The 55,862-nt window shown below is 64.1% G+C and carries 55 protein-coding genes and 1 pseudogene (1 of these 56 running past the window's edge); 25 read left to right on the top strand and 31 right to left on the bottom strand.

Annotation, left to right across the window (positions count from 1 at the left end; translation table 11 throughout):
* The 3 genes from dnaE to lipA form a co-directional block, all read left to right on the top strand.
* On the top strand, positions 1–870 hold the 3' end of the coding sequence (dnaE, locus tag BN69_RS01145) for a DNA polymerase III subunit alpha (protein ID WP_014889699.1). It extends 2,592 nt beyond the left edge of the window; 870 of the gene's 3,462 nt are visible here — the last part of the coding sequence; the start codon falls outside the window, past its left edge; its stop codon occupies positions 868–870.
* A 215-nt stretch (positions 871–1,085) separates the two neighbouring features.
* Complete coding sequence (locus BN69_RS01150; protein ID WP_041926744.1) at positions 1,086–1,418, top strand: hypothetical protein; 333 nt, start codon at positions 1,086–1,088, stop codon at positions 1,416–1,418.
* 36 nt (positions 1,419–1,454) lie between these two features.
* Positions 1,455–2,435 (top strand): lipoyl synthase, encoded by a 981-nt coding sequence (lipA, locus tag BN69_RS01155; protein WP_041926745.1) that lies wholly within the window; start codon positions 1,455–1,457, stop codon positions 2,433–2,435.
* 225 nt (positions 2,436–2,660) lie between these two features.
* Here lipA and BN69_RS01160 read toward each other — a convergent pair whose 3' ends face one another.
* Positions 2,661–3,155, bottom strand: a complete 495-nt coding sequence (locus BN69_RS01160) for a hypothetical protein (RefSeq protein ID WP_014889702.1) — start codon at positions 3,153–3,155, stop codon at positions 2,661–2,663.
* 130 nt (positions 3,156–3,285) lie between these two features.
* Here BN69_RS01160 and BN69_RS01165 point away from each other — a divergent pair, with 130 nt between their 5' ends.
* Positions 3,286–3,756 carry a type II toxin-antitoxin system RatA family toxin gene (locus tag BN69_RS01165; protein WP_041927079.1) on the top strand — a complete coding sequence of 157 codons (471 nt, stop codon included), beginning with the start codon at positions 3,286–3,288 and terminating at the stop codon, positions 3,754–3,756.
* Here the strand turns inward: BN69_RS01165 and BN69_RS01170 are convergent.
* From BN69_RS01170 to BN69_RS01180, 3 genes are all read right to left on the bottom strand, one after another.
* Positions 3,741–4,250, bottom strand: a complete 510-nt coding sequence (locus BN69_RS01170; RefSeq protein ID WP_041926746.1) for a CinA family protein — start codon at positions 4,248–4,250, stop codon at positions 3,741–3,743. The genes BN69_RS01165 and BN69_RS01170 overlap by 16 nt on opposite strands.
* A 183-nt stretch (positions 4,251–4,433) precedes the next feature.
* Positions 4,434–4,859, bottom strand: coding sequence for an alternative ribosome rescue aminoacyl-tRNA hydrolase ArfB (gene arfB / locus BN69_RS01175; protein WP_014889704.1), 426 nt, complete (start codon positions 4,857–4,859; stop codon positions 4,434–4,436).
* A 261-nt stretch (positions 4,860–5,120) separates the two neighbouring features.
* Positions 5,121–6,329, bottom strand: coding sequence for a bifunctional 2-C-methyl-D-erythritol 4-phosphate cytidylyltransferase/2-C-methyl-D-erythritol 2,4-cyclodiphosphate synthase (locus BN69_RS01180; protein WP_014889705.1), 1,209 nt, complete (start codon positions 6,327–6,329; stop codon positions 5,121–5,123).
* A 100-nt stretch (positions 6,330–6,429) separates the two neighbouring features.
* Here BN69_RS01180 and dusB point away from each other — a divergent pair, with 100 nt between their 5' ends.
* From dusB to hflX, 7 genes are all read left to right on the top strand, one after another.
* Entirely contained in the window at positions 6,430–7,491 is a 1,062-nt protein-coding gene (gene dusB, locus BN69_RS01185) for a tRNA dihydrouridine synthase DusB (protein WP_014889706.1), read from the top strand.
* On the top strand, positions 7,488–8,660 hold the full coding sequence (locus tag BN69_RS01190) for a two-component system sensor histidine kinase NtrB (RefSeq protein ID WP_014889707.1): 1,173 nt from the start codon (positions 7,488–7,490) through the stop codon (positions 8,658–8,660). Before dusB ends, BN69_RS01190 begins: the two co-directional genes overlap by 4 nt.
* 28 nt (positions 8,661–8,688) lie before the next feature.
* Positions 8,689–10,164, top strand: a complete 1,476-nt coding sequence (ntrC, locus tag BN69_RS01195; protein ID WP_041926747.1) for a nitrogen regulation protein NR(I) — start codon at positions 8,689–8,691, stop codon at positions 10,162–10,164.
* A 55-nt stretch (positions 10,165–10,219) separates the two neighbouring features.
* Positions 10,220–12,508 (top strand): sensor histidine kinase NtrY-like, encoded by a 2,289-nt coding sequence (locus tag BN69_RS01200; protein ID WP_014889709.1) that lies wholly within the window; start codon positions 10,220–10,222, stop codon positions 12,506–12,508.
* Entirely contained in the window at positions 12,508–13,875 is a 1,368-nt protein-coding gene (ntrX, locus tag BN69_RS01205; RefSeq protein ID WP_014889710.1) for a nitrogen assimilation response regulator NtrX, read from the top strand. The genes BN69_RS01200 and ntrX overlap by 1 nt, the downstream gene beginning before the upstream one ends.
* Positions 13,876–14,104: 229 nt before the next feature.
* Positions 14,105–14,368, top strand: coding sequence for an RNA chaperone Hfq (gene hfq, locus BN69_RS01210; protein WP_014889711.1), 264 nt, complete (start codon positions 14,105–14,107; stop codon positions 14,366–14,368).
* Between the two features lie 34 nt (positions 14,369–14,402).
* A complete protein-coding gene (hflX, locus tag BN69_RS01215) occupies positions 14,403–15,734 on the top strand; it encodes a GTPase HflX (protein ID WP_014889712.1) in 1,332 nt (443 codons plus the stop codon).
* A gap of 73 nt (positions 15,735–15,807) precedes the next feature.
* Here the strand turns inward: hflX and mazG are convergent, their stop codons facing one another.
* From mazG to BN69_RS01235, 4 genes are all read right to left on the bottom strand, one after another.
* Complete coding sequence (gene mazG / locus BN69_RS01220) at positions 15,808–16,629, bottom strand: nucleoside triphosphate pyrophosphohydrolase (RefSeq protein WP_014889713.1); 822 nt, start codon at positions 16,627–16,629, stop codon at positions 15,808–15,810.
* 71 nt (positions 16,630–16,700) lie between these two features.
* Positions 16,701–17,366, bottom strand: coding sequence for a cold-shock protein (locus BN69_RS01225; protein WP_014889714.1), 666 nt, complete (start codon positions 17,364–17,366; stop codon positions 16,701–16,703).
* 509 nt (positions 17,367–17,875) lie between these two features.
* Entirely contained in the window at positions 17,876–18,670 is a 795-nt protein-coding gene (locus BN69_RS01230; protein WP_014889715.1) for an MBL fold metallo-hydrolase, read from the bottom strand.
* Positions 18,667–19,458 (bottom strand): TatD family hydrolase, encoded by a 792-nt coding sequence (locus BN69_RS01235; protein ID WP_014889716.1) that lies wholly within the window; start codon positions 19,456–19,458, stop codon positions 18,667–18,669. Before BN69_RS01235 ends, BN69_RS01230 begins: the two co-directional genes overlap by 4 nt.
* 269 nt (positions 19,459–19,727) lie before the next feature.
* On the opposite strand from BN69_RS01235, the gene BN69_RS01240 reads away from it, so the two are divergent.
* From BN69_RS01240 to BN69_RS01255, 4 genes are all read left to right on the top strand, one after another.
* Entirely contained in the window at positions 19,728–19,994 is a 267-nt protein-coding gene (locus BN69_RS01240; protein ID WP_014889717.1) for a hypothetical protein, read from the top strand.
* 23 nt (positions 19,995–20,017) lie between these two features.
* Complete coding sequence (locus tag BN69_RS01245) at positions 20,018–21,133, top strand: CapA family protein (RefSeq protein WP_244435004.1); 1,116 nt, start codon at positions 20,018–20,020, stop codon at positions 21,131–21,133.
* An 86-nt stretch (positions 21,134–21,219) separates the two neighbouring features.
* The gene (locus tag BN69_RS01250) at positions 21,220–21,588 is read left to right on the top strand and encodes a VOC family protein (protein WP_014889719.1); all 369 of its coding nucleotides are present in this window, start codon (positions 21,220–21,222) and stop codon (positions 21,586–21,588) included.
* 86 nt (positions 21,589–21,674) lie between these two features.
* Positions 21,675–22,787 carry a trypsin-like serine peptidase gene (locus tag BN69_RS01255; RefSeq protein ID WP_148276994.1) on the top strand — a complete coding sequence of 371 codons (1,113 nt, stop codon included), beginning with the start codon at positions 21,675–21,677 and terminating at the stop codon, positions 22,785–22,787.
* Positions 22,788–22,857: 70 nt separating this feature from the next.
* Here BN69_RS01255 and BN69_RS01260 read toward each other — a convergent pair whose 3' ends face one another.
* Positions 22,858–23,664, bottom strand: a complete 807-nt coding sequence (locus BN69_RS01260) for a class I SAM-dependent methyltransferase (RefSeq protein ID WP_014889721.1) — start codon at positions 23,662–23,664, stop codon at positions 22,858–22,860.
* Between the two features lie 100 nt (positions 23,665–23,764).
* Positions 23,765–24,271, bottom strand: coding sequence for a hypothetical protein (locus BN69_RS01265; RefSeq protein ID WP_148276995.1), 507 nt, complete (start codon positions 24,269–24,271; stop codon positions 23,765–23,767).
* Positions 24,272–24,327: 56 nt separating this feature from the next.
* Between BN69_RS01265 and BN69_RS19000 the strand changes: the two genes are divergently transcribed.
* Positions 24,328–24,567 carry a hypothetical protein gene (locus BN69_RS19000; protein ID WP_148276996.1) on the top strand — a complete coding sequence of 80 codons (240 nt, stop codon included), beginning with the start codon at positions 24,328–24,330 and terminating at the stop codon, positions 24,565–24,567.
* Here the strand turns inward: BN69_RS19000 and metG are convergent.
* The gene (gene metG / locus BN69_RS01270; protein ID WP_244435005.1) at positions 24,564–26,123 is read right to left on the bottom strand and encodes a methionine--tRNA ligase; all 1,560 of its coding nucleotides are present in this window, start codon (positions 26,121–26,123) and stop codon (positions 24,564–24,566) included. The genes BN69_RS19000 and metG overlap by 4 nt on opposite strands.
* 46 nt (positions 26,124–26,169) lie before the next feature.
* Positions 26,170–26,685 (bottom strand): DNA-deoxyinosine glycosylase, encoded by a 516-nt coding sequence (locus tag BN69_RS01275; protein ID WP_014889724.1) that lies wholly within the window; start codon positions 26,683–26,685, stop codon positions 26,170–26,172.
* Positions 26,686–26,747: 62 nt separating this feature from the next.
* On the opposite strand from BN69_RS01275, the gene BN69_RS01280 reads away from it, so the two are divergent.
* On the top strand, positions 26,748–26,990 hold the full coding sequence (locus BN69_RS01280) for a hypothetical protein (protein WP_014889725.1): 243 nt from the start codon (positions 26,748–26,750) through the stop codon (positions 26,988–26,990).
* Between the two features lie 121 nt (positions 26,991–27,111).
* Here BN69_RS01280 and BN69_RS01285 read toward each other — a convergent pair whose 3' ends face one another.
* From BN69_RS01285 to BN69_RS01340, 12 genes and pseudogenes are all read right to left on the bottom strand, one after another.
* Entirely contained in the window at positions 27,112–27,885 is a 774-nt protein-coding gene (locus BN69_RS01285) for an SDR family oxidoreductase (protein ID WP_014889726.1), read from the bottom strand.
* Positions 27,886–27,913: 28 nt separating this feature from the next.
* Positions 27,914–30,643 carry a DNA gyrase subunit A gene (gene gyrA / locus BN69_RS01290; protein ID WP_014889727.1) on the bottom strand — a complete coding sequence of 910 codons (2,730 nt, stop codon included), beginning with the start codon at positions 30,641–30,643 and terminating at the stop codon, positions 27,914–27,916.
* A 114-nt stretch (positions 30,644–30,757) separates the two neighbouring features.
* Positions 30,758–31,135 (bottom strand): TfoX/Sxy family protein, encoded by a 378-nt coding sequence (locus BN69_RS01295; protein WP_014889728.1) that lies wholly within the window; start codon positions 31,133–31,135, stop codon positions 30,758–30,760.
* Between the two features lie 16 nt (positions 31,136–31,151).
* Positions 31,152–31,544, bottom strand: coding sequence for a HesB/IscA family protein (locus tag BN69_RS01300; RefSeq protein WP_014889729.1), 393 nt, complete (start codon positions 31,542–31,544; stop codon positions 31,152–31,154).
* A gap of 30 nt (positions 31,545–31,574) precedes the next feature.
* Positions 31,575–31,952, bottom strand: a complete 378-nt coding sequence (locus BN69_RS01305; protein WP_041926749.1) for an SUF system Fe-S cluster assembly protein — start codon at positions 31,950–31,952, stop codon at positions 31,575–31,577.
* A 16-nt stretch (positions 31,953–31,968) separates the two neighbouring features.
* Positions 31,969–33,213, bottom strand: a complete 1,245-nt coding sequence (locus BN69_RS01310) for a cysteine desulfurase (protein ID WP_014889731.1) — start codon at positions 33,211–33,213, stop codon at positions 31,969–31,971.
* Positions 33,210–34,502, bottom strand: a complete 1,293-nt coding sequence (locus BN69_RS01315; RefSeq protein ID WP_014889732.1) for a SufB/SufD family protein — start codon at positions 34,500–34,502, stop codon at positions 33,210–33,212. Before BN69_RS01315 ends, BN69_RS01310 begins: the two co-directional genes overlap by 4 nt.
* Before the next feature lie 3 nt (positions 34,503–34,505).
* Complete coding sequence (sufC, locus tag BN69_RS01320; protein WP_014889733.1) at positions 34,506–35,258, bottom strand: Fe-S cluster assembly ATPase SufC; 753 nt, start codon at positions 35,256–35,258, stop codon at positions 34,506–34,508.
* Positions 35,258–35,461: pseudogene (locus BN69_RS19690) on the bottom strand (type II toxin-antitoxin system RelE/ParE family toxin); the annotation flags it as partial. The gene sufC and the pseudogene BN69_RS19690, both read right to left, overlap by 1 nt.
* 87 nt (positions 35,462–35,548) lie before the next feature.
* Positions 35,549–35,806 carry a ribbon-helix-helix domain-containing protein gene (locus BN69_RS01330; protein WP_014889735.1) on the bottom strand — a complete coding sequence of 86 codons (258 nt, stop codon included), beginning with the start codon at positions 35,804–35,806 and terminating at the stop codon, positions 35,549–35,551.
* On the bottom strand, positions 35,806–37,275 hold the full coding sequence (gene sufB, locus BN69_RS01335) for a Fe-S cluster assembly protein SufB (protein WP_014889736.1): 1,470 nt from the start codon (positions 37,273–37,275) through the stop codon (positions 35,806–35,808). The genes BN69_RS01330 and sufB overlap by 1 nt, the downstream gene beginning before the upstream one ends.
* A 79-nt stretch (positions 37,276–37,354) precedes the next feature.
* On the bottom strand, positions 37,355–38,512 hold the full coding sequence (locus BN69_RS01340; protein WP_014889737.1) for a cysteine desulfurase family protein: 1,158 nt from the start codon (positions 38,510–38,512) through the stop codon (positions 37,355–37,357).
* An 82-nt stretch (positions 38,513–38,594) separates the two neighbouring features.
* On the opposite strand from BN69_RS01340, the gene BN69_RS01345 reads away from it, so the two are divergent.
* The gene (locus tag BN69_RS01345; RefSeq protein ID WP_148276997.1) at positions 38,595–38,852 is read left to right on the top strand and encodes a hypothetical protein; all 258 of its coding nucleotides are present in this window, start codon (positions 38,595–38,597) and stop codon (positions 38,850–38,852) included.
* 124 nt (positions 38,853–38,976) lie between these two features.
* On the opposite strand, the gene BN69_RS01350 is transcribed toward BN69_RS01345, so the two are convergent.
* Both BN69_RS01350 and BN69_RS01355 read right to left on the bottom strand, forming a co-directional pair.
* The gene (locus tag BN69_RS01350) at positions 38,977–39,729 is read right to left on the bottom strand and encodes an acetoacetate decarboxylase (RefSeq protein ID WP_014889739.1); all 753 of its coding nucleotides are present in this window, start codon (positions 39,727–39,729) and stop codon (positions 38,977–38,979) included.
* A 50-nt stretch (positions 39,730–39,779) separates the two neighbouring features.
* The gene (locus BN69_RS01355) at positions 39,780–40,562 is read right to left on the bottom strand and encodes a 3-hydroxybutyrate dehydrogenase (RefSeq protein ID WP_014889740.1); all 783 of its coding nucleotides are present in this window, start codon (positions 40,560–40,562) and stop codon (positions 39,780–39,782) included.
* Positions 40,563–40,820: 258 nt separating this feature from the next.
* On the opposite strand from BN69_RS01355, the gene BN69_RS01360 reads away from it, so the two are divergent.
* From BN69_RS01360 to BN69_RS01370, 3 genes are all read left to right on the top strand, one after another.
* On the top strand, positions 40,821–41,993 hold the full coding sequence (locus tag BN69_RS01360; protein WP_014889741.1) for a patatin-like phospholipase family protein: 1,173 nt from the start codon (positions 40,821–40,823) through the stop codon (positions 41,991–41,993).
* Between the two features lie 273 nt (positions 41,994–42,266).
* Complete coding sequence (locus BN69_RS01365) at positions 42,267–42,941, top strand: alpha/beta hydrolase (protein WP_014889742.1); 675 nt, start codon at positions 42,267–42,269, stop codon at positions 42,939–42,941.
* 191 nt (positions 42,942–43,132) lie between these two features.
* Positions 43,133–44,176 (top strand): IS110 family RNA-guided transposase, encoded by a 1,044-nt coding sequence (locus BN69_RS01370; RefSeq protein WP_014889743.1) that lies wholly within the window; start codon positions 43,133–43,135, stop codon positions 44,174–44,176.
* A gap of 277 nt (positions 44,177–44,453) precedes the next feature.
* Here the strand turns inward: BN69_RS01370 and BN69_RS01375 are convergent, their stop codons facing one another.
* Positions 44,454–45,563 carry an anhydro-N-acetylmuramic acid kinase gene (locus BN69_RS01375; protein WP_083858672.1) on the bottom strand — a complete coding sequence of 370 codons (1,110 nt, stop codon included), beginning with the start codon at positions 45,561–45,563 and terminating at the stop codon, positions 44,454–44,456.
* 123 nt (positions 45,564–45,686) lie between these two features.
* On the opposite strand from BN69_RS01375, the gene BN69_RS01380 reads away from it, so the two are divergent.
* The 4 genes from BN69_RS01380 to BN69_RS01395 all read left to right on the top strand — a co-directional run bounded on the left by BN69_RS01380 (position 45,687) and on the right by BN69_RS01395 (position 49,009).
* Entirely contained in the window at positions 45,687–46,286 is a 600-nt protein-coding gene (locus BN69_RS01380) for a DUF2975 domain-containing protein (protein ID WP_014889745.1), read from the top strand.
* Entirely contained in the window at positions 46,286–46,522 is a 237-nt protein-coding gene (locus BN69_RS01385) for a helix-turn-helix domain-containing protein (RefSeq protein WP_014889746.1), read from the top strand. Before BN69_RS01380 ends, BN69_RS01385 begins: the two co-directional genes overlap by 1 nt.
* A 31-nt stretch (positions 46,523–46,553) precedes the next feature.
* Positions 46,554–47,783, top strand: coding sequence for a peptide-binding protein (locus BN69_RS01390; RefSeq protein WP_014889747.1), 1,230 nt, complete (start codon positions 46,554–46,556; stop codon positions 47,781–47,783).
* A 539-nt stretch (positions 47,784–48,322) separates the two neighbouring features.
* Positions 48,323–49,009 carry an FkbM family methyltransferase gene (locus tag BN69_RS01395; RefSeq protein ID WP_014889748.1) on the top strand — a complete coding sequence of 229 codons (687 nt, stop codon included), beginning with the start codon at positions 48,323–48,325 and terminating at the stop codon, positions 49,007–49,009.
* A 21-nt stretch (positions 49,010–49,030) separates the two neighbouring features.
* On the opposite strand, the gene BN69_RS01400 is transcribed toward BN69_RS01395, so the two are convergent.
* Genes BN69_RS01400 through BN69_RS01415 form a run of 4 tightly spaced genes read right to left on the bottom strand, consistent with a single transcriptional unit; the run spans position 49,031 to position 55,860 of the window.
* Entirely contained in the window at positions 49,031–51,112 is a 2,082-nt protein-coding gene (locus BN69_RS01400) for a membrane protein (RefSeq protein WP_014889749.1), read from the bottom strand.
* Positions 51,109–53,877: a DUF4159 domain-containing protein gene (locus BN69_RS01405; RefSeq protein ID WP_014889750.1), complete on the bottom strand. Its 2,769-nt coding sequence runs from the start codon at positions 53,875–53,877 to the stop codon at positions 51,109–51,111. Before BN69_RS01405 ends, BN69_RS01400 begins: the two co-directional genes overlap by 4 nt.
* Positions 53,877–54,812 carry a DUF58 domain-containing protein gene (locus BN69_RS01410; protein WP_041927082.1) on the bottom strand — a complete coding sequence of 312 codons (936 nt, stop codon included), beginning with the start codon at positions 54,810–54,812 and terminating at the stop codon, positions 53,877–53,879. The genes BN69_RS01405 and BN69_RS01410 overlap by 1 nt, the downstream gene beginning before the upstream one ends.
* A gap of 43 nt (positions 54,813–54,855) precedes the next feature.
* The gene (locus BN69_RS01415; RefSeq protein WP_014889752.1) at positions 54,856–55,860 is read right to left on the bottom strand and encodes an AAA family ATPase; all 1,005 of its coding nucleotides are present in this window, start codon (positions 55,858–55,860) and stop codon (positions 54,856–54,858) included.
* Between the last annotated feature and the right edge of the window lie 2 nt (positions 55,861–55,862).

Raw genomic sequence — 55,862 nt, forward strand, 5'->3', positions numbered from 1 at the left:
TTTACGAGCCTCGCCGACGTCGCGAGACGGCTGAACCCCCGCGAAGTGAACAAGAAGACGCTGGAGAGCCTTGCGGCCTGCGGCGCCTTCGACGAAATCGAGCCCAATCGCGCCAGGGCTTTCGCCGCGATCGAGGCGATGCTCGCCGCGGCGAATAGGCACGCCGAGGACCGCAAGGCCGGACAAAACGCGCTCTTTGGCGACGCCGAGGCTGCGGACCTCGCGGTTCCAAAGACGCCGCCCTGGCCAGCGTCCGAGACGCTGCGACGTGAATATGAAGCCGCCGGTTTTTTTCTCTCGGGCCATCCGCTCGACGCTTACGCCGGCCTTTTACCCAAGATCCGCGTGTCGCGCTGGAGCGAATTCGCCGCCTCCGTCAAGCGCGGCGCCACCGCCGGCCGGCTCGCCGCCGTCGTTCTGGACAGAACCGAAAGGCGCACCAAGTCCGGGTCCAAGATGGGGATCTTGCAGCTCTCGGACGTCAGCGGACACTATGAGGCGATTCTCTTCCAGGAGGGCCTGATCCAATATCGCGATCTTTTGGAGAAGGGCGCGGCGGTGCTCGTGACTCTATCCGCGGCGGTCGAGGGCGAGGACGTCCGGGCGCGCATCGTTGCTGTCGAACCTTTGGCAGCGGCGGCGGCGCGCGCGCAAAAGGGACTGCGCGTCGTCGTCGGCGACGAGGAGCCGCTCGACGGGATCAGGACTCAGCTCGCCGGCCGTGGCGACGGCGAGGTGTCGATTCTTCTGAAGCGCGACGCGGGACGGGAGGAAATCGAAATCCGCCTACCCGGAAGCTACCCGGTCACTGCGGAAGTCGCCGGCGCGCTGCGCGCCATTCCGGGCGTTCTGGAGGTCGAATATCTATAGGGCGCATCTTAAACTTAAACTATAGGTTTAAGAATTAAATTATTGATTTAATGGTATTAACGCATATTTATCATGAAACCGATGCGCGATTGGGAAGCTGGGCGTCCGCCGCCGGCGCACCTTTCCAGCCCATGCCGGGAACAAAAACGCGTCAAACTCGTTATTGGGCCGTTAGCTCAAATTGCAACCTTTCCTCACCCCGCCGGGAGGCCCTCATGGACGCGTTGCTCTCCGCCGCAGCCGCGATCGTTGGCGCGCCTAACGCGCAGTTCCTCGCCCTTCTGCTCATCGGCGGCCTTGTCGGCTGGAGCGCGACAAAGCTCTGGCATGTTCTGCATGTCGACGTGCGAGCAGGGGCCTTTCTGCTCTCGGCGGTCACGGGGGCATGGCTGGCGGCCGAGTTCGCGGTTCTTGCCGGAGTGGGCCAGCGCTGCGCGGACGCGGTGTTGATCGCCGGCGCGATCGGCGCGGCGCTGTTCTGCGTCGGATGCCGGGCGGCGTTGCCTCACGCCAATAGATCTCCCGAGGACATTGCCGTTCGCCATTGACGTGCCTAGCTTGGTGAGAGAGGAGACTCTCCGCTCTTGACCGTGCTTGACTTCTTGAACGACGACCCCCGAAAGAAACGGGGGGAGCCGCCGCCGCGTCATCCTGAAAAAGCGGGCCGACCCGACGCGCCGATTCTGCGCAAGCCGCCGTGGATCCGCGTCAAGGCGCCGGGTTCGAAGGCCTGGGCGGAAACCAGCGGCCTCTTAAAGGACGCCGGGCTCGCGACCGTATGCCAGGAAGCGTCCTGTCCCAATATCGGCGAATGCTGGGAGAAAAAACACGCCACCTTCATGATCATGGGCGAGATCTGCACGCGCGCCTGCGCCTTCTGCAATGTCGCCACGGGCCTGCCGACGCGGCTTGACCCGACCGAGCCGGGCAGGGTGGCGAAAGCCACAAGCGCTCTCGGCCTGTCGCATGTCGTCGTGACCTCCGTCGATCGCGACGATCTCGATGACGGCGGCGCCGCTCATTTCGCCGAGACCATCGCCGCGATCCGGTCGGCCTGTCCCGAAACGACGATCGAGGTGCTGACGCCCGACTTCCTCAGAAAGCCTGGCGCGCTGGAGCGGGTGGTGGCGGCGGGCCCAGACGTCTTCAACCACAATCTCGAGACCGTGCCGTCGCTCTATGTCACGGTGCGGCCGGGCGCGCGCTATTTCCATTCGCTGCGATTGCTTCAGCGCGCCAAGGAGCTGAACCCGTCGCTTTTCACCAAATCCGGGATCATGGTCGGGCTCGGCGAGAGCCGCCTCGAAGTGATGCAGGCCATGGACGACATGCGCTCGGCCGACATCGACTTCATCACCATCGGCCAATATCTGCAGCCGACGCGCAAGCATCATCCGATCGAGCGCTTCGTGACGCCGGAGGAATTCGAGTCCTATAAGACGCTCGCCTATGCGAAGGGCTTTCTCTACGTCGCCGCCTCGCCGCTCACCCGCTCGTCGCATCATGCGGGGGAGGATTTCGCGAAATTGCGGGCGGCGCGCCAGCGACGGCTCGCGGAACGGTAAACGAGCCGGGCGGACGACGGACATGCGGAATTAAAATGTGGGCGCGGCTTAGGCCCCCACCCCAGCCCTCCCCCGCTTCGCGGGAGAGGGAGTTAGACTCGGGTCCTGCCAACAAACCGTGCACTTGCGTCGCTAGGGTCCCCTCTCCCGCGAAGCGGGGGAGAGACAAGGGGGGGGCTCGTCCTCCGCCGAATTTTGCAATTTTCCCCGCAAAGCGGAGGTAGATTACGCCCCGAGCGCGGTGGAGATTTCCGCCAGCGTCGCGCGTTCGGCGTCGGTGACCTTCACCCCGCCAAAGCCCAGAAAGCCGCCCTCGACGCCCGCTTCCGCCACCAGATTGGCGATATGGTTGAGCCAATCCTTGAACGCCTTCGATTCATTGGGCGCCTTCGAATCGAGGATCGATGCGGTGCGGCGCAACTCGACGAGCGCCCGATCTTTAAACTCGTCCACCTTCGCCCCGTCGACCACGCCCTTCACCCCGTCGCGGGCCGCGGCGCGTCCGTCGGGCGTGAGAAGATCGTCGACGACCGCCTTGATCAGCACGTCGGCGTTCGGATCGGATTTGGCGGTGGCCAAGGCCTTGGCGCTCGCGAAACCCTCCTGCAAGGTGCCGATAAAGCCGCTCGGATCGCCGGCGCTGACGGCGAAGCCGGCCAGCAGCGGCGATTCAAGCAGTTTTTTCCATTCTTCAGCTGTGAAATCGGATTTGTTGGCCATTGTTCCCTCCGTAGAATATCTCAGGAGCCAGCGAGAGCTCGTCGATAGAACTGCGACGTGACGCAATTGTTCCAGCCGCGTGACGGCGCCGACTTTTGCCGCTCTCGTCAATGAACTAGAAGCTTGGCTCATGAAGAGTTTCCGCAACCGTCGCTACGTGCCGCACAGCGCAGGAGAAATGTTTGCGCTGGTGCGCGACGTTGAATCCTATCCGCAATTCGTTCCCCTCTGCGAGGCCGTTCGCATCCGGCGACGGTCGGAGATATCGCCTGGGGTAGAGGTGTCGCTGATCGAGATGCAGGTCGGCTTCAAAGCGATCTGCGAGCGCTATGTGAGCCGCGTCTGCTGCGACTCAAACAAGCTAGACATCAGGGTCGAGTGCGCCGAGGGACCGTTTCGAAAACTCGACAATCGCTGGACGTTCCGCGACGAGCCGGCGGCGAGCGGCGGCGCGCCGCGGTCGATGGTCGATTTCTTCATCGCCTATGAATTCAAGAGCCCGGCGCTTGGCTTTGTGATGGGCGCGATGTTTGATCGCGCGTTCCACAAATATGCGGACGCCTTCGCCGCACGCGCCGACGAGGTTTACGGCCGCCGCTGAGCCGCGTCGACGGCGTCGATCATCATCTCCAGGGCTTGCGTGACCGAGGCGGCGCGGATTTCGGCGCGCGACAGCGGTCCATAGCGCCGCTCGACATGATCGACGCCGCCGCCGCGCCGGGCGCAGGCGAAATGAACGAGCCCCACAGGCTTTTCGAGAGAGCCGCCGCCGGGTCCGGCGACGCCCGTCACCGCGACGGCGACATCTGCCAGCGAGCGGTCGATGGCGCCCAGCGCCATGGCGCGCGCGACCTCGGCGCTGACCGCGCCATGCGCTTTGAGCAATGCGTCCGCGACGCCCAGCATGTCGGATTTCGCGGCGTTGGAGTAGGTGACGAACCCGCGGTCGAATACATCGGACGAGCCTGGGATTTCGGTGAGCGCCGCGGCGACGAGCCCGCCGGTGCAGGATTCGGCGCTCGCAAGACGCAGGGCTTTGGCGCGGGCTCTGTCGAGCAGCAAGTTAGCTTTTACGTATGTCGTATTTTTAGTCATTACGTATCTCGTAATTTCATATGACGTATCTCATAAGAAACTCGGTTGTCATTCCCGACGCGCGCATCGCGCGATCGGGAATCCAGAGCAAACCAGCGTTCCTGGATTGGCTCTGGATTCCCGGTCAGGCCGTCGGCCTGCCGGGAATGACAGGCCCAGCGAACGGTTCAGCCGGAATGCGTATCATAACTCATGCGTCGGCTTGCCGCGCAGCGCCTTCACGTCGCCGCGCTGCTTCTTCCCGTCGAGCCGCCTGATTTTCGAGCCGAGCGTCGGCCGGGTCTTCTTTCGGGGCGGGGGCGGCGGGGCCGCCGCGATGCGGATGAGGTCGATGAGACGAAGGAGCGCATCCGCCCGGTTGCGCTCCTGCGTGCGATGGCGGCGCGCTTCGATGAGGATGACGCCATCCTTCGTCAGACGCCTGCCGGCGAGTCGCGCGAGCCGCGCCTTCACATCATCGGCGAGGCTGGGCGAATTGCGGATGTCGAAGCGCAGCCGCACGGCGGTTTCAACCTTCTGCACATTCTGCCCGCCGGGCCCCGACGCGCGCGCGAATTCCTCCACAATTTCCCATTCGTGGATCGCGATTCTATCAGTCACGCGGATCATGAGAGCCCCGGCTTTGCGAACCGGCCTTATAGCAGGTCATGCGCACAATGGACGCTGCACAGCGATTCGCTCTCCGCGCGATCGGGTAAAGGGTTTCCTCATCCTGAGGAGGCCTCGAAGAGGCCCTCTCGAAGGATGAGGGTGAGGAAAACGATTCGTCGCCCCATTCGCCCTTGGGCTGCCCTCGGTCGTCATTACGACCGCCCGCGGCGCTGCGGGAAGCCATAACGACTGGAAGCAGATGCAGGTTCGATCAGATTTTCACGGCAGCCGCACCGTCGCGATCGCCAGCGCCGCCATGCCTTCCTGCCTTCCAGTAAATCCCAGCCGCTCGGTGGTCGTCGCCTTGATCGCGACGCGGCCGATCTCGACGCCCATCGTCGCCGCGAGGCTTTCGCGAATCCGCTCCCGGTGCGGGCCGATCTTTGGCGCTTCGCAAATGATCGTGGCGTCGACATTGGCGATCGCGCCGCCGCGCGCCCGGACCAGTTCGCAGGCGCGCGCCAGAAAGATCGACGACGCCGCGCCCTTCCATTGCGGATCGGAGGGCGGGAAATGCGCGCCGATGTCGCCCTCGGCGATGGCGCCAAGAATGGCGTCGGTGATGGCGTGGGACAGCACGTCGGCGTCCGAATGGCCGGCGAGGCCATGCGTATGCGGGACCGCGACGCCGCCGAGCCAGACGGAATCGCCCGGCCCGAAGGCGTGGACGTCATAGCCCTGACCCATGCGGATGTCGGGCAGATCGGCGAATGCGGGTTGCTTCAACTGCTCCATGGCGCGGGCGAAGTCCTGTTGCGTCGTGAGTTTGAAATTGGCGGCGTCGCCGTCAAAAATATGCACCTTCAGGCCGGCGGCTTCGGCGATCATGGCGTCGTCGGTATAGTCGCGCCCGCCGACGGCTGCGGCGCGATGGGCTGTCATGATGAGATCGAAGCGAAACGACTGCGGCGTCTGCACGGCGCGGAGCCGCGCGCGATCGGGCGTCGCGACGACGACGCCGTCGCCATCGATCTGCTTTATCGTATCGGCCAGCGGCACGCCGGGGGCCGCTGCGCCATGGATCGCCGCCGCCTCGATCGCGCGCGCGATGAGCGCGGCGTCCGCGAAAGGACGCGCGGCGTCGTGAATCAGCACGATGTCCGGCGCGCCCTCGGCCGCGAGCGCCTCGAGGCCGTTCCTGACGCTTTCCTGCCGGCTCGCGCCGCCGAAGGCCGGCGGCAGAAGCCGCGTCCGATCCGGCGCGGCAAGCTCCGCTATGCTCGCGGCATAATGCGCGAGGTCGTCTTTATGGATGACGACCTTGAGCGCGGCTTGGGGCATGGCCATATGCAGCCCGTGCAGCGTTCGGGCGAGCAGCGTCACGCCGGCGACCGGTCGATATTGTTTTGGCGGGCCGTCGCCCGCCCGCGCGCCGCGGCCTCCGGCGACGACGAGGATGGCGATGGAAGGAGTGTGAGCGGCGCCCATGGCCGCTCTCTGTCGGTTTTCGCCAACGCCGTCAAATGCCGACGGGCCAGAGAAATGCTATATTGCAAGTGCGAAGGGAACTGCTTATGATGTGGGCAAGATGGCTACTGCCAAAAAACTAGGCGTTGGCTTTGCCCCTTCGCCTCTGGGCATTGGCGGGTTCACGCTGGCGGGTCGCGCGCTGCTCGCGCCGATGGCCGGCGTGACCGACCCGACCATGCGCCGCATCGCGTCGCGTCTGGGGGCGTCGGCGACGGTGAGCGAGATGGTGACGGCCGCGGGCGTCGCCCGCGGCGATCGCGAGACGGCGATGCGGCTGGAGCGCGCCGGCGTCGGGCCGCGGGTCATTCAGATCGCGGCGCGCGAGCCGGCGGAAATGGCGGCCGCCGCGCGAAGCGCGGAATCCTCTGGAGCTGACTGGATCGACATCAACATGGGCTGTCCTTGCAAGCGTGTCACCGGAGGCCTCGCGGGCGCCGCGCTGATGCGCGATCTCGACCAGGCGGCGCGGCTGATCTCTGCGGCACGCGAGGCAATATGCGTGCCGCTCAGCGTCAAGATGCGCTTGGGATGGGATGATTCGACCCGAAACGTCGCGGAGCTGGCGCGTCGCGCGGAGGCCGAAGGCGCCGCGATGATCACCGTGCATGGGCGCACGCGCCAGCAGTTTTACGCGGGCCGGGCGGATTGGCGCGCGATCGCGGCGGCGAAAGCGGCCGTGAAAATCCCGGTGGTCGCCAATGGCGATTGCGCCGGCGAAGACGACGCCGTCGAGATGCTCGAACATTCCGGCGCCGATGGAGTCATGGTCGGACGGGCGGCCGTGGGGCAGCCCTGGATCGTCGGCGATATCGCGCATTTTCTGCAGACCGGCGAGCGGCGGGCGCCGCCGACGCTGTCGGAGCGCGCTGACATCGCGCGCGAACACCTCGAAGGTCTGCTGGCGTCGATGGGCGCGTCGGCCGGGCTGAGGCACGCGCGCAAACATCTCGCCGCCTATGTCGATCGCCTCATCGGTCACTTGGCGGACGGCTTGGCGGGACATCCCGCAGCCGACGCGCGTCACGCGCTGCTCACGACCCAGTCTCCTGAAGAGGCGGCGCGGCTGATTGAGCTGATTTTTCTGAAGGCGCAGCCTGCAGAGCAGGGGATTGCGGCATGAGCGTTTCCGACCGCCCGCGACGCAACGGCGCACATTGCGTCGGCTATGAGCCGCTCAAGATCATCAATGACGCCGGCCGATCATGCATGCTTGAGGCTCTGCCCAATGCGATCCTGACCATCGCCCGCGATGGCGTCATCGAGGACGCGAACGCCGCCGCGGAGGCCTTCTTCGAACTCGGCAAGCCTCTGCTCATCGGGCAGTCGCTCGATCGGCTGCTGCCGTTCGGATCGCCGCTCACCGCGCTCATTGAGCAGGTTCGCGAACGTGGCGCGACAATCAATGAATACAAGGTCGATCTCGGCCGGCCCGGCCAGGAGGCCGACCGACGCGTCGACGTTCATCGCGCGCCGCTGCCGGAGGGCGACGGGCTCGTGCTTGTTATGCTGCAGGAGCGAACAATTGCCGATAAAATAGACAGGCAACTGACGCATCGCGGCGCTGTTCGCTCGGTTTCGGGACTGGCCTCGATGCTGGCGCATGAAATCAAGAATCCGCTGTCCGGCATTCGCGGCGCCGCACAACTGCTCGAATCCGCGCTCGGCGATCAGGACCGCGCGCTGACGCGGCTGATTTGCGACGAGACCGATCGGATTGTGCGTCTTGTCGACCGGATGGAGGTTTTTTCCGACGCGCGTCCCTTGCAGCGCGAGCAGGTGAACATCCATTCGGTGCTGGACCATGTGAAGCGCGTGGCGCAGAGCGGCTTCGCCCGCAATGTTCGCTTTGTCGAGAATTACGATCCGTCGCTGCCGCCGGTTTACGCCAATCGCGATCAGCTGGTGCAGGCCTTCCTCAATCTCGTGAAGAACGCGGCGGAAGCCGTCGGCGAAGCCGTCGATGGAGAAATCGAACTCTCGACCGCTTTCCGGCCCGGCGTCAGCCTGCGCGCGCTTGGCGAGAAAAGCCCGATCGGACTGCCGCTCGAATTTTGCGTGCGCGACAATGGCCCAGGCGTTCCGGAAGACATCGCCGCGCATCTTTTTGATCCCTTTGTCACCACCAAGTCGACGGGAACTGGCCTCGGACTTGCACTGGTTGCGAAGATCGTCAACGACCACGGCGGCATCGTGGAGTGCGAGTCGCTCCCGAGGCGCACGACCTTCCGGGTGCTGATGCCAATGTACAGGCCAAAACGGGCCGAGCAACGCGAGGAACGGCGTGCATGACATCTCGCAGAGGCGGGAGAACGAAGTAATGACGCGAGGAGAAATTCTGGTCGCTGACGACGATGCTTCTATACGCACGGTCGTCGCGCAAGCGCTGTCGCGTGCGGGCTATGAAGTGCGCACCACCGGCGCGGCCGCGACCTTGTGGCGATGGGTGCAGTCGGGCGAGGGCGATCTCGTCGTCACCGACGTCGTCATGCCCGACGAGAACGCTTTCGAGCTTCTGCCGCGCATCAAAAAGCTGCGTCCCGAACTCCCGATCATCGTCATGAGCGCGCAAAACACGTTCATGACCGCTATTCGGGCGTCGGAGCGGGGCGCATACGACTATCTGCCCAAGCCTTTCGATCTTAAGGAGCTCGTCGGCATCGTCGGCCGCGCCATGGCCGAGCCCCGCAAACGGCCCGAAGACGACCGCCACGACGAGATCGAGGGCATGCCGCTCGTCGGCCGTTCCCCGGCGATGCAGGAAATCTATCGTTCGCTTGCGCGATTGATGCAGACCGACCTGACGGTGATGATCAATGGCGAGTCGGGAACCGGCAAGGAGCTCGTCGCCCGCGCCCTGCATGATTATGGAAAGCGCAAGAAGGGCCCCTTCGTCGCCGTCAATATGGCGGCGATTCCGCGCGATCTGATCGAAAGCGAACTCTTCGGCCATGAGAAGGGCGCCTTCACCGGCGCCAATCAGCGATCGGCCGGCCGCTTCGAACAGGCCGAGGGCGGCACGCTGTTTCTCGACGAAATCGGCGACATGCCGATGGAGGCGCAGACCAGGCTGCTTCGCGTGCTGCAGCAGGGCGAATATACGACCGTGGGCGGGCGAACGCCGATCAAGACCAATGTCCGGATCATCGCCGCCACCAACAAGGATCTGCGGATCCTCATCCAGCAGGGCCTGTTCCGCGAGGATCTCTACTTCCGCCTCAACGTCGTGCCGCTTCGGCTGCCGCCGCTGCGCGAGCGCGCCGAGGACATACCCGACCTCGTGCATCACTTCTTCAAAGTGGCGGCGAGCGAAGGACTGCCGCAGAAATACATCGACCAGGCCGCGCTCGACCGGATGAAGAAATATCGCTGGCCGGGCAACATCCGCGAGCTCGAAAACCTCATCCGCAGGCTCGCCGCGCTGCACCCGCAGGAAGTCATTTCCGACCAGCTCGTCGAGACCGAGCTCGAACATGAGATTCGCCAGGCCGAACCGGGCGGCGACAAGGGCTCCGCCGCAGCCGCGCCGTCGCAAGAATTGTTTGACGGACAGACGCTTTCCAGCTCCGTCGAGCTTCATCTGGCCAAGCTCTTCCGCGACTACGGGGATCAGCTGCCGCCGCCCGGCCTCTATCACCGGATCATCCGCGAGATCGAAATTCCGCTTGTCTCCGCGGCGCTTGCGGCGACGCGCGGCAATCAGATCAAGGCGGCGGAATTGCTCGGACTGAACCGCAACACGCTGCGCAAGAAGGTGAATGATCTCGACATCCGCCTGATGCGTTCACCGCGATAGCGACTCTTCCGGCCGTTCAATTGCAACCGGCGCGGGCGGAGCCTATACAGGCGGCATGGCCCTGACCGGAGACTCGGCTTCTCCGCTAAAGGCGAAAGGCAGAACGCCGTTTCGCAGCTGGTTCGGCCCGATCATCGTGATCGGCGCCGTCGGCTGCGCTTTGGCTACGTTCCTGGTCGTGGCCGAATTCGGCGCGGTGTCGCCGACAGACGACCGCTTATTGCCATTGCTCATCATCAACGGCGTCTTCGTCGCCGTTCTGCTCGCGATGGTGATCGTCAAGGCCTGGGGCCTCTACCGCGTCTGGCGGCGCGGCGAAGCGGCGGCGCGCCTTCACGTGCGCACGGTCGGCTTTTTCTCGGTCATCGCTTTGATCCCGGCGATTCTGCTTGCCGTGGCGGGCTCGCTGACGCTGGAGCGCGTGCTCAATCCCGCCTTCATGTCGAGCGTCAAGGTCTTCGTCCACAACACGGCGGAAGCCGCGGCGGTGTTCCGCGAGAGTCAGTGCCGGGCGCTGCTGCAGGAGGCGCAGCTCACGGCCTCGGACCTCGACCGCGCGAGCATTCTCTACAACTCGGACCGGCCCTATTTTCACCAGATATTTCAGTCGCGGGCCTATTTCCTGGGCTTCTCGGTCGCGGCTCTGGTGAAATCCAACGGCGAAATTCTCGACCGCGTCGACGTGGCGCAGAACGCCGCCTCCATCATCATCGCCCCGCCGCAATCCGAGTTCGACGACGCGCGGCGCGGGGAGCCGCTGTGCCTTGTTATCGATGACGGCAAGAGCTTCGTCGCTTTGCGCGCGCTCAACGCCTTTCAGGATACTTTCCTTTACGTCACGCGGCCGATCGACCCGATCGCGGTGGAGTTTCCCAAACAGGCTCAAAGCCTGATCAGCAGCTACGACGCCTTCGATTCCTATCGCGCCGCCGTGCAGCGGGCCTTCGTGCTGATGTACGCCTTCCTGACGACGATCATGCTGCTGTCGTCCATCTGGTTCGGGCTGGATTTCGCCGACCGGCTGGTGACGCCGATCCGCGACCTGATCGCCGCAACCGACGAGGTGTCGGCGGGCAATCTCGACGTTCACGTCAACGTCGACAAGCAGCATGGCGATTTGGCGCGGCTCGGCGACGTCTTCAACAATATGACGACCGAGCTCAATCTTCAGCAAAACCGGCTGATCGAGGCCAATCGGATCAATGACGAACGTCGCGAATTCACCGAGGCCGTGCTCTCCGGCGTCCCGGTCGCGGTGATGGGCGTGGATTCGGAAGGCGTCGTCACCATTCTCAACCGCTCAGCCGAGGAACTGTCGCTCGCAGACGCGACGGGGCAGGCGACCGTCGGCGCCTCGGTGGCGTCGGTGTTGCCGGAGATCGTCCCCATCCTGAAGGACGCGGCGGAAGTTTTTCCGCGTGCCGTCCAAAGCCAGATCACCATCAAGCGCGGCGTCGCCGAGCGCACCTTGAATGTGCGAGTCACCTCGGCGCGCGCCGATGCGGGACAACACAACTATGTGGTGACGCTCGACGACATCACCGATCTGGTGATGGCGCAGCGCACCTCCGCCTGGGCGGACGTCGCGCGGCGCATCGCCCACGAAATCAAGAATCCGTTGACGCCGATCCAGCTTTCGGCCGAGCGGCTGCGCCGAAAATACGGCAAGGTCATCCAGGAGGATCGAGACGTTTTCGACCAATGCACGGATACGATCGTGCGCCAGGTCGACGACATCAAGCGCATGGTCGATGAGTTTTCGTCCTTTGCGCGCATGCCGAAGGCGCGCCCGGCGCGCGACGATCTCAATGAATGCATTCGGCAGGTCGCGTTCCTCATGCGCGTCGGCAACGCCGATCTCGACATTGTCGAAGACTTGCCGGAGACGCCCGTCATCGCGCAGTTCGATCGCCGCTTGCTGTCCCAGGCGCTCACCAATATCGTGAAGAACGCCGTCGAAGGCATCGCCGCACGCGAAGAGAAAGACGCTCTGGAAAAGGGACGAGTCGAAATCAAATTGGATGTGCGCGATCGCATGGCGGAAATAGACGTGATCGATAATGGTAAGGGCTTCCCGGCGATGAACCGGCAGCGCTTGCTCGAGCCGTACATGACGACGCGATCGGACGGCACCGGACTGGGCCTGCCGATCGTCGCCAAGATCGTCGAGGATCACGGAGGTCGGTTGGAGCTGCTGGACGCGCCGTCGGGTCGGGGGGCCTGCGTCAGGCTTGTCGTGCCCCTCGCCGCGGAGACGCCCTCGAAAGAGGAGCCACGCGCGGCGGGCGCACATGCGGAAACAGCGCCGGCGCATGCAGGTGAGCCGGGACAGAGCGGGGCATAATGGCCAGTGATATTTTGATTGTCGACGATGAAGCGGACATCAGGGAGCTTGTCGCCGGAATTCTGAGCGACGAAGGGCACGGAGTCCGCACCGCCAAAGACTCCGACGAAGCGCTTGCGGCGATCGCAGCCCGGCGTCCGCATCTGGTTTTTCTCGACATCTGGCTGCAAGGGTCGCGGCTCGACGGCCTCCAGGTGCTCGAACTCGCGCAGAAGCAGCACAAGGGCTTGCCCGTCGTCATGATCTCGGGCCACGGCAATATCGAAACCGCGGTCAGCGCGATCAAGATCGGCGCGTATGACTTCATTGAAAAGCCGTTTAAGGCGGATCGGCTGGTGCTCGTCGCCGAACGGGCGCTCGAGGCCTATCAGCTGCGGCGCGAACTTTCCGCGCTGCGCCAGCGGGCGGGAGCCTTCGACCGCATCGTCGGCGATTCCCCGGCGGCGCATCAGCTGCAGCAGCTCATTGGCCGCGTCGCCCCTGTCAATTCGCGCGTGCTGATCACCGGCGCCCCCGGGACGGGCAAGGAACTCGCCGCCCGCTGCATCCACGAGGCGTCGAGCCGCGCCGGCGGGCCGTTCGTCGTCATCAATTCGGCCACGATCACGCCGGAGAACATGGAAATCGAGCTGTTCGGCCGCGAAGGCGCCGATGGCGAACGCAAGATCGGCGCGCTTGAGGAGGCGCATGGCGGAACGCTGTTCCTTGACGAAATCGCCGACATGCCGAAGGATTCCCAGGCGAAAATTCTGCGCGTGCTGGTCGATCAGACGTTTCAGCGGGTCGGCGGATCGAACAAGGTCGAGGTCGACGTGCGCATCATCTCGTCCTCGGCGCGCGATCTCGCGTCGGCGATCGAAGAGGGCACGCTGCGCGAGGATCTGTTTCATCGCCTCGCGGTGGTGCCGATCCGGATTCCTTCGCTGGCGGAACGGCGCGAGGACATCCCGGCGCTCATCGACTATTTCATGGAGAATATGTCGCTCGCGTCCGGCATGCCGCGCCGACGGATATCGGAAGACGCTCTTGCGGTCCTGCAGTTGCACGACTGGCCCGGCAACATCCGGCAGTTGAGAAATAATGTCGAGCGCCTGATGATTCTCACGTCTGGCGATTCCAGCGCGACGATCACGGCCGAAATGCTTCCGGCCGATGTCGGCGAACTCGTTCCGGCGACTCCCGCCGGCGTGCGCGGCGAAAAACTGATGAGTCTACCGCTCAGAGAGGCGCGGGAAGTTTTCGAGCGCGAATACCTCGTCGCTCAGCTCAATCGCTTCTCCGGGAATATTTCCCGCACCGCGGAGTTCATCGGCATGGAGCGCTCGGCCTTACACCGAAAACTTAAGTCGCTGTCGGTAGAGTCATAGAAACATTAACTTAGGTGAGCTAGTTAAAGCGACGCATTATGCTAGAGGCAAGTGCTCGCGCCGAGTCAAAACCGGACGCCTCCCATAAACTGGCGGCGGAAAGCCTTCGACTTGCGCCTTGCGCTTCGCCATTTGAAAGGTTCTAATGAACACGGCGGCGAAAAAAGAAGAACGATCCCCTGGGGGCGGCGTCATTCCGCTCGGCTCAAAAAACAGAACAGGACAGCCGATGTCGTCAGAGCGTTCGCAAAATCTGCAAGATACATTTTTGAATTTCGTCAGGAAGAATAAAGTCCCGCTCACGATCTTCCTCGTCAATGGCGTCAAGCTCCAGGGAATCGTCACCTGGTTCGATAATTTCTGCCTCTTGCTGCGGCGAGACGGGCATTCTCAGCTCGTCTACAAGCACGCCATCTCGACGATCATGCCCGGACACCCCATACAAATGTTTGAGCCGGGCGAGGACGAGGGCCAGGCCGACAAGCAACGGTAGGCGATTGAAGGCTGACAGCGGAGCAAGCAGCGGGATGACGCCGAACGGCGCCGGGGCCCGCGCATTGGTCATTGGACCCTATCTGGCCCAAGGCGCGGCGCTTTCGCGCGATACGGCTGCGCGTCTCATGGAGGCGGTGGGCCTCGCCGAGGCGATCGACCTCGATGTCGTCGGTCAAGTTCCCGTATCGCTGAACGAGGTTCGACCGGCGACATATCTGGGAAAGGGCAAAGTCGAGGAGATCGGCGAACTCGTCAAGTCGAAGGACGCCGCGCTCGTGAGCATGGACTGCCAGCTCTCGCCGGTGCAGCAGCGCAATCTCGAACGGGCGTGGGACGCCAAGGTCATCGACCGGACCGGGCTCATTCTGGAAATCTTCGGCGAGCGCGCCCGGACCAAGGAAGGCGCGCTGCAGGTGGAGCTCGCGCATCTGGCCTATCAGAAGTCGCGGCTGGTCCGCTCCTGGACCCACCTTGAACGCCAGCGCGGAGGTTTCGGCTTTCTTGGCGGCCCAGGCGAAACGCAGATCGAGACGGACCGTCGCCTGATCGAGGAGCGGATGCGGCGCATCGAGCATGATCTCGACAAGGTGAAGCGCACGCGCGCGCTGCATCGTAAGACGCGGCGCGACATTCCCTATCCGGTGGTCGCGCTCGTCGGCTACACGAACGCCGGAAAGTCGACGCTTTTCAACCGTCTGACCAAGGCCGAGGTGCTCGCGCAGGACATGCTGTTCGCGACCCTCGATCCAACGCTGCGCCAGATCAAACTGCCGCATGGCGCGCGCATCCTGCTCTCCGACACGGTGGGATTCATCTCCGATCTGCCCACCATGCTTGTCTCGGCCTTCCGTGCGACGCTTGAAGAAGTGACGCTCGCCGACGTGGTTCTGCATGTGCGCGACGTCGCGCATGAAGATTGGGAGGCGCAGGCGAAGGACGTCGAGGCGATCCTGAGCGAACTCGGTTTGACAGGCGAAGCCGAGGGGCGCGTTCTGGAAGTTTGGAACAAGATCGACGCGCTCGATCCGGAACGGCTTTCGGCGCTTCAGCACGCCGTGAGCGGGATCGAGCCCCAACGCCGGCCGACGCTCGTATCCGCCTTGACCGGGCAGGGGCTCGACGAGTTGCTGGCAAGGATCGAGTCCGCGCTGGCGGCGGGACGCGTTCGTTTCGAAATGGACCTCGACGTCGCCGACGGCGAGGGGCTCGCCTGGCTTCACGCCCATACCGAAGTGCTCGAACGCGAAGCGCTGCCGGAGGGCGGCGTCCATCTCGTCGTGCGTATCGACCCTGAACGTTCCGAGGGCCTTGCGAGGCGCTTTCCGCAGGCCGAAATCATCCGCGAAGCCGGCGCGGGGCGCTAGATCAGGCTGCATTGGGCGGAATCGCCCAATCCCACTTTTCGGCCGGACCTTTTTCAGACGTTTGAGAGAGCTATCAACGCGGCTTGCGCTCCGCGCCTTTCGCCTCGATCCACAGCGCTTCCATCTCGTCGAGAGACGCTGCTTCGGGCGAACCGCCCATCTCCGCGAGGCGGCGCTCGATATGGTGGAACCGCCGCTCGAATTTCGTGTTGGCGCCGCGCAGCGCCTGCTCGGGATCGACCTTAGCGTGGCGCGCAAGATTGACGACCACGAACAAAAGATCGCCGATCTCCTCTTCGAGCGCCGGCGACGCGTCGACGCCGGGACGCGCGAGTTCCGCGGCCACTTCCTCGGTTTCCTCGCGAATCTTGCCAAGAACCTGCTGCGCGTCGTCCCAATCGAAGCCGACCCCGGAAGCCTTTTGTTGCAGCTTGAGGGCGCGCGTCAGCGCGGGCAGGGCGAGCGGCACGCCGTCGAGCAGGCTCTCCGGCGGCGCGCCCTGCTTGGCCGCCTTCTCGCGCGCTTTGATCGCGCTCCACTGCGTGGTCACGCCGTCGGCGTCGAGCGATCGGCCGTCGCCGAAAACATGCGGATGCCGGCGAATGAGCTTGGCGCAGATCGCGTCGACGACGTCCTTGAAGGCGAAAGCCTCCTGCTCCTGCGCCATCCGCGCATGAAAGACGACCTGCAAGAGGAGATCGCCCAACTCGTCTTGGAGATCGGTTAGATCGCCGCGCTCGACGGCGTCGGCGACTTCATAGGCTTCCTCGATCGTGTAGGGCGCGATCGAGCGGAAATCCTGCTCGAGATCCCAGGGACAGCCGCTGCCCGGCGTGCGCAGCGCCGCCATGATTTCGATCAGCCTGGCGACATCGCCGTGCGGTCGTCCGGACATGAGGTCTCCCCAAAAGAAAAGCGCCGCGGCCCTCAAGGAGGATCGCGGCGCGCGGATCTACGGAGCGAGGCTCAATCCAGGATGATCGACAGCGCTTCTCTGCCCTTCGCCGTGTCGACGACCTGCATCGTGACCGGCTGCCCCTCGGCGAGCCGGTTCACGCCGGACGGACCCAGAATCGAAATATGGACGAAGACGTCCTTGCCGCCGTCGTTCGATTGTACGAAGCCGAAGCCCTTCGTCTCGTCGAACCATTTGACCTTGCCGGAGACCGGAACGGCGGTCGACGGATCGGGCGCCTGGCGACGGGGCCGGGGGCTGTCGAAACCGCCGCCTGCGCGGGGCGGCGGCGGCGGCGCCCGCTCGGCGGCGCCCGCCAAATCGACATCGAGAATGCGCGCCACTTGCTGGCCTTTCACCGAGCTCGTGACCTGCACCTGCAACTTCGCGCCGGGCGGCAGCGTGTCGTAACCCGCCGCCTGAACGGCGCCGATATGGAGGAAGGCGTCGCCGGTGCCGTTGGCAAGCTCGACGAAGCCAAAGCCCTTGTCAGTTTTAAACCACTTCACAATGGCGTCGACTGCTGGCTCGTTCGACATTGGAGGCGGCGCATCGGGAAATCCGCCGCCAAAGGGTGATCGCGGCGCCCGGCTCGTTCGCGGCGAATCATAGCTATACGGGGCGTCGTCATCAAATCCGCGCTTGCGGGGGCCCCGAAAATCTCTACCTTTGCTCATGTCTACCTGCTCGTCTCCGCCAAAAACGGCAAGACCGCTATGCCAACCTTGTGCGCCCAACCGCTCCAGTCGGCGCGTCTCAAAAAACGCGCCCGCCCGGAAACGACGATGATGTGCCTCTTGAATGCCATATAGTCCCGCGCAGCGAGCCTTTTACCAGAGTTTCGCCCCGGAAGGCCAGAGAATTCCGAGGGGTGATCCAAAAATCCAAACAGTCGCCATAGTTTGACAGCTGACGTCCAATTCCCGCGCCGGCGGGAATGTTTGCGTTTGCAGGAGTTTAGACGCGCCGTACGGGCGGATTATGACGCGCCATGCGGTGCGCCCGCGCCGCATTATCAACATAAAGCGTGATCCGAGGAGCCGGGGCTGCGTTCAGTCCAATAAGACGGCGAAATCTCTGGTGAGCAAGAGGCAAGAGCGGACGGCGCCGGCCGGATCCCTGATCCACGATTCGCATAATCCATATTATGGAACCAAGATATATCGCTTTTGGCGACGCCGCGACGTCAGACCTCGATCGCCATTCCGTCGAATGCCGGCGTGACATTTTCCGGCAGCGTTGCGGCCAGCGCGTCGTAATCCAGATCGACGTGCAGATCCGTCAGCACGGCGCGCTTTGGCTTGAAATGCGCGATGAAGTCCAGGGCCTGACCGACCGACAGATGCGTGCCGTGCCGCTGATGGCGCAGCGCGTCGATGATCCAGAGATCCAGCCCTTCGAGATATTGCGCGCTCTCAGGCGGAATCGCGTGAAGATCCGGCGTGTAGGCCACATTGTCGAAGCGGAAGCCGAGCGCGTCCATGTCGCCATGGTCCAGGCGAAACGGCGTGGCGACGATCGCGCCGCCGGGTCCCTCGACCGTCTCGGCGCGCCCCAGATGCAGCCGATGTTCGGTCATCAGCGGCGGATAAAAGCTGCCGGGCGGCGTTTTGAAGATATAGTCGAATTTCGTGGCGAAGGACCGCGACGTCGGCTCGTCCATATAGGCCGGGATTCGCCGTCCGCTCAGAATGACCAAGCCGCGCACATCGTCGACGCCATGGGTGTGGTCGGCGTGGGGATGCGTATAGAAGACCGCGTCGAGCCGCTTGACGTCGGCGTCGATGAGCTGCTCGCGCAGATCGGGTCCCGTGTCGACAAGCACTTGCGTCGCCGCCTCGGCAGGCCCGCGCGCGACGAGAATCGAGCAGCGCCGGCGCCGATTTTTCGGATTGTCCGGATCGCACTTTCCCCAGCCCTGCCCGACGCGCGGCACGCCGCCGGACGAACCGCACCCAAGTATCCTGATTCTCAGGCTCACGCGGCGGCGTCCAGCGGCGGCATTTTGGAAAACAGCCGCAGCGCGTTGTCGGTTGTGGCGATCGCGAGTTCGGCGGCGCTGATTCCCTTGACGTCGGCGAGCACGCGCGCGGTGTCGACGACGAAGGCCGGCTCGTTGCGCTTGCCGCGATGCGGCGCCGGCGCAAGGAAGGGCGCGTCGGTTTCGACCAGCATCCGCTCCAACGGCACGTCGCGGGCGATCTCGCGCAGATAGTCGGCGTTCTTGAACGTCACGACGCCGGAAAAGGAAACATAGAGGCCGAGCTGCAGCGCCGTTTCGGCGAGCGCGCGGCCGCTGGTGAAGCAATGGAGCAGGGCGGGGAAAGCCCCCTTCCCCATTTCGTCCTTAAGAATCGCCGCGCAGTCGTCGTCGGCGTCGCGCGTATGGATGACGAGCGGCAGGCCGGTTTCGCGGGCGGCTTGGACGTGAATCCGGAAGACGCGCTGCGCCACCTCGCGCGGCGCATGATCGTAGTGATAATCGAGTCCGGCTTCGCCCAATCCGACGCATTTTGGATGCTGCGACAGACCGACCAGCGCCTCGACCGTCGGCTCGGCCTCTTCATGCGAATGGTGCGGATGCGTCCCCACCGTGCAAAAGACCTCCGGATAGGCTTCAGCTACGGCCTTCACGCGATCGAAGCGAGAGAGATGCGTCGAGATCGTAATCATCCTGGCGACGCCGCGCGCCTTCGCGCGGGCGATCGTCTCCGGTAGTTCCGGGGCGAAATCGGGAAAGTCGAGGTGACAATGGGTGTCGATGAGCATCAGACTCGGTCAGGAAAGAGCAACAGGGTAGGTCCGACGCGCGTCGTCCTCGGCCGCCGCCGGAAAGTTCGATGACGCGCTTGGGCCAATGCGGCAATATGGCTTGGGCGGCGGAAAACACAAATATTTCGCTTCGGGCTCCTTCGCGGGTAAGGCGCGCAGCGCTATGTTTTCTCGGCGATGCAACGCTCTTTTATCATCGCCGGCGTCATTCGACGCCGTCGCGGGTCAAGCTCGGGCAGGACGTTGCAAGCGCGAGGAGCAAGAACTTGACGCAGTCTTCCGCGCCGGACGGCGGCGGCCGCCCGCTGGCGACGATCAAGGACGTGACGGACGTCCTCGGCGACATCGACGACGCGACGCTGTCGGCGATCATGGATCTGCGGCCGACGATTGCCGACGTCGAGGAGGCGGCCATGTGGATGTCCGGCGATCAAGACGTCTTCGGCGCGGGCGCGCCGCTCAAGGACGTGGCGGGAGAAATCGTCTCACTTGTCGCCGGCGACGACGAGGAGAATTTTCCGCCGACCCTATGAGCGGCGCCGCGCCGCCGAGCGACATGGCGCCAGCCGTCCGGCTCTTCCTGTGCGGCGACGTGATGATCGGCCGGGGCGTCGATCAGATCCTTCCCTCGCCCTGCCCGCCCAAGCTCTATGAGGAATATGTTTCGTCGGCGGAGGAATATGTTCGTTTGGCCGAAGCGGCGTCGGGGCCAATTCCGCGGCGCATCGGTTCTTCCTATATCTGGGGCGACGCGCTTGCCGAGCTTCGCGCGCAAAACCCCGACGCCCGCATCGTCAATCTCGAAACGAGCGTGACGCGCAGCGAGGCGGCCGAACACAAGGCGATCAACTACCGCGTCAGTCCGCAGAACGCCGAATGTCTTCGCGTCGCCGGCGTCGACTGCTGCGCGCTGGCCAACAATCATGTGCTCGATTGGGGGCGGCCTGGCCTCTTGCAAACGCTCGACACGCTTGAGCGTCTGGGCGTCGCTTTCGCCGGCGCGGGACGCGCGATCGACGAAGCGCAGCGGCCGGCGGTCCTCGACATCCCTCGCAAGGGACGGGTCGTCGTCCTGTCCTTCGCCCTGCCCGACAGCGGAACGCCCCTCCATTGGGCGGCGACGCGCGCATCGGCTGGAGTCAATCTGCTGTCCGATCTTTCCTCGCAAAGCGCCGCCCTCGCCTGCGCCTTGGCGAAAAAGGTCGCGCGGCCCGGCGACGTTCTGGTGGTTTCGATCCACTGGGGCGCGAATTGGGGCTATGGCGTTTCGAACGCCCAGAGACAATTCGCGCATCGGCTGATCGAAGACGCCGGCGCTTCCGTCATCCACGGACATTCGTCACATCACGCGAAGGGAGTCGAGGTCCATCGCAACCGGTTGGTTCTTTACGGCTGCGGCGATTTTTTGAACGACTATGAGGGCATCAGCGGCTTCGAAAGCTTTCGCGGCGATTTATCCCTGATGTATTTCGCGGATATCGATGCGAGCGGCGATCTCCTGCAGCTTCGAATGGTTCCGCTGCATATGCGGCGCTTTCGCCTTGAACGGGCGTCGACCGCCGACGCCCAATGGCTTGCGCAAACGCTCGATCGCGAGAGCGCGCCATTCGGCGTTCGCGTCCGGCGCCAACCAGACGGCGCGCTGTCAGCTTCCTGGTCCGGCGGCGAATGAGCGCCGCGACGCTCGTGACGGGGAGGCCGACGCCTCCCATTTTCTCCCCATCTGACATTCGTGAGCACAAAGGCGGAGCTTGATCGATGGCCATCGTTCTCAATCACACCATCGTGCCGGCGCGCGACAAGGAGGCCGCGGCGCGCTGGTTCGCACGGATTTTCGGTCTGCGCTACGACGGCGCCAAGGGCCATTTCGCGCCGGTGAAGGTCAATAGCGAGCTCACCTTGCTGTTCGACAATGACGAGGGCTTCGAGGCCGGCCATTACGCCTTCCACGTCAGCGATAATGAGTTCGATGAGATTTTCCGGCGCGTGAAGGACGAAGGCGTCGTCTTTGGCAGCGCGCCGGGTCGATTCACCGACGGCCAGCTCAACGACTGGAACGGCGGCCGCGGCGTCTATTTCAAAAGCCCCGACGGCCATGTGCTCGAGCTGATGACGCAGCCGCAGTAGGCGTCGTCCTGGCCTGGCGGGGGGCTCGGCGAGTCAGCTACTAGGCAGTGCTCGGTCATTGTTGCGCTGCAAGAAGCGCGCTTCCATTGATCTGGCGACTTTTTTCTGTTCGGCTGAGCTTTGGACCGGATAAGTTCGAACTGGTTTTTGGCAGTGTTGAAATGGACGATTTAGAAAGCTTGAGACTAGCATTAGATCGCGAGCGGCTGAAGTTCGAACGACAGAAGCTTGCAACGGAAGTAAGACATAGGCGACAGGAGTCGAGAAGGCCCAGGCCCGCATTCTGGAAAGATCTCCTGTCGAACCCTCTGGCGTTGGCGATCGTCGGCGGCTTCATCACGCTTATGACGAGTATTGTGTCGTCGACTTACACTTCCTCGCAAAATCGGGAAGCGGAGAAGATGCGTGCAGCCTATGCTCGTGACAGCGCGCGCGACAGCCTAGCTGCGGACCTTATCAAGAAATTTGTCGAGGGCCCCTCCCGAGAAGCTGTGCGGGAAAACCTCAAATTTTTGGTCGACGCCGGACTGGTCCCGACCTACGCAAACGAAATCAGAGCGTATCTCCAAGCTAATCCAGATGCCGCGCCTCAAGTCGCCTTCCGAGGAGGCATTACTGGCGTAGACGACGCTGTTCCGGTTGAAAGACTTTCAAAGTCCGACCCGATGGCAACACTCGCGCAAAGCGTCGGTCGTCTCGCGAGCGCCAATGGGCAGGAACTGTGTACTGCTTTCCTCGTCGCACCCAGAGTGATCGCCGCAGCGGGCCACTGCATCTTAAACTCGCAAGAAAAGACGATGAAATTTCTGATCGGCGGGAGGGAGATCAACGCGATGGTGGTTTCGAGAGAATTCACCACCTTAGGAAAAAAGAATTATGCGGTTCTCAACCTAACCGACGCTCCATCGCTTCCGTTTCTCAAGTTGGCGAAACGGGCGCCATCCATGGGCGAGCATCTCTCAATCCTCATGTTCCGCGGCTCCGCGAAACAGCTTGCGGTCCGTTCAGATGACTGTCGTGTGTCTGCTATCGAATCAGAAACATTTGTCCATGGTTGTGATACCGGACCGGGATCGTCGGGAGCTCCGATCATTTCGGAAATGGGGGAGGTCATCGGTGTGCACAACGGACGCAAAAATCAAGGTGCAAGCGACGCGGGCGGATGGGCGACGAGAGCCGACGCTCTGCCCATCTATTGACTAGGCGCTTCAAGAACCCGCACTGCCATGTTTTAGGACGGATGACGCAGCCACAGTAGCGCGCGCCGCCCTAGGCCGCTCGGGCCTCGTAAAAAATCGCCTGCATCGGCAGGCGCATGGGGGTCTCGCCGAGTTCTTGCGCGAGCCGCTCGGTCAGCGCCTCGACAAGCGATTCGGGGCGCGCGCCGCCGCGCTCGCGGAGCTGTTCGAAGAGCGGACTGCCGAAGACGAATCCCCTCGCAAAAGTCGCCGGGTCTGTGACCTCTGCGACGCGCGCCTTTACGGAAATGACGATGTCCGTGAAGCCGGCGTCGATCAGCGATTCCTTGATGGGATCGATCTCGGCGCAGGAAAAAGCCAGAAACTGCGGCGGATCGCCGGGAAAAAATCGTTCGATCACCTCGAGCCCCAGGCGAGGGAAAGGATTGTGGCGCGGCGCATCCCAGACGCTAAAGAAATATTCGCCGCCCGGCCGCAGAGTCCGTCGCGCCTCACGATGCGCGCGGTCCTTATCGGGAAAGAACATCAGCCCGAACTGACAGACGATCGCGTCGAAGGCGCCGTCGTCAAAAGGCAGGGCCGTCGCGTCGGCCGAACGGAAAATCACTTGCTCCGCAGCGCCGAACTTCGTCTTCGCCACTTCGAGCATCGGCGCATGGAGGTCGGTTGCGGTCAGCTTCGCCTGTGGATCGAGAGAGTCGCGCAGCTTGCGCGTGACGATTCCCGTGCCTGCCGCCATTTCGAGCACGTCCATTGGCGCGCTCGCGGCCGTCCGAGCGGCGACATCGGCGGCGTAATCCGCAAAGAGCACCGGACCGAGGCCACGGTCGTAAAAAATGGGAATGTCGCCGATGAAGCGCGCTGTTTCGCGGTTCACGGCGACATTCCTTCAATCAGCAGAGACGGGCGCCTGCCGCGTGACCCGCCCCTGCTCGTGAGCTGAAACAGGGACTGGGTCACGGGCGACGACTGGCGCTTTACTGCGCAGGCTGTTCGGCCGGCTCCTCGACCGGAGCTGCGGGCTTCGGCTTGGGTTTAGCCTTGGGCTTCGGCTTCGGCTTCGGCTTAACCGGCTGCTCGACCACCGCCTCTGGGGCCGGAGCCGCCTCGGGCATCGCCATGGGCGCGGCTTGCGGCGGCGGCGGCGCTTCGGTCAACGGCGCCGGAGCGGGCGCCGGGGCCGGCGCGCTCTCCATTGGCGCTTCTACGGCCGCCGGCTGCTCAGCCGGAGGCGTTTCGGGCGCCGGCGCGGCCGAGGCGTCAGGCGCAGCCGCGGCGTCGGGTGCAGCCGTGGCGTCCGACTCGGCTGGAGGCGCCGGGGCTTCGCCCGGCGCAGCGTCCTCGGCGGGCGCAGGTTTGAACCGGCCCTCGATCGCGGCTTTCAGATTGGCGACGCCTTCGGTCGGCGCAGCGTAGATGCCGAGGCCAAAACCTATCGCGCCAAAGATAACCGCCGTCAGAATTGTTGAAATGCCACGCGCCATTCCATGGTTTCCTCTGTAAGATAAAGAGCCGCCGAGCGACGACACAACGAAGGCGGATGTTGTTGCGCGAACGCTCGATCGAGCGGCGCGAGTTCCTTTACAAGGAGCCCGGGCGTTCATACTTGCACGCCCGCGCTTTGGCCGACAAGCCCGCAAAGACGATGGTCAATTGCACGGCGCCGCCATTTGAAGCGGCTGATTATGGTCAGCGCATGGCGAGCACAGGCGGCGGCCCGCGTCAAGGCCGAGCGTCGAAGACGGCGATCGGCGCCCGGCGTCCGCTGCAGCGGGACTAACGCGCCTCCTCTTCCAGAAACCTCGGAAACACCGGCGTCGGCGGCGGGAGCGGCGCGCCCTCCTGCAGGGCGTTCGCCGCGTCGGCGTGCGCGAAGTCCCGCGCGTCCGGCCCGACGTCCAGGAGATCGAGAAGCTTGCCGGCGGATTCGGGCATAAACGGCTGCAGGGGAATCGCCAGCCGGCGCAGCGTTTCGGCGGTGACGTAGAGAATCGTCTCCATCCGCGCGGGGTCGCTCTTCTTCTTCGCCCAGGGTTCTTCACCGGCGAAGTAGCGATTCGCCTCGGCGACGACGCGGAAAATTTCCGCCAGCGCGTGGTGCGGCGCGTATTCCTCCATCGCGGCGCGGGCTTTCGCCATCACGTCGGCCGCTTGCGCGAGAATGTCGTTGTCGGCGTCCGTAAGGACATGTTTACGTGGTACGGCGCCCATACAATTCTTGGCGATCATCGACAGCGAGCGCTGCGCGAGATTGCCGAGGTCGTTGGCGAGATCGGCGTTGATGCGGTTGACGATCGCCTCGTGCGAATAATTGCCGTCCTGGCCGAAAGGAATCTCGCGCAGAAAGAAATAACGCAGCTGGTCGACGCCATAGCGCTCGGCCAAATCGATCGGATCGACGACATTGCCGACCGACTTCGACATCTTCTCGCCTTTGGAGAACAGGAAGCCGTGGACGACGACCTGCTTGGGCAAAGGCGCGCCTGCGGACATCAGGAACGCCGGCCAGTAGATGGCGTGAAAGCGGGTGATGTCCTTGCCGATGACATGCGCGTCGGCGGGCCAGAAGCACGCCTTGTTTCCGCCTTCCGTAAGATATCCCGTAGCCGTTACGTAATTCGTAAGCGCATCGACCCAGACATACATCACGTGCTTCGCGGCGGTGTGCGCGCTCGGCGGGATCTCGATGCCCCAATCGAATGTCGTACGCGACACCGAGAGGTCGGTCAGCCCGCGCTTCACGAAGGCGACGATCTCGTTTCTGTAGTGTTCGGGCGTGATGAAGCGCGGATGCGCCGCGTAATGCGCCAGCAATTTCTCCGCATAGGCCGACAATTTGAAGAACCAGCTCTCCTCCTCCACCCACTCGACCGGCGTGCCCGTCGGCGCGAATTTCTTGCCGTCGCGTTCGGTGAGCTCGTCCTCGTCGTAATAGGCCTCGTCGCGCACCGAATACCAGCCGGCGTATTTGGAGAGATAAAGGTCGCCGTTCGCCTCCATGCGCCGCCACATTTCGAGCACGGTCTCTTTGTGGCGCGCCTGCGTCGTGCGCACGATGTCGTCGGCGCGGGCGTTCAGCGCCTCGCCCATCCGCGCGAATTGCGCGGCGGTGCGGTCGGCGAGCGCCCACGGCGTCAGCCCTTCCTTCTCGGCCGTGCGCTGCATCTTCTGCCCGTGCTCGTCCATGCCGGTGACAAACAGCACGTCATAGCCGTCAAGCCTCTTCCATCGGGCGAAGGCGTCGGTGGCGATGCGCTCATAGGCGTGGCCGATATGCGGCGCGCCATTCGCATAGGGAATGGCCGTCGTGATCATGTAAGGGGGGCGTTCAGGCATGGCTCGGGTCTAGCGCGGTTTGCGGGCGCGGGGAAGCGCCCCAAGGCTATTCGAGAAATGGGGCGAGCGCGGATCGCCATTTTTCCCGCTTTTCGGCGAATGTCATCGATGCATGTGCGGGACTCGTCGAGGGCAGTCGGCGTGAAGCGATCGCCGCGGCGCGAACCGACAGCCTGGGCAGAACCAGCCGCTGATAGAGGCTGGCCGCCGTGGCGCCATTGAAGCCGATCAGCGCGATCTCCGGATGCATCTCGAAAAAGCGCTCGAAATCATTGGCTCGCACAGTCGAGAGCTCGATCCGCTGGTCGAGGCTGCCAGGCCGATGGGCGCTTGCGCAGACATCCCAGAGGGCGACGCCGCGCGCATTCAGGCTGCGCAGACGATCGACGTAGCAAGCGCCCGCATCGAAGCCGAACAGGCTGCCCATCAGCGTCCAAAACGCGTTGCGCGGCTGTGCGTAATACTGCTGGCGCTCAAGAGAACGCTGGCCGGGAAGTGAACCGAGAATCAAGAGCTTTGCGTCACTTGTCGCCGAGGGAGGGAAGCCGACGGAATAGGTCATTACGGAACTGCGACTCCCCTTCCCGCCTCCGATGCGCTAAATTGATCGCTCGGAGCATGAGTATGAGCGTAACCAAGAACGCGCCGAGGGATCTGGCGAGGCGCTTCGCCGAGAAGCGGAGCGGTCACACAAATGGCTGGCGGCGCGAGACCTTCTCGCTGGAGCGCCTCGAGGCGCGGGCGAAGGCGCGCGAGTGGTTCGAACGCTTCCCCAAGGCCGCCTATATGACCGAGATCGAGTTCTGGCGCGAACTGGAGGATGGGCGGATCGAGTTCACGATGCGCCGCCTGCCGAGCGCCGACTAGAGCAGGTTGCGAAAAAGTTGACAGACTTTTTCAATGAGAACCTGCTCCAACGTTTTGATTTGGAGCGCTTCCCGATCACATGATTCCATGTGATCGGGAAGCGCTCTAGCGCCAGCCCAGCCTATTCGGGACCGACGTCCGGCGTGCGCCAGCCCAGATGCTGGCCGCTGTCGACGGCGATCATCTGCCCCGTCACGTTTTTCGCCCGGCTGAGGTAAACCACGGCGTCGACCACGCCGGAGACGTCGGCGGCCCGCTGCAGCGGCACGCCGCGGGCTTCCATCTCGAACTCCCGTTCTCCAAGCGCGGCATTTGCAAAGACCGGCCCCGGTCCGACGGCGTTGACGCGAATGCGCGGCGCGAAGGCCTGCGCCATGGTGCGCGTCGCCGCCCACAGCGCCGATTTCGACAGCGTGTAGGAGAAATAGCGCGGCGTGAGACGCAAAACGCTTTGATCGAGAATATTGACGATGGCGCCATCGACGCTTGCCGGCAGCGCCGCCGCAAAGTCGCGCGACAGCAGCAGCGGCGCCCGCAGATTGACCTGCATCTGCCGCTCATACAGCTCGAGCGAAAAGTCCTGCGCCGCGTCGATTTCAAAAATCGAGGCGTTGTTGACGAGGAGCCGCAGCGGTCCGAAGGCTTCGCCGGCCTGCTCAATGAGGCGCTGCGTCGATTCCGCGTCGGCAAGATCGGCGATCGCCGTCGCCGCCCGCCCGCCGCGTCGCCGGATCGCGTGCGCGGCAAGCTCGGCCTCCTCGGCCGAACGCGGAGAGGCGTGCAGCACGAGGGGCCGCCCCTCGCGCGCGAAGCGCTCGGCGATGGCGAGGCCGATGCGACGCGGCGCGCCGGTGACCAGCACCGGGCCGTCCGCGTCGTCGCCGCCCTCGCTCATGCGTTCACCCTCTCGTCGAGCGTCCAGATTAGCCTTCGGGATCCTCGCCCTCGCCGACGTCGCCGATATGCTCGACGGAGACGACGCGCTCGTCTTCGGCCGTGTCGAAGACGATGACGCCCTGAGCGCCGCGCCCGGCGATGCGGATGCCGTCGACGGAGCAGCGGATCAGCTGGCCGCCATCCGTCACCAGCATGATTTCGTCGCCATGGCCGACGGGGAAGGAGGCGACGAGCTTGCCGTTTCTGGCGTTCACCGCCATCGCGACGATGCCTTTGCCGCCGCGGCCCGTCGTACGATATTCGTAAGAGCTCGTACGCTTTCCGTAACCGTTCTCGGACACGGTCAGAATGATCTGCTCGGCCGCCTGCATCTCGTAAAAGCGGGTATCCGACAGCTCCACGGCGATCGCCGCCTCTTCCGTCTCGGTCCCCGCCTCGGGCGAAACATCTTCGCCCATGCGCCGGCGCAGCGCGTTGGCGCGTTTCAGATAGGCGGCCCGTTCCTCGCCGGCGGCGTCGAAATGATTGAGAATCGACAGCGAGATCACCCGATCGTCCTGCCCCAGCGCCACGCCGCGCACGCCCATCGAGGTGCGGCCCTGGAAGACGCGGACCTCCGGCACGGCGAAGCGGATGCATTGGCCGTCGCGTGTGGTCAGCAGCACGTCGTCGCGCTCTGTCGCGGTCGCGACGTCGACAATGGCCTCGCCGTCGTCGAGCTTCATGGCGATGAGGCCGTTGCGGCGAACGTCGACGAAATCGGAGAGTTTGTTGCGCCTCACCGTGCCGCGCGTCGTCGCGAAAATGACGTCGAGCGTCGCCCAGCTGTCCTCGTCTTCAGGCAGCGGCATGATCGAGGTGATGCGCTCGTCTTGTTCGAGGGGCAGCAGATTGACGAGCGCCTTGCCGCGCGCCTGCGGCGCCGAGAGCGGCAATCGCCAGACTTTTTCCTTATAGGCCTTGCCAAGTGAGGAAAAGAACAGCACCGGCGTATGCGTATTGGCGACGAACAGACGGTGGACGAAATCCTCCTCCTTCGTCTGCATGCCGGAACGGCCTTTGCCGCCGCGCCTTTGCGCGCGATAGGTCGAGAGCGGCACGCGCTTGATATAGCCGGCGTGCGAGACGGTGACGACCATGTCTTCGCGGGCGATCAGGTCCTCGTCCTCGACCTCGCCGTCGGCCTCAAGGATCTGCGTGCGGCGCGGCGTGGCGTGGGCGTCTTTCACCGCCAGCAGTTCGTCCTTGACGATGCCGAACAGGCGTTCGCGCGAGCGCAGAATATCGAGGTAATCGGCGATCTCGGCGGCGAGCTTGTTCAGAGCTTCGGAGATCTCCTCGCGTCCGAGCGCCGTGAGCCGTTGCAGACGCAGATCGAGAATTGCGCGCGCCTGCGCCTCCGAAAGCCGGATGGCGCCATCATCGCTGAGTCGGTGCCGCGGGTCGGCGATCAGTTCGACGAGCGGCGCCATGTCCTTGGCCGGCCAGTCCCGCGCCATGAGCGCTTCGCGGGCCGCGGTCGCGTCGGGCGACGTGCGGATGAGATGGATGACCTCATCGATATTCGCCACCGCGATGGCGAGACCGACCTGCAGATGGGCGCTGTCGCGCGCCTTGTTGAGTCGGAATTTGGTGCGGCGGGTGACGACCGTCTCGCGGAAATCGACGAAGGCGCGCAGCACGTCATGGAGCGTCATCAGCTCCGGGCGGCCGCCGTTCAACGCGATCATATTGACGGGAAAGCTTGTCTGCAGCGTCGTATGACGCCAAAGCTGGTTGAGGACGACGTCGGCGACAGCGTCGCGCTTCAGTTCGACGACGATGCGCATGCCGTCGCGATCGGACTCATCGCGCAGATCGGCGACGCCCTCGATCTTCTTCTCCCGCACCAGATCGGCGATGCGCTCGATCAGCGTCGCCTTGTTCACCTGATAGGGTATTTCGGTGAAGATGATCGCCTCGCGATCCTTGCGCAGAGTCTCGATCTCCGACTTGGCGCGCATGATGATCGAACCGCGGCCGGTCGCGAAGGCGTTGCGAATGCCGCCGCGCCCGAGGATGCTCGCCGCGGTGGGAAAATCCGGTCCCGGCACGATGTCCATCAGCTCGGCGATGGTGATGTCGGGCCGATCGATCATGGCGATGCAGGCGTCGATGACCTCGCCGAGATTATGCGGCGGAATGTTCGTCGCCATGCCGACGGCGATGCCGCCGGCGCCGTTGACCAGCAGATTGGGGAAACGCGCCGGCAGAACCGTCGGCTCGTTCTCCTTGCCGTCGTAATTGGCCTGGAAGTCGACCGTGCCTTCGTCAAGATCTTCGAGCAGCGCGAGCGCGGGCTTTGCGAGCCGGGACTCGGTGTAGCGCATCGCCGCCGGCGGATCATTGTCGACCGATCCGAAATTGCCCTGCCCGTCAATGAGCGGCAGCCGCATCGAAAAAGGCTGCGCCATGCGCACAAGCGCGTCGTAGATCGCCGCGTCTCCGTGCGGATGATATTTACCCATCACGTCGCCGACGATGCGCGCCGACTTCACATAGGATTTATCGGGCGTATGGCCGTTCTCGTGCATGGAGAACAGAATGCGCCGATGCACGGGCTTCAGGCCGTCACGCACGTCCGGCAGCGCGCGCGACACGATCACGCTCATCGCGTAATCGAGATAGCTGCGCTTCATCTCGTCGGCGATGGAAACCGGCCTTATGTCAGAGCCGGGCTTGTCGGAATCGTTTTTCTTGGAGTCGTCGTCGGCCAAGTGAGCGCCAGTTCAAGGATAGCGTCGAGTTCACATGTCTATAGGCGATTCGAGCGGGCGACGCCAGCACGAGCGCCTTATGAAGTTTGATGTTTTTCAAATGCTTATTGGCGCCTAGCCGTCTTTCTCCGTGGACTTTGGCGTCTTGCGCCTCCCCGCGGATGGAATCTGCCGTTTCGGGCCCGACCGGCGCGCGGCTTCAAGCGCAAACTTCGCCCATCGAACCAGTTCGTCGGCGTCTTCGAGCGCCTGATCAGGGAGGCTCCAATAGGAGATCGTGACGGGTCGGTCCTTGCCTTGGTAGACGAACGGCCGGGAGCCCGCCTCTTGAAATCGCGCGGCGCTATGCCGATCGGCCTTCAGGTAGATTTCGCCGTCGGCTTCGATCGCGAAGAAGAGGCCGTCGGCGTAAACGCCATGGCCGCCGAACATGCGCTTGACGGACACAGCGGCAAAGGGCACGAAAAGCTCCTCGATATGCGCGCGGTCCATGGCGGCCTCGACGCGATCAGGAACTCCCCATCTGCGGCGCGGCGCCGAGCCTTTCCGGGTCTGCCGGCGTCAGCTCGACGCTCTCGCCACAGCCGCAGGCCGACGTCTGATTGGGGTTTTCAAACACAAAGGTCGAGGAGAACTGCGTCGTTTTCACGTCCATCGTCGTGCCGAGCAGGTAGAGCACCGCCGCGGCGTCGACGATCACGCGACCGCCCTCGATGTCGATCACCTCGTCGCCCCGCTTCGGTTCGGCGATCTCCATCTTGTAGGACATGCCGGCGCAGCCGCCCTTCTCCACGGAGACGCGCAGCCCCTCCCCTTCGGCGCTGGCCGCAAGCAGGCTGCGGACCCGCTCCGCCGCAGCGGGGCTGACGTTCATCACGCTCATCTTCTGCATGGAAGTCATCGCAAAACCATTCCTCTGGAGCGTGTCCGCTCACCACATGTCGAGCGCCACGCGCGCTTCGTCCGACATGCGGCTTTGATCCCAAGGCGGATCGAACACCATATTCACCTTCACGTCGCTGACGCCAGGCACGGCGCTCACCGCATTCTTGACCCACACCGGCATTTCGCCGGCGACGGGGCAGCCCGGCGCAGTCAGCGTCATGTCGATCTCCACGAAGCCATCTTCCGCGATGTCGACCCGGTAGATGAGGCCAAGCTCATAAATGTCAGCGGGAATTTCAGGATCGTAGACGGTCTTGAGCGCCTTAACGATGTCGTTCGTCAGCCGCTCATTTTCAATGGCCTGAGACGTCTGGTCCGGCGTCGCGGCGCGCTGGGTTTCGCTTGTATTGGGAGCATCGTTCATGAACACGAAATTCTCCTCAGGCGAAAAGAGAGCGGGCCTTTTCGAGCGCTTCCGCCAGCCGGTCGATCTCCTCGCGCGTGTTGTAGAGCGCGAAGGATGCGCGACAGGTGGAGGTGACGCCCAAACGCGAAAGAAGCGGCATGGCGCAATGCGTACCGGCGCGCACGGCTATGCCGGAACGATCGATCACCGTGGCGATGTCGTGCGCATGCGCCGCCGCCATGTCGAAGGAAAGGATCGGCCCCTTGTCCGGCGCCCGCCCATAAATTCTCAGCCCCTCGATCTGCGACAGTCTCTGATGCGCGTAAGCGGTCAGCCCTGCTTCATATTCGCGGATCGCGTCCCGACCGATGCGCTCCATATAGTCGAGCGCCGCGCCGAGCCCGACCGCCTGGGCGATGGGCGGCGTGCCCGCTTCGAACCGGTGCGGCGGGGAATTATAGGTGACGCCCTCGAGCGTCACCGTTTCGATCATCTCGCCGCCGCCGCAGAACGGCGGCAACGCCTCCAGCCATTTACGCTTACCGTAAAGCGCGCCGATGCCGGTCGGGGCATAAAGCTTATGGCCGGTCACCACATAAAAGTCGACGTCGAGCGCGCGCACGTCGACATCGAGATGCACAGCGCCCTGCGAGCCGTCGACAACCAGCGGCACGCCATGCGCGTGAGCAATGCGGGCGACCTCGGCGATCGGGGTCGGCGCGCCGAGAACATTCGACATATGCGTGAGCGCCACGATCTTGGTGCGCTTGGTGAACAGCTTCTCGAACGCTTCGAGGTCGAAACTGCCGTCGGCGTCAACCTCGAGCCATTTCAACACGGCGCCCTTGCGCTCACGCAGAAAATGCCAGGGAACGATGTTGGAGTGGTGCTCCATCATCGAAAGAATAATCTCGTCGCCTTCGCCGATATGCGCTTGGCCGAAGGAAGCCGCGACGAGATTCAAGGCCTCGGTCGCGCCGCGGGTGAAAATGATCTCGTCCGTCGATTCGGCGTTGAGGAAGCGGCGCAGCGTCTCGCGCGCGCCCTCATAGCCTTCGGTTGCGGCATTGGCGAGATAATGCAGTCCGCGATGCACATTGGCGTATTCATGCTCGTAGAACCGCGTCAGGCGATCGATCACGGCGCGCGGCTTTTGCGCCGACGCGGCGTTGTCGAGATAGGCGAGCGGCTTCCCATAGGGACGTTCGGAAAGAATCGGGAAATCCGCCCGAACCGCTTCGATGTCGTAAGCCGTCTGAATGCGCGTAATCTCGTTCATCGGCTGATCCTTCTAGAAAGCCACACGCTAACGCGATCGCTGAGAAACGCCTTCAACTGCTCATCCTCGATTGCGTCCATCGCCTCATTGGCGAAACCCTCGATGAGCAAGGCTTCGGCCTCGCGGCGCGGCAGTCCGCGCGCGGTGAGATAGAACAACTGATCCTTGTCGAGCCGGCCGCAGGTCGCGCCATGGCCGCATTGCACGTCGTCGGCGAAGATTTCGAGCTCCGGCTTGTTGTTCATCGCCGCCTGCTCGGAGAGCAGAAGCGCCTTCGACTGCATGACGCCGTCCGTCTTCTGCGCGCCCGCGCGGACGATGACCTTGCCCTGAAACACGCCGACGCTCTGCTCATCGAGGATATTGCGAAAAACTTCCCGGCTTTCGCCGCATGGCTTTGCGTGATCGACGATGAGAGTCGTGTCGGCGTGCAAGCCGCCGCGTCCCAATGTCGCGCCGTCAAAGACCGCCCGCGCTTTCTCGCCGTCGAGGCGCGCGAAGATCTGCCGTCGATTCAACCCTTCGCCCTCGATCAGCGCGAAGGAATTGATCGTGGCGCCCGCGTCGAGATGCGCGAGCAGCGACGCAACGCGGATCGCCCGATCGACGCCGCCCGAGAGATGGGCGACGAGGTCGAGGCGCGCACCCGGCGCCAATCGAAGCACGAGGGCGCTATTGTCCTGCGCCGGCGCCGACGAAAGCGCGCCAACAGTTTCGATCATTGTCGCTCGAGCGCCGGCGCCCAGCATGACGAGCGCCCGCGTATAGGTCGACTGCGCGGCCTCCGCGGACGCCAATGTCGCGAGTTCGATCGCGCGGTCGATCGCGGCGCCCGGCGCGATCTGAATGACGACGCCGTCCTGCATCAGCGCCGCATTGAGAGCGAGGATCGGGTCCTGCGCGCCAATATCGGCGCTGGCGAGCGCTGACATGACATGCGGCTCTCCCTGCGCCAGGGCGTCGCGCAGCGATTGGACGACGACGCCATCGGGGAGCCGCGCGATATCCGAGAGATCCGGCCGGAAAACGCCGTCGAGCGTGACGAGACGCAGAGAATCATGGGCGCGCGGCAGCGACACTGCGGCGCGAGACGCGGTGGCGAGCGGCGCCGGCCGGCCCATCGCCGTTTTGAGGTCGGTGTAGTGCCACGCCTCCATGCGCCGGTTCGGCACGCCAGACTCGGAGAACGCCGCCCAGCCGGCCGCGCGCAGACGCGGCGCGCCCTTGTCGCGCATCTCTTCGTAAAAGGAGGAAAGCGTCGCTTCCGCTTCGCTCGCCAGCTTGATCATCGCCTATGCCGCCTCTTGCGCGATGTAATCCTGATAGCCGCGCTCTTCGAGCTCCAGAGCAAGTTCCGGACCGCCCGACCGCATGATGCGCCCCTGCGCCATCACGTGCACCGAATCTGGCCTGATATAGTCAAGCAGGCGCTGATAATGCGTAATGACGATGAAGGCGCGCTCGGGCGAGCGCAGGGCGTTGACGCCGTCCGCGACGACGCGCAGCGCGTCGATGTCGAGCCCGGAATCCGTCTCATCGAGGATCGCAAGACGCGGCTGCAGGAGCGCCATCTGCAGGATTTCCATCCGCTTTTTCTCGCCGCCCGAAAAACCGGCGTTCAGCGGCCGGCGCAGCATGTCCGGCGCGATGCCGAGCGACGCCGCTGCCTCCTTGACGCGCTTCATGAATTCCGGCGTCTGCAATTCCGGCTCGCCGCGGGCGCGCCGCTGCGCGTTGAGCGCGGCCTTCAAAAAGGTCATCGTCGCGACGCCGGGAATTTCGACCGGATATTGGAAGGCGAGAAAGACGCCCTTGGCGGCGCGCTCCGCCGGGTCGAGGTCGAGAATGTTCTCGCCGTTGAGCCGCACGTCGCCGCTCGTCGCCTCATAGCCTTCGCGGCCGGCGATGACGTAGGAGAGCGTCGATTTGCCCGTCCCGTTCGGCCCCATGATCGCCGCGACCTCGCCGGCCTTGACGCTGAGCGTAAGGCCCCTGAGAATTTCGCGATCGCCGACGGTGACTCTGAGGTCTTTGATTTCGAGCATCAATTCAGCCCCTCGAGCCGTCGCCTCATATGCACATAGCGAACCACTTCCACGCGGTCCTCGAGCAACTGATACAGGATTAGATAGACGCCGCTTATCGCGCTTCTCACGCCTTTCCCGATGTCCGGTCGCTCTGGTCCGATTTGCGGATGTAAGCCCAACAATCTCGTTTTCCTTTCCAGCGCATCCAACGTCCGATCCGCAGCGGTCTCATTCTCTTATGCAATATAAGACCAGATCTCGATTAGATCCTCTTCAGCGCGCGCCGTTCGAACGATGCGCATGAAGGATTAGCTCTGTGAATGACGACGGCGCGCCTCGGCTTTGATTTCATCGATCGCCCCGAAACGCCCGGGGCCGCTTTCGACTCCTTCGCGCCATAGTCTTCGCACTTCATCCACGTTCATACGCTCGACAAGGCGTTCCGTGCGCCATTGCGCCACTGCGGCGCGAATGGCCTCATTCTCCGACACGAGCTCGCCGGAATCGACCGCAGCAGCAAGTTCGGACTCCAATTCCTCTGGAAGAGAAATGTGTAACGTGCGCATCACCCAACGCTCCCTTCGAGCGAAATCGAGATCAGCTTCTGCGCTTCGACCGCGAACTCCATCGGCAGCTGCTGCAGCACGTCGCGCACGAAGCCGTTGACGATCAGCGCCGTCGCCTCTTCCGCCGAAAGCCCGCGCTGCATGGCGTAGAACAGCTGGTCCTCGGAAATCTTGGACGTCGTCGCTTCATGCTCGAACTGCGCGCTCGGATTCTTCGATTCGATATAGGGAACCGTATGCGCGCCGCAGTTGGACCCGATCAGCAGACTGTCGCACTGCGTGAAGTTGCGTGCGCCGTCCGCCTTACGATGCGCGGAAACCTGGCCGCGATAGGTGTTCTGCGAACGTCCGGCCGAGATGCCCTTGGAGATGATGCGGCTTTTGGTGTTCTTGCCCAGATGCAGCATCTTGGTGCCGCTGTCGACCTGCTGATAGCCGTTCGACACCGCGATCGAATAGAACTCGCCCTGCGAACCGTCGCCGCGCAGGATGCATGAGGGATATTTCCAGGTGATCGCCGAGCCCGTCTCGACCTGCGTCCAGGAGATATGCGAATTGCGCCCGCGGCAATCGCCGCGCTTGGTGACGAAATTGTAAATGCCGCCCCTGCCCTCGCTGTCGCCGGGATACCAGTTCTGCACCGTCGAATATTTGATTTCGGCGTCGTCGAGCGCGACGAGCTCCACCACCGCCGCATGAAGCTGGTTTTCGTCGCGCTTGGGCGCCGTGCAGCCTTCGAGGTAGCTCACATAGGAGCCTTCGTCGGCGATGATCAGCGTGCGCTCGAACTGTCCCGTATTCTGCTCATTGATGCGGAAGTAGGTCGAAAGCTCCATCGGGCAGCGCACGCCCTTCGGCACATAGACGAAGGAGCCGTCGGAGAAGACCGCGCTGTTCAGCGTCGCGTAGAAATTGTCGGTCACCGGCACGACGGAGCCGAGATATTTCCGCACGAGCTCCGGGTGCGTCTGCACCGCCTCGGAAATCGGGCAGAAGATCACGCCCGCCTTGGCCAGCTCCGCCTTGAAGGTGGTCGCGACGGACACGCTGTCGAAAACCGCGTCAACGGCCACGCGGCGGGTCTCGACGCCGGTGAGAATTTCTTGCTCGCGCAGCGGGATGCCAAGCTTCTCGTACGTGCGCAGCAGCTCGGGATCGACCTCGTCGAGCGACTTCGGGCCCGGCGTGGATTTTGGGGCCGAGTAATAATAGAGGTCCTGGAAGTCGATGCGCGGATAGTGTACGCGCGCCCAGCGCGGCTCAGGCATCGTCAGCCAGCGCCGGTAGGCCTCGAGGCGCCAATCGGTGAGCCACTGCGGCTCGTTCTTCTTGGCCGAGATGAAACGAACGATGTCTTCATTCAGGCCCTTGGGGGCCTTTTCCGATTCGATATCGGTCGAAAACCCGTACTTATAGGCGTCGACGTCGATGGACTCGACGCGCGCAACGGTCTCCTGACGAGCCGCCATCTGTCTTTCTCCTCGTCACGACGGGTTCAAGGCCCGCCGGCCGATCGTTCCGCCTCAGCCTAGCACCTTTTGGCGTCGACTAGGCGGCGGAATGCCGGGACCTTATGCGATCCACGACACGTGCAAGAACCTTTCCAAACTCTTCTACATCCTCTTGCGTCGAAGACCAACCGAAACTGGCCCTCAGCGCCTCCCTTTCAGCCGCGCCCATCGCCGCAAGCACGTGCGATTCCGTCATTTTGCCTGACGAACAGGCCGAGCCTGCTGAAAGCGCGACATTCTCGAGGTCGAGCGCCATCAGCATCGTGCGTGGGGCAAGGCCGGGAAGTGAGAAAGCGCTGGCGTTTGGCGCGCGCGGCGCCCTTGAACCGTAGAATCGGGCGTCGGGCGCGACTTTCAAGACTTGCCGCTCCAGCGCGTCGCGCAAATCGGCGAGTCGAGACGCCTCCCCCGCCAAATCTGCGGTCGCCGCCGTGAGCGCCGCTGCAAAACCGGCGATTCCGGGAATATTCTCGGTGCCCGCGCGACGCCCGAATTCCTGGCCGCCGCCGCGCAGCGCCGGCGCCTCCGGATGCAGGCTCTCGTCACGAAAGGCGAGCGCGCCGACGCCCATCGGGCCGCCCAGCTTATGTGAGGAAAAGAACATTATATCCGCGCCGGTCGTCGCGAATGTCGTCTTCAGCCGTCCGACGGATTGCACGGCGTCGCAGACGACGACGCCCTTCGCCGCATGGATCAGCTCGGCCGCCTCGGCGACCGGCTGAATGACGCCCGTCTCATTGTTGACGGCCTGCAGCGCCAGCATCACGCGCGCGCCGGCGCGCCGCGCCAGCGCCTGTTTCAGCGCGTCGAGCGCAATAGAGCCTTCGGGGGTCAACGGAAGGGTTTCAACTGCGTCGGGCGGAAAGCGATGCCCCTGCAGGACGCAGTGATGTTCGCCGGCGCCGATCAGCAACGCCTCTATCGGCGCTTCGTCGCCCTCTCGGCGAAGCGCTGGCGACAGCGCGAGATTCGCCGCCTCTGTCGCGCCGCTCAAAAAAACGACGCCCCGGCGCTCCGCGCCAACCGCCCTGGCGACTTCGGCCCGTGCGCCTTCGAGCAGCGCCTTGGCCGCCCGGCCCTCGGCATGGACGGAGGAAGGATTGCCGAGCGTCTCCAGCGCGTCGAGCATCGCCGCGCGCGCCTGCGGGCGCAGCGGCGATGTCGCGTTGTGGTCGAGATAGACGCGTCTTTTCATGGAGCCGCCATTCTAGCAGATGGCGTCGGCTCCGGCGCGTTTCTTGTCCGTCGCGCGCCACGGGCCGCTGAAAGGCCGATTCATGCGCGTCGAGATCGACAAGCCCCATGTGGAGGCGCTCGTCGCGCGATTTCCGGCTCACGCTCGCCTGTCCGCGCGGCCGCGCTTCTCCGACCGCGTCGAGGCTGATCTCTCGAATTTCAGCTGCAGGGACCGCTGCAATCGAAAGCGCCGGCTTTCACGCCGAAGAACCGACCGCCACGCATCGCGACGCCGACTGGCCGCGCAAGGAGATCTTCGTGCTGTCGAGCAACGGTTCGGAAGCCCGGCCGGTGAATGACGAAAGCATGCGCGCCGGCCGGGGTCTGACCCTGGGCGCCCGGCCGGTTTTCCTCAAACGCTGGAATATTCGGGTCTGCTTTTCTCGTATCGCGGTCCCGCGACAAACGACGGGCGTCGCTTTGTCATTTGTCCGGCGACAGATAATCATAAAGCACCCGGCCGTAAGGCAGCGTCAGATCGGCGATGAAATGATGCGCGCCGACGACGCGGCGCACGGGAAGATCGGCGACGGGCGCGTTGACATGCGGCGCGAGATGCAGCCGGCCGGGACCGATCCACGAGCCCTTCACGACGATCTCGGTGAGATTGTAACAGACGAGCTGGCAGAGCGCCGGCTTGCCGTCGACGCCGGGAATGAGCTTGAGATTGACCTGCGTCTTGGCGAGCGTCGCCGTCGTCTTCACGCCATTGCCGGCCATGCTCTCATGCTTGTAGCCCATGGTGCCGAGGGCCACGATCTGTCCGGCGTATTCCAACGTGCCGGTGAGCGTGTCCTTTACGATTTCGAGCTTCGGATGCGCGTATTTCTTCGGAAAGCCCCAGATTTCACGGCCCGCGACGATCGGCGGATCGTCATCGAGATACATCTGGCTGACGAAATTCATCTCCTCGCCCTTGTAGCGGCAGGGAATGACGACGCCGGACTCGGTATAGCTGCCGAAGCCGGACGAATCCGGCATGCCGATGAACTCGTAATGGACGAGCGGCGTATCGACCGGCTCGAGCGGCTCGGGCAATTGTTCGCGCACGATCTCGGGATCGGTTTCATAGGAAATGATCATATATTCCCGATTGATGAATCTGTACGGCCCCTTCGGATAGCTCGGGCCGGCGAGCGGCATGGACGGCAGATCGAGAATGTTTTCGATGCGCATCGAATTCTCCGCAGAGCTTGACGTGGATGGGCGGCGGGCGGGAGAAAATTTCAGTGCGCGGTCCAGCCGCCGTCGATCGGAATGATCGCGCCGGTGATCGAGCCCGCGTGTTCGCCGGCGAGGAACATGGCGAGCGCCGCGACTTCCTCGACCGTCACGAAGCGCTTGGTCGGCTGCGCCGCGAGCAGCACGTCGCGCACGACCTCCTGCTCGCTGATGCCGCGCGCTTTCGCCGTATCCGGAATTTGCCGATCAACGAGCGGCGTCAGCACATAGCCGGGGCAGATCGCATTCACGGTGATATTGTCTTCGGCGACTTCGAGCGCCACGGTCTTGGTGAGCCCGGCGACGCCGTGCTTGGCCGACACATAGGCGGATTTGAACGGCGACGCGACAAGCGCATGCGCCGAAGCCACATTGATGATGCGGCCGGTCTTGCGCCGCTTCATCGACGGAACGACCGCCCGGATGGCGTGAAACGCCGCCGATAGATCGACCGCGATGATGGCGTCCCATTTCTCCGGAGGAAAATCCTCGATCGGCGAAACGAATTGTATGCCGGCGTTGTTGACGAGCACGTCGATTGGCCCGAGCGCCTGCGCGGCTTCGTCGATCATCCCGCGGACGGCGGACGGCTGCGACATGTCGGCCCGCAAATAGATCACGTCGACCGAGAATTCCTGCGCGAGTCCGGCGCGAATATGTTCGATGTCATTGGCGTCGCCGAAACCATTGAGCGCGACGTTCATGCCTTGGGCGCAAAAGGCGCGCGCGATTCCGAGCCCAATGCCGCTGGTCGAACCTGTCACGATGACATTGCGGCGATCGTTCATTCCGTCCCTCGCCATCCTTCGCGAGCCGCGCAGCGGCGCGGCTGACCGCCGCGACGCCGCGCGCAATCCGATGCGGCCTTGAGCGTCGCCGGACCATATCTAGATCGGGGTTCTTGATGTTGCGATGACAGAGCGCGTCATTACTTTGTTATCTCAAGCCGTTTAGATTTTTCCGACGAATGAGGACGAACTGCCGCGTGAGGTCGACGCTCATGCGCATCGACTTCGGCGTGCGCCCAAGCTGGATGGACATCGCATATGGATGCGAAAGCGCCACACCTCCAACATCTCCACTCGCGTGACGCCTTCACGAGATGGCGGCCCAAGGGGTGCGACCGGATCGCGCTGATTTTTCAGGGCGGCGGCGCGCTCGGCGCCTATCAGGCGGGCGTTTACGAAGCGCTGCACGAGTTCGGCGTCGAACCCGACTGGGTGACGGGCGTTTCGATTGGCGCGGTGAACGCCGCGATCATCGCCGGCAACTCCCGCGCCCGCCGCATCGAGCGTTTGCGCGCCTTCTGGGAGCGCATCACGGAGCGCAAAATCTGGGCCTTTACGCCCGACGGCGACATTTTCCGCAAGGCGCGCAACGCTTCAAGCGCCATGGTGACGATGGGTCTCGGCCAACCAGGCTTCTTCAAGCCCCGTCAGGTCAATCCATGGCTGGCTTTTACCGGCGCGCGAGACGCCACGAGCTTCTATGACGCGTCGCCGCTCAAGGACACGCTCATGGAATTTGTCGATTTTTCGCTGATCAATGAACGGATCAACCGCTTCTCCGTCGGCGCGGTCAATGTGCTCACCGGCAACTTCATTTATTTCGATAATCGTGACGAGGAGATCGAGCCCGAGCATGTGATGGCTTCGGGCGCGCTGCCGCCGGCGCTGCCGATGATCAAAATCGGAACCGACTATTATTGGGATGGGGGCATCGTCTCCAACACGCCGTTGCAGCATTTGCTCGACCAGGAGGACAATCTCAGCACGCTGGTTTTCCAAGTCGATCTTTTCAGCGCGCGCGGCGAACTCCCCCGCGACATCCAAGACGTGCTCGCGCGGCAAAAGGACATCGTGTATTCCTCGCGAACGCGCTACAACACGACGGTGTTTCGCCGCATGCACACATGGAAAATTCGGCTGCGCGACGCGCTCGCGAAGGTGCCGGAGGAGCGGCTGACCGAAGAGGAGCGCAAGATGTTGGAGAAGCTTGGCGACCTGCCGGACTTCACCATCGCGCATCTCATATACCAGCAAAAGGCTTATGAGGGCCACGCCAAGGACTATGAGTTCTCCGGCACGTCGATGCGCGAACATTGGCAGAGCGGCTACGAGGACACGAAGCGCACGCTGAAGCGTCGCGCCTGGTTGGAGATGCCGGCGCCAGGCGCCGGCATCGTCGTCCATGACGTCCATCGTCTCGCCGACGCCTGAACCGGCGCTGGCCCCTCCTCCATGAGGCGAGGGCGGTTAATCTCTCAAATGCAAGTATTTATCGTAAGCCATAAGAAAACCGGCGCTGTTCGATCAAGCATACCGCCACGACGATCATGCCCGGATTATGCGATTGACGCCCAACGGGCGGATGGCAAGCCATGCGGGCGCGTAATGAGCGGCGGGCGCGGCGCCTCGCCGCCGAATTTCCTTGCATTTTACACTGGCCCGCGTGGTAGAAGGCGCGCTTGCCAGTTTTGCAAGGGATCATGAATGCCCGAAGTAATCTTCACCGGTCCGGCCGGCAGGCTCGAGGGCCGGTTCCATCAGTCCGCCACGCGCGGCGCGCCGATCGCGATCATTCTGCATCCGCATCCGCAGTTCGGCGGCACGATGAATAATCAGATCGTTTATCACCTTTACTACGCCTTCGCGGAGCGTGGTTTTTCCGTGCTGCGCTTCAATTTTCGCGGCGTCGGCCGTTCGCAGGGCGCCTTCGACCACGGCTCGGGCGAGCTTTCCGACGCGGCGGCCGCGCTCGACTGGGCGCAGGCGGTCAATCCGGAAGCGCGCGCCTGCTGGATCGCGGGCGTCTCCTTCGGCTCCTGGATCGGCATGCAGCTGCTGATGCGCCGTCCCGAGATCGAGGGCTTTATCTCGATCGCGCCGCCGGCGAACCGTTTCGACTTCTCCTTCCTGGCGCCCTGCCCCTCCTCGGGCCTCTTCATCCACGGCGACCAGGACCGCGTCGCGCCGCTCAAGGAAGTGACCGGGCTGATCGAGAAGCTCAAGACGCAGAAGGGCATTCTCATCGAACATGCGGTGGTCGAGGGCGCGAACCATTTCTTCGAAAACAGGATCGAGCCGCTGATCGCGCATGTCGACGCCTATCTCGACAGGCGTCTCGGCAATCCGCCGAGAATCGCCATTCCCGCGCGGGGAGACTGACGCTTCATTGTCATTCCCGACGCGCGAAGCGCGATCGGGAATCCAGAGCAAAGAGACCATTACTGGATCTGCCCTGGATTCCCGGTCAGGCCTTCGGCCCGCCGGGAATGATGGGGTGGACGGCCCCGCCTCAACGGCATCTAAAGTGCCAAGACGTGGTCGCCGGAGCGCCACAGAGAGGGAGGCCGTCCATGAAGAAGTTTATCAGAATCGGGATTGATTTGGGCAAGCGGTATTTTCAAGTTCACGCGCTGGTGAGCGAGGATGGGCGGGCCGTCACGCGCAAGCTGCGGCGGGATGGTTTTCTTGCTTTTTTCGCCGAGGCGGGGCCCTGCCTGATCGGCATGGAAGCCTGCGGCTCGGCGCATTATTGGGGACGCGAACTGCGCGCCATGGGCCATGACGTGCGCCTGATCCCGCCGATTTACGTCAAGCCCTATGTCAAGCGCGGCAAGAACGACGCGGTCGACGCCGCGGCGGTGTGCGAGGCCGTGTCGCGGCCAGACATGCGCTTCGTGCCGATCAAAAGCGCCGAGAACCAGGCGAGCTTGATGCTGCACAAGACGCGCGAGCTTCTGGTCAAGCAGCGCACCATGAGCGTCAATGCGCTGCGCGGACATCTCGCGGAGTTTGGCGTCGTCGCCGCCAAGGGCGTCGGCCATGCGGGCGAACTGCTGGAAAAAGCCAAGAATGACGCGACGCTTCCAGAAATCGCCAAGGCGACCGTAAAGATTTTCGTCCAGCAGCTGGAGGCGATCAGCGCCGCGATCGTCGCGCTCGATAAAGAGATCGCCAACGTCCATGCGCAAAGCGAGATCAGCAAATTGCTCGCCGGCGTCCCCGGCGTCGGCAAGATCGTCGCCACGGCGATCGTCGCCAGCGTCCCGGACCCCAGCGTCTTCAAATCCGCGCGCGACTTTGCCGCCTGGCTCGGCCTCACGCCCAGGCAAAACTCCAGCGGCGGCAAGGAAAAGCTCGGCGCCATCACCAAGCAGGGCAACCGCTATCTGCGCAAGCTGCTGACGCTCGGCGCGACCTCGCTGTTGCGCGTGGCCGGCAAACGCAACGGCGTTCTGCGCGATTGGCTCGTCGCCCTCCTGGCCAGGAAGCCGGCGCGGCTCGTGAGCCTCGCGCTCGCCAACAAGCTGGCGCGGATCATCTGGGCCATGATGACGACCGGCGAGGCCTTCCGAACCCAGATCATGGCGCGCGCAGGGAAGCCCTCGATGGCGTAACCGTTCGAACCATCCAGTTTGGCGAGGGCGAAACATCGACGTGATGAACGACAGGGTCGGAAACGACGACGAAGGACACTCCGCTACGTGTCACGTGCACAAAGCTCGCGGGAATGATCAGGAGCCTTCGCAGTCGAACTTCATCAGGGCCAGCGGACATACGCGCCGCGCCAAAAGGCCGGACATATGACCGAAACCCGCCACCAGGTTCACCGCGCCGACAAAAAACCGCTTGCCAAGCGGGGCCGTCCACATATGACACTGCGATCTATGACGCTTACGCGCCCGCGCGCGCCAGCAGGCCGCCGACCATGGCTTCGGGCGCGCCGGTCGTGGTCGGGAAGGTGATCGGCAGCCCTTCCAGCAGGCGCACGGCGAGATAGGCGAAAGCCTGCGCCTCCATCGAATCCGCCGACCATCCGACCGCGTTGGCCGTCGTCACCTTGCACGGCAGGCGCATGACGAGTTCGCGCACCAGGATCGGATTGCGCGCGCCGCCGCCGCAGACGATCAGCAGCTGCGGCTGAGTCGGCAGATGCGGAAAAAGCCGCAGCACCGAAGACGCCGTAAAGGCGGTCAGCGTCGCGGCGGCGTCCTCGGTCGAGAGCTTGGCGACCGCGTCGAGCGCGAAGGCGTTGCGGTCGAGCGATTTTGGCGGCGGCTGATCGAAGAACGGATGCGCCAGCAGCTTGAGCAGCGTCGCTTCATTGACGCGGCCGCGCGCCGCCATATGGCCGTGCCGGTCGATCGGCGCGCCGGTGCGCTGAAGCATCAGATCGTCGATAAGCGCATTGCCGGGTCCCGTGTCGCAGGCGATCGGCTCCTCGCCGTCCGCGACATAAGTGACGTTGGCGACGCCGCCGATATTGAGCAGGGCCACCTCGCCCTTCATGCCGCCGGCGAGGACCAGCGCGCGATGGAACACGGGCACGATCGGCGCGCCCTCGCCGCCGGCGGCGATGTCGGCGGCGCGAAAATCATAAGCGACGTCGAGGCCGAGACGCGCGGCCAGCGCCGGCCCGTCGCCGATCTGGATCGTGAGCCTTTGCTTGGGACGGTGCAGCACCGTCTGGCCGTGAAAACCGACGATATCGACGCTCGCCGGATCGATCTCATGATCGCGCATCAGCGCCTCGACCGCCTCGGCGTGGCGGTCGGTCACCATGCGCTCGGCGAAGGCGAGAACGCCGGGCCGCGCGTCTCGATCCTGCAGCGTCGCGGCCTCGGCGAGCGCGTTGCGCAGCAACGCGCGGTCGGCGTCGCTATAGGGGTAATGCCCCGTCGGCCCGAAGACGACCGTGGCGTCGCCGTCGGTTTCGATCAACGCGACGTCGACGCCGTCCATGGACGTGCCGGACATGAGGCCAATTGAGCGGTAGGTGGGCAAGGCGAATCTCTCCGAGTCAGCAGAATAGCAAGGTTCACGGCAGTGCGCCCGTCTACTGGCAAGCCCTCTGATTATTGTTTGACAATAATTTATATGTGATTACGATAATTTTAGGAGGAGGCCATGACGAATGTCGTGCACATCCCGCCACCAGCCGCGCCGCTCGAACCCTGGCGCCGTCAGGCAATCAGACGACGCAGCGCCATTTTTGCGTCCGTAATGCTCTGGAGCTTGGCCCTCACGCTCTGCGCCACGGCGCTCCTGATAGCCGCCGCGCTCTTCTACCGGGGCGAAATGCTTTCTTTTGGCCCTGGCGGCTTGTGGATCGGCCATGGCCCCGACCAGGCGCTGGGCCGCATTTCACTTGCGACATTGACTTTCCCGCAAAGGCTCGCCGGAGTTTTCGCCATCGCTTTCCTTACGGCGCCCGTGCTGGCGATCCTTCACTTCGCGCGCCGGCTCTTCCAGCTCTACGCACAAGGCGTCGTCTTCACGCCTGCCAATGCGCGGCTCATCAAATGCATGGCCGCTTGCCTCGCCGCTTATGCGTTCGCGCCGTTCTGCGCGAACCGCGCGATCTTGCTCGCTGGGCTGACAAGCGATCCCATCTGGTTTCACGCCGACGAGGTTCTCGCGCTTGTCTTCGCCGCGCTGGCTTATGTGGTGGCGGACGTCATGGAGTTCGGGCACGAGATTGAAAGCGATAGGGACGGGTTCATCTGATGCCGATCGTCATGCGCCTCGACGTCATGCTCGCCAAGCGCCGCATGCGCTCGAAGACCCTTTCCCAAATTGTTGGCGTCACCGAAGCCAATCTGTCGCTGCTGAAATCGGGAAAGGTCAATGGCGTGCGCTTTTCGACGCTTTCCGCCATCTGCAAGGCGCTCGACTGCCAGCCGGGCGACCTCATGGAATATTTGCCGGACGAGCCGGCCAAGACAGCGCAACAGGCCGGGTAACTCTTGCAGGCTTTTTCGAAGAGGCTTTTTCATGCGCGTGATCTTTGCGACGCTCTTCGCTTGCTTATCGCTTGAGGTCTCCGTTTCCGCCGCGTCCGAGAAGAAGCCTTCGGCGCATAACGAAGGCATTCCGTTCATCCTCGATTCGAACCGGATTCTTCTCGACGTCGTCTTCACGACGCCGGACGGTCATGCGCGCAGCGCGCTCGCTTGGTTCAACATGGGCATGTCGACGCCTGTCCTGACAAAACCGCTCTATCGCGAACTCGGCGTCGATCGCGGCGCGCCGCTGCGCCTCGCCATTGGCGAATGGCGGCTGGAAGCGCGCGCGGATCAAATTGTCGACGGCGACGGCGGCGTTGGCGTCCCAAGCTTCACCCATCTCTTCGCGCCGCGCCGCGTCGAAGCGATGCTGCCCGCGCGGATGCTTACGAATTACGTTCTGCGTATCGATTACGGCCGGCGTCGTATGGCGCTGAATGCGGCAGGCGGCAGGCGTCCGGAAGGCCTTCCCGTTCCAATACTCCTCAATGAGGACTCCGGAATCGTCGCTGTCGAAGCGGAAGTCGATAACGATTCGCGAGCACTCGCGATCGACGCTGGCAGCGGCTACAGCTGGATGCGCGGCGACGTCGCGCGCGATCTGCTCGCGCGACACCCAGAATGGCGCCGCGTACACGGCGCCATTGGCGCGGCCAACGCCAATATGGTGGATTTCGCTTTCGAGAAGGAAGGCGACGTGCTGCGCATTCCGAACGTGCGGATCGGCGACCTTCAATTTAGGCAGGTCGGCTTTCTGGGCACGGCGCCCATTTTTGGCTCCTTCGCCGAGGCTCTCTTGGGCGATCTGTTCTGGGACAATTGGCGCAAGGCCGCGCCCGTCGCCGTCGTCGGCTGGCTGGGCGGCAATGCGCTGCGCGACTACCAGCTTACGATCGATTATCCGAACCGCATGAGCTACTGGCGCCGTGAGAGGGCGCCGGACCTAACGGAGCTGGACCAGCCGCCGATCACATTGGTGCGTCAGGGAGAGCGCTATTTGATTGGCGGGGTCGCGCAGACGCGGACGAAGCCGCAAGCGCTGCTGGATGTCGAGATCGGCGACGAATTGCTGGCGATCGACGGTCTCGCCGCGCGGGGCGCGAGCAAGGATGACGTGCTTGCAGCGCTACATGGCGCGCCGGGAGCGCGCAAGCGGCTGACGCTCGATCGTCGCGGCGCGCGGATAGAGGCGGATGTGGCGGTGGAGAGCTTTGAATAAATTGCGGGATAGCTCCCCCTCGGCCTGAAGACGATACTGGCGTCCGTCGCCGTCGGTTTCGTTCAGCGCGACGGCGCCGCCGCCATGGACGTGCCTAACATGAAGCCAATCCAGCGGTAGGTGAGAAAGGCGAATTTCTCCGTGATTACCGGGAGGATATCGACAGGGCCCCGCCAATTGCATTGTTGAAGGCTAGGGAGAAATCACGATCCGGCTCTCGCCGCTGAGCGGCGCGTCCATACTGTAGATCACGTAAAGGAAATTCGTGCGGCGGTCGGCGGAATGATATTGGAATTGGGTCACGCCTGCCCCCTTATTCTGCGGCCTGCAGAAATCGTGGCCTCCAGCGGTGCGCCGCCGCAACCTTGAGATCTAAATATTTCAAAGTCCCCGCCTCACGAACACATTAGGCCTTATGAGCACATTAGGATGCGTCACCGGCAACTGCGCCGAGGAGAGGGGTCGCCTTCAAGTTTCTTTTCGAATCGACCCCGGTGGTCTAATCCTCTTCCAGTACCGATAGATACGGAACCCAATCAATGTTGAGATCCTTTGCAGAAAAATTGATGAGGAATCGGCTCGTCAAGAGGCGGCTTCCCAACGGAGTGGCCATTTTCGTCTCACCCGACAGCCAGCTGAAGTATCTCAAACGAGAGTTTGATCAGGACTTGTCGGCCATCGCCAAGGAATTCATCAGAGACTCTTCCGTCGTTTGGGACGTCGGCGCGAATTGCGGCGTTTTGGCCTTCAGCGCGGCGAAAGCCAGACAAATCCTAGCCATCGAAGCAGACCCCTTCCTTGCTCATGTGCTTCAGGAATCGGTTGCGTTGAGCGGCGTGCCGGTTACGGTCGTGACCGCTGCGGTTTTTTCGAAGCCCTCGCTTGCGAGGTTTTCGATCGCCCGACGTGGTCGCGCCTCAAATTTTCTCACGGACGTGGGGGGGCGAAGCCAAACGGGAGGAGAGCGCTCGCAGATCGTCGTGCCGACGGTAACGCTCGACAACTTGCTCGATATCTCTTTGCCGCCAACATTTGTGAAGATCGATGTGGAAGGTGCGGAAATTGACGTTTTCGAAGGCGCCGAACGTCTCCTCGGGCAGGCGCGGCCGACCATCTACTTCGAGGCGGGCACCTCGACCGTTGATCGCTGCTGCGAGATCCTCAAAGCCGCCAATTATACAATATCGCAACGATCCACGACGGATTGGCTGGCCCAACCTGAATAATCATCAAGGGCAAGCGACGGTCTAGCCCCGCCTCCCCTCCCAGCCCCAGGCCGCGACCATTGCGCCGACCAGCGCCAGCATCGCCCATAGACCCAAACCAAGCGGCGCGATTTCGACGCCGACCAGCGTCGAGGCGCCGGTCTGTCTGATCCCGATCCAGTCCGAGCCGCCATAGCGATTGGCGTCGCGCAATTCCACCACCCGCGGCATCGAAACGGTGTCGGCGCCGCTGTTCGAGAGGCGCCGCGCCGTGCCGCCGGTCGCCTCCATCAGCGGTTGCAGCTTCTCCGTCGTCGAGGCCACTTCGCGAAACTCGCGCGGATTGGGCGGACCGACATTGACAAGCGCCGCCAATCCTTCGCTCTCGAAGCGCCACAGGCCCATTTCCTTGGCGTCGAAACGCGCGCGCCACAGGCCCGGCTCGCTCTGCGCGACCGCGATTTCGTCGCGCGCGCCCGACGGCGCCGTCGCCATCACCGGCGCGGGCGTCTCCTTCATCGTCTGGCGCTCGACGCTGACCTCGCGCCCATGCGCCGAAGCGCGCAGCGCCTCCTCTTCGAGATCCGGCTCCTTCATCAGCCAATGCGCCAGGCGGCGCGTCAGATCGACATGCGGACCGCCGCCTTCATAACCGCGCGCCCAGAGCCAGATCTGGTCGGAGAGCAGCAGCGCGACGCGACCCTTGCCTTCGTGCGAGAGCACCAGCAGTGGCTTGTCGCGCACGCCGGACATGATCGAGTCGCCCTTCACCACATTGGCGTCGACCTGCCTGAACCATTCGCCCCAATTCGGCGGCTCGGCATTGGCGCCGGCGAGGCCGCGCGTCACCGGATGCTTCTCGCCGTCCTTGCTGACGCGGGCGCGAAACGCCTGTTCAATGAGCGCGCCGTCAGGGCGCGCCGGCAAAATGTTTTCGAGCGGCGAATAATAGAGGCCGCGCAGCGTCGCGTAATCGGGGCCGACGGCCGCGAGAAAGGCGCCGCCATTCTCGACGTAATTGGCGATGTTCTCGAAATAGATCGAGGGCAGCGTCGTCTGGCTCGAATAGCGATCGAAGATGATGAGATCGAATTCGTTGATTTTCTTCCCGAAGAGATCGGCGGTCGGAAAGGCGATCAGCGACAATTCGCTCGCCGGCGTGATGTCGAGCTTCTCCGGCGGGCGCAGAATCGTGAAATGCACCAGTTCGACATTGGCGTCGGCGCGCAAGAGATTGCGCCAGCTTCGCTCGCCCGGATGCGGCTCGCCCGACACGAGCAACACCTTGAGCCGGTCGCGCACGCCTTCGATCGACAGCACCGCCTTATTGTCGAGCGGCGTCAGCTCGCCGGGCGCGGACGGAATTTCGAGTTCGACGACGTTTTGTCCGCCATGTTCGACGCGCACCGGAATGCTGACGATGTCGCCGGGCGCGGGGCTGAAGGTCGGCAGCGCTTCGCCGTCGCGGCGCACTGAAATCGGGATGCGGGCGCCGTCGCCGCCAAGATCGACGACGCGCGCGCGGATGATCTGATCCTTGCCGACGATGCCGAAGCGCGGCGCCTCGACCAGTTCGATGCGGCGGTCGCGCTCGCCCTGATGTCCGGTCACGAGCGCTTGAACGGGCGCCTTGAAGCCGAGCGCTTCAGCCTTGGCGGGAATATCGTGCACGACGCCGTCGGTGAGAAGAATAGCCCCGCCGACGCGCTCCGAGGGGACGTCCTTCAAGACTTCGGCGAGCGCGCCGAAGAGCTTGGTGCCGTCATTGCCCGAAGCGTCATTGGCGACCGTGATCGTCCGCGTCTCGACGTCGCCGAATTTGGCGAGCGCCGAGTCGAGCGCCTTGCGCGCCTCTTCCGTTTGCGCGTTTCTCGCGCCGAAATTCTGACTGTCGCTCTTGTCGACGACGACCGCGACGACGCTCTTTTGCGGATCGCGTTTTTCGCGCACGAGCGACGGGTCGGCGAGCGCCGCAATCAGCAAGGCGAAAGCGAAGGCCCGGAGCGGCGCGCCACGCTGGCGCTTGGCCGCCATCAGCGCCAGCGCGCCGGCGCCCAGCACGCCAAGGACGATCAGCGCCGACCAGGGAACGAGCGGCGAAAAGGCGAGCGTGAGGTCGCTCACTGGCCCAGCCTTTCCAGCAAGTCGCGCACATGCACCTGATCGGACTTATAGTTTCCGGTCAGCGTATACATCACCAGATTGATGCCGCCGCGGAGCGCGAATTCGCGCTGGCGCGCGCCGCCCGGCGTCAACGGAAACAGCGGCTGGCCGCGTTTGTCATGCGCCCAGGCCGCGGCGAGATCGTTGGAGGTGATGACGATCGCGGAGACGCTGTCCGTCGCGCGCACCGGACGCGCGGCCTGATCTTTCGGCTCCGGCGGCAGCGCCTCGACCCAGGTCTCGCCATTGGCGTAGCGGCCGACGAATCCGTCGAGCAGATAGAAGGTCTTGGTGATGACGTGATCGCGCGGCGTCACTTCCAGCGGCGGAATGTCCAAGCCTTTCGTCAGATCGCGCAGCCATTGCGCCTCTGGAGTCGGCGCGCCGCCGACGCGTTGGGACAGAGCGTCGCGCGTGTCGAAGATGATCGTGCCGCCCTGCTTCATATAGGCGGTGACCTTCGCCACCGTCTTGGCGGGCGGCTGTGGCGCGCTCGCGACGATCGGCCAGTAGAGCAAGGGATAAAAGGCGAGTTCGTCCTTGGCCGGATCGACGCCGACCGGATCTCCCGGCGAGAAAGAGGTGCGCATGTTCAGCGCCTGGGTGAGCGCCTCGAGGCCCAGTCGCGATATTTCGTCGACGTGGGCGTCGCCCGAGATCACATAGGCGAGCCGGGCCGTCAGCGCGGCGTCCTTGTCGCGCTGGGTGGCGGCGGATTTCGGCGCCGACTCGGCGCGCGTTTCGCTGGTCGTCGCCGCCACGCAAGCGAGCGTCAGAAGCGCGGCGGTCGCGGCGCCGAGGGGCCGCAGCCGCAGCTTCCCGGCAAGCGCCAGCGCGATCAGCGCATCGGCGATAAAGGCGGCGAGCGCGAAGACGAGCAGCGGCCCGCGCAAATCGAGCTGGCCGCCGGCCCGCAGCATGTTCGCGCTCAGTCCGGCGCCGGCGAAATCGAAAGCGCTGATCTCGTCAGTCGGGCGCAAGGTCTGCACCGCGACGAAAGCCTCCCCCGCGCCGTAAAGCCCCGGCGGATGTTCGGCGCTTGCGGGCCCCTCAAAGCCCGGCGGAATGTTTTGCGCGGTCGGTCCGGGGGCGCCGAGCGCGCCAAACCCGTCGAGAAGGCGCATCGGCGCGAACGCCGCCGGATCGACAGCCATCTGGGACCGTTCGCTGCTCGCAGGCGCCGATTCTCCAGCCATGGCGCTGATCCGCTTCAGCATCTCAACGAAAAGCCCAGAGATCGGCAGATTCGACCAATTGGCGTCGGCGTTGACATGAAACAGCACGATCAGCCCCTTGCCGCGCCGTTCCGCCGTCACGAGCGGCGTGCCGTCGGACAGACGGGCCCAGGTCTTGTCCGCGAGTCCCGGATCAGGCTCGGCGAGCACCTGCCGCTGCACCGTGACGTCCTTCGAAGCCGGCAGGCCGAAGAACGGGCTCGTTGCGTCAAACTCGGCGAGCGCCTTTGGCTCCTCCCAGGACATGGCGCCGCCGAGCACGCGGCCGTTCCGGCGCAGGCGCACGGGCAGCAGACCATCGTCGGCGTTGGCGAGACGCGGCCCTGCGAAACGAACGAGCGTCCCGCCCTCTTCGACGAAGCGCGACACCGCGTCGAATGTCTCGCCGGGCGCGAGCCCGATATCGGCGAGCCCCATGATATTGGGCTTTTCGGCGAGCAACGCCTGCACCGGATCCACAACGCCGGGACGCGCCGTGCGGATTTGGGCGAAGGGCGCAAGCGCCTTTTCGAGGTAGTAGAGCGGTGAGAGCAGCGGCTGCGCCTCATCGGCGGCGGCGCCGCCGATCAGCGCCACGCGCTTCACTTTCGAGCGCGCGTCGAGAAGCGCGACGGCGCCGGCGGAATTTTCCCCTTCGATGCGCAGATGACTCACCTCATTGCGAAGTTCGACCGGCAATTCGATTTTCGCCCGAACGCGCCGTGCGCCGCCAAAATCCGCTACGGCTCGGCCGACCGTCCGACCTTTCGCGTCGAGCGCGTCGACGACCGCCGACCCGTCGTCGCCGATGCGCAGCACATCGATGCTCAGCGCGGCCGCGTCATTTGTCGGCGCGGCGAGCGCCCGCGGCGCATGGTCCTCGACGTAAACCTCGACTCCGGCTGCGCCCGACGCTTTCAGCGCGCGTGCGAAGCCCGCCGCGTCGCCCTGCGCGACGCCGTCGCTGATCCACACGATGCGCGCCCTGGCATGCGCGCGGGCGAAGGCCGCAGCCTGTTCGCCGATCGCCTTGCGGTCAGGCAGAAACGGCTTGGGCCGCGCCGAACGCAATTTTTCCATCGCGCGCGGCCCGTCGCCAGGAACGGGCGCCGCAGTCTCGGATGCGAGCGCGACAGCGACCGGACCACCGGCGCGCGCGGTCGACTCGATGATCGACGCCGCGCCGGCAAGGCGTCGCTCCCATGTCGGCGCGGCCGTCCAGCCGTCGTCGAGGATGACGAGCGTCGGCGCGGAGGACGCGACGCCGCCGCTCGGCGCCCAGACCGGTCCCGCCATCGCGAAAATCAACGCGGCGGCGAGCGCCAGCCGCAGCGCCATCAGCCACCAAGGGGTTTTCGCCGGCGTCTCTTCGTCGGGCTTAAGCTCGCGCAGAATTTTGGTCGGCGGAAAGACGATCTCGCGCGGGCGCGGCGGCGTCACCCGCAACAGCCAATAGATCATCGGCAGGGCGATGAGACCAAACAGCGCGAGCGGCGCGGCGAAGGAAAACATCAGCGCCGCTCCTCGAAGCTGACTCCATCCGCTCCGAGCAACCCCATGGCGAGCGCCAGCGCCGCTTCGGAGGCGGGCCTGTCGGTGCGATGCTGCAGGAAGATGAAGCCGACGCGCTGCGCGGCGCGGCGCACGGCGTCGCGATGCGCCTCGAACCGCCGTGAGTAGGCGGCGCGCAGACTGCGCGCGTCGCCCGCGTAGAAGGCGGGACCGCCGTCGGTGTCGAGAAAAGTGGTTTCGCCGGAGAACGGCAAGGTTTCTTCGCTGGGATCGGTCACCATCAGCACCGCGCCGGAGGCGCCGGCGTCCGCGAAGCGCCGCAGGCGCGCGGCCAGCGCGTCGGGGTCGATGAGGAAATCGGAGATCAGAATGACGCGGGCGCGGGGGCGGATCGGCGCCTGCGGCGGAAGATCGTCGCGCGCCGCCTCCGTTGCATTATCAGCCAGCGCGTGCGCCAGCCGGTCGATCACGTCGCGCGCCGAGATCGGCGCGGTCAGGCCCAGCGCCGCCGCCCGCTCGCCGCCGCGAACGAGCACGTCGGCGAGCGCGAGCCCCAGGGTCACGCCGCGGGACAGCTTGTCGTCGGAGGCGAGAGACGAGCCGAAGGCCATGGAGGGTGAACAATCCATCCAGAGGAAATAGTCATGCGCGGCCTCCCATTCACGCTCGCGCACATAGAGCTGATCGCCGCGCGCGGAGCGCCGCCAGTCGATGCGATGCGCCGATTCGCCCGATGCGAAGGGCCGATACTGCCAAAACGTCTCGCCGACGCCCGCGCGCTTGCGGCCATGAACGCCATAGGCGAGGCTCGCCGCGATCTCATGCGCGCGCGCCACGAGCCTCGGCATCCGGCTCGCGAGATCAGCCGCCGTCGCGCCATCTGCGGGCTTGCGCTGTGCAGGATCATAGGCGCGCGTGGCGACCTCAGCAAACATCGTCATTTTTCTCCGTCAGAGGGAAGAGCTGAGCGAAGGCTCGTCACCCGATCCGCGCCACGAGCGTCTGAACCACGTCGGAAACGGTCATCTCGCGGCGCGCGGCGAAATTGAGCGCCATGCGGTGGCGCAACACCGGCGCGGCGAGCTTCGCCACATCGTCGATCGAGGGCGCAAGCCGGCCGGTGACGAGCGCGCGGGCGCGCGTCGCCAGCATCAGCGCCTGCGCGGCGCGCGGTCCCGGACCCCAGGCGACATGCGGCGCGATTTCCGCATCGCCCTCGTCTGGACGGGCCGAACGAACGAGATCGAGGATCGCGTCGACGACCTTTTCGCCGATCGGAAGCCGGCGCACGAGCCTCTGGGTCGCCATCAGCTCGTCGGCGTCGAGCGCCTGGCTCGCCTCGGCCATCGTCTCGCCGGTCGTTTCCAGCAGAACCCGCCGCTCGCTGGCGCGGTCGGGATAATGCACGTCGATCTGCATCAGGAAGCGGTCGAGCTGCGCCTCGGGCAGCGGATAGGTGCCCTCCTGCTCCAGCGGGTTTTGCGTCGCAAGGACATGGAAGGGCCGCGGCAGGTCGTGGCGCCTCCCGGCGACGCTGACATGATGCTCCTGCATCGCCTGCAGCAGCGCCGATTGCGTGCGCGGCGAAGCGCGGTTGATCTCGTCGGCCATCAGCAGCTGGGTGAAGACCGGTCCCCGGATGAAGCGGAACGAACGCGAGCGGTCAGCGCCCTCTTCCAGAACTTCAGAGCCGAGAATGTCGGCGGGGAGCAGATCCGGCGTGAACTGCACGCGCTGCTCCGCCAGGCCGAGCACGCGGCCGAGCGTCTCGACAAGCTTGGTCTTGGCGAGCCCAGGCACGCCGACGAGGAGCCCGTGGCCGCCCGCGAGGATCGTCACCAGCGCCTGTTCGACAACCTCGTCCTGGCCAAAAATGACGGCGCCGATCGCGGCGCGGGCGCGACCGATATGGTCGAGGGCGCGTTCGGCGGATTGCACGACGGCTGTTTCGAGCGAGGTCGTCCTGGTGTCGAATGAGGTCATTT

It is taken from the genome of Methylocystis sp. SC2 (assembly GCF_000304315.1).
In the GTDB taxonomy this organism is placed as follows: domain Bacteria; phylum Pseudomonadota; class Alphaproteobacteria; order Rhizobiales; family Beijerinckiaceae; genus Methylocystis.

Bases quoted from the DNA above. Each gene is read 5' to 3' on its own strand.
- BN69_RS01150 (WP_041926744.1), top strand. From the start codon at position 1,086: ATGGACGCGTTGCTCTCCGCCGCAGCCGCGATCGTTGGCGCGCCTAAC.
- BN69_RS01160 (WP_014889702.1), bottom strand. From the start codon at position 3,155: ATGGCCAACAAATCCGATTTCACAGCTGAAGAATGGAAAAAACTGCTT.
- BN69_RS01165 (WP_041927079.1), top strand. From the start codon at position 3,286: ATGAAGAGTTTCCGCAACCGTCGCTACGTGCCGCACAGCGCAGGAGAA.
- BN69_RS01170 (WP_041926746.1), bottom strand. From the start codon at position 4,250: ATGACTAAAAATACGACATACGTAAAAGCTAACTTGCTGCTCGACAGA.
- arfB (WP_014889704.1), bottom strand. From the start codon at position 4,859: ATGATCCGCGTGACTGATAGAATCGCGATCCACGAATGGGAAATTGTG.
- BN69_RS01180 (WP_014889705.1), bottom strand. From the start codon at position 6,329: ATGGGCGCCGCTCACACTCCTTCCATCGCCATCCTCGTCGTCGCCGGA.
- dusB (WP_014889706.1), top strand. From the start codon at position 6,430: ATGGCTACTGCCAAAAAACTAGGCGTTGGCTTTGCCCCTTCGCCTCTG.
- BN69_RS01190 (WP_014889707.1), top strand. From the start codon at position 7,488: ATGAGCGTTTCCGACCGCCCGCGACGCAACGGCGCACATTGCGTCGGC.
- ntrC (WP_041926747.1), top strand. From the start codon at position 8,689: ATGACGCGAGGAGAAATTCTGGTCGCTGACGACGATGCTTCTATACGC.
- BN69_RS01200 (WP_014889709.1), top strand. From the start codon at position 10,220: ATGGCCCTGACCGGAGACTCGGCTTCTCCGCTAAAGGCGAAAGGCAGA.
- ntrX (WP_014889710.1), top strand. From the start codon at position 12,508: ATGGCCAGTGATATTTTGATTGTCGACGATGAAGCGGACATCAGGGAG.
- hfq (WP_014889711.1), top strand. From the start codon at position 14,105: ATGTCGTCAGAGCGTTCGCAAAATCTGCAAGATACATTTTTGAATTTC.
- hflX (WP_014889712.1), top strand. From the start codon at position 14,403: ATGACGCCGAACGGCGCCGGGGCCCGCGCATTGGTCATTGGACCCTAT.
- mazG (WP_014889713.1), bottom strand. From the start codon at position 16,629: ATGTCCGGACGACCGCACGGCGATGTCGCCAGGCTGATCGAAATCATG.
- BN69_RS01225 (WP_014889714.1), bottom strand. From the start codon at position 17,366: ATGAGCAAAGGTAGAGATTTTCGGGGCCCCCGCAAGCGCGGATTTGAT.
- BN69_RS01235 (WP_014889716.1), bottom strand. From the start codon at position 19,458: ATGCTCATCGACACCCATTGTCACCTCGACTTTCCCGATTTCGCCCCG.
- BN69_RS01245 (WP_244435004.1), top strand. From the start codon at position 20,018: ATGGCGCCAGCCGTCCGGCTCTTCCTGTGCGGCGACGTGATGATCGGC.
- BN69_RS01250 (WP_014889719.1), top strand. From the start codon at position 21,220: ATGGCCATCGTTCTCAATCACACCATCGTGCCGGCGCGCGACAAGGAG.
- BN69_RS01265 (WP_148276995.1), bottom strand. From the start codon at position 24,271: ATGGCGCGTGGCATTTCAACAATTCTGACGGCGGTTATCTTTGGCGCG.
- BN69_RS19000 (WP_148276996.1), top strand. From the start codon at position 24,328: ATGTTGTTGCGCGAACGCTCGATCGAGCGGCGCGAGTTCCTTTACAAG.
- metG (WP_244435005.1), bottom strand. From the start codon at position 26,123: ATGCCTGAACGCCCCCCTTACATGATCACGACGGCCATTCCCTATGCG.
- BN69_RS01275 (WP_014889724.1), bottom strand. From the start codon at position 26,685: ATGACCTATTCCGTCGGCTTCCCTCCCTCGGCGACAAGTGACGCAAAG.
- BN69_RS01280 (WP_014889725.1), top strand. From the start codon at position 26,748: ATGAGCGTAACCAAGAACGCGCCGAGGGATCTGGCGAGGCGCTTCGCC.
- BN69_RS01285 (WP_014889726.1), bottom strand. From the start codon at position 27,885: ATGAGCGAGGGCGGCGACGACGCGGACGGCCCGGTGCTGGTCACCGGC.
- BN69_RS01295 (WP_014889728.1), bottom strand. From the start codon at position 31,135: ATGGACCGCGCGCATATCGAGGAGCTTTTCGTGCCCTTTGCCGCTGTG.
- BN69_RS01300 (WP_014889729.1), bottom strand. From the start codon at position 31,544: ATGACTTCCATGCAGAAGATGAGCGTGATGAACGTCAGCCCCGCTGCG.
- BN69_RS01305 (WP_041926749.1), bottom strand. From the start codon at position 31,952: ATGAACGATGCTCCCAATACAAGCGAAACCCAGCGCGCCGCGACGCCG.
- BN69_RS01310 (WP_014889731.1), bottom strand. From the start codon at position 33,213: ATGAACGAGATTACGCGCATTCAGACGGCTTACGACATCGAAGCGGTT.
- BN69_RS01315 (WP_014889732.1), bottom strand. From the start codon at position 34,502: ATGATCAAGCTGGCGAGCGAAGCGGAAGCGACGCTTTCCTCCTTTTAC.
- sufC (WP_014889733.1), bottom strand. From the start codon at position 35,258: ATGCTCGAAATCAAAGACCTCAGAGTCACCGTCGGCGATCGCGAAATT.
- BN69_RS01330 (WP_014889735.1), bottom strand. From the start codon at position 35,806: ATGCGCACGTTACACATTTCTCTTCCAGAGGAATTGGAGTCCGAACTT.
- sufB (WP_014889736.1), bottom strand. From the start codon at position 37,275: ATGGCGGCTCGTCAGGAGACCGTTGCGCGCGTCGAGTCCATCGACGTC.
- BN69_RS01340 (WP_014889737.1), bottom strand. From the start codon at position 38,512: ATGAAAAGACGCGTCTATCTCGACCACAACGCGACATCGCCGCTGCGC.
- BN69_RS01345 (WP_148276997.1), top strand. From the start codon at position 38,595: ATGCGCGTCGAGATCGACAAGCCCCATGTGGAGGCGCTCGTCGCGCGA.
- BN69_RS01350 (WP_014889739.1), bottom strand. From the start codon at position 39,729: ATGCGCATCGAAAACATTCTCGATCTGCCGTCCATGCCGCTCGCCGGC.
- BN69_RS01355 (WP_014889740.1), bottom strand. From the start codon at position 40,562: ATGAACGATCGCCGCAATGTCATCGTGACAGGTTCGACCAGCGGCATT.
- BN69_RS01360 (WP_014889741.1), top strand. From the start codon at position 40,821: ATGGATGCGAAAGCGCCACACCTCCAACATCTCCACTCGCGTGACGCC.
- BN69_RS01365 (WP_014889742.1), top strand. From the start codon at position 42,267: ATGCCCGAAGTAATCTTCACCGGTCCGGCCGGCAGGCTCGAGGGCCGG.
- BN69_RS01370 (WP_014889743.1), top strand. From the start codon at position 43,133: ATGAAGAAGTTTATCAGAATCGGGATTGATTTGGGCAAGCGGTATTTT.
- BN69_RS01380 (WP_014889745.1), top strand. From the start codon at position 45,687: ATGACGAATGTCGTGCACATCCCGCCACCAGCCGCGCCGCTCGAACCC.
- BN69_RS01385 (WP_014889746.1), top strand. From the start codon at position 46,286: ATGCCGATCGTCATGCGCCTCGACGTCATGCTCGCCAAGCGCCGCATG.
- BN69_RS01390 (WP_014889747.1), top strand. From the start codon at position 46,554: ATGCGCGTGATCTTTGCGACGCTCTTCGCTTGCTTATCGCTTGAGGTC.
- BN69_RS01395 (WP_014889748.1), top strand. From the start codon at position 48,323: ATGTTGAGATCCTTTGCAGAAAAATTGATGAGGAATCGGCTCGTCAAG.
- BN69_RS01405 (WP_014889750.1), bottom strand. From the start codon at position 53,877: ATGTTTTCCTTCGCCGCGCCGCTCGCGCTGTTTGGTCTCATCGCCCTG.
- BN69_RS01410 (WP_041927082.1), bottom strand. From the start codon at position 54,812: ATGTTTGCTGAGGTCGCCACGCGCGCCTATGATCCTGCACAGCGCAAG.
- BN69_RS01415 (WP_014889752.1), bottom strand. From the start codon at position 55,860: ATGACCTCATTCGACACCAGGACGACCTCGCTCGAAACAGCCGTCGTG.